Origin of the sequence: Streptomyces sp. NPDC045470, from assembly GCF_040646595.1 — a bacterium.
GTDB lineage: Bacteria > Actinomycetota > Actinomycetes > Streptomycetales > Streptomycetaceae > Streptomyces.
On the sequence record NZ_JBEZAN010000001.1, the window covers coordinates 589561 to 645373 of the forward strand.

52 protein-coding genes and 1 other RNA gene (2 of these 53 running past the window's edge) are annotated in these 55813 nt (G+C 73.2%); 26 read left to right on the plus strand and 27 right to left on the minus strand.

Translation table 11 applies throughout. The features are described from left to right. Positions 1–323, minus strand: the 5' portion of a protein-coding gene (locus tag AB0A97_RS02520) for an HtaA domain-containing protein (RefSeq protein WP_361143359.1). 1297 nt of this gene lie to the left of the window's left edge; the window shows 323 of its 1620 coding nt (coding positions 1–323); its start codon is at positions 321–323; its stop codon lies beyond the left edge, outside the window. A 51-nt stretch (positions 324–374) separates the two neighbouring features. Continuing rightward, the gene (locus tag AB0A97_RS02525; RefSeq protein WP_361143362.1) at positions 375–1844 is read right to left on the minus strand and encodes an HtaA domain-containing protein; all 1470 of its coding nucleotides are present in this window, start codon (positions 1842–1844) and stop codon (positions 375–377) included. Between the two features lie 139 nt (positions 1845–1983). On the opposite strand from AB0A97_RS02525, the gene AB0A97_RS02530 reads away from it, so the two are divergent. The 4 genes from AB0A97_RS02530 to AB0A97_RS02545 all read left to right on the plus strand — a co-directional run bounded on the left by AB0A97_RS02530 (position 1984) and on the right by AB0A97_RS02545 (position 6283). Further along, positions 1984–3033: an ABC transporter substrate-binding protein gene (locus AB0A97_RS02530; protein ID WP_361143365.1), complete on the plus strand. Its 1050-nt coding sequence runs from the start codon at positions 1984–1986 to the stop codon at positions 3031–3033. Position 3034: 1 nt separating this feature from the next. After that, positions 3035–4219 (plus strand): iron ABC transporter permease, encoded by a 1185-nt coding sequence (locus AB0A97_RS02535; RefSeq protein ID WP_361143368.1) that lies wholly within the window; start codon positions 3035–3037, stop codon positions 4217–4219. After that, positions 4216–5070 carry a heme ABC transporter ATP-binding protein gene (locus AB0A97_RS02540; RefSeq protein ID WP_361143371.1) on the plus strand — a complete coding sequence of 285 codons (855 nt, stop codon included), beginning with the start codon at positions 4216–4218 and terminating at the stop codon, positions 5068–5070. Before AB0A97_RS02535 ends, AB0A97_RS02540 begins: the two co-directional genes overlap by 4 nt. Before the next feature lie 235 nt (positions 5071–5305). Then, complete coding sequence (locus AB0A97_RS02545) at positions 5306–6283, plus strand: hypothetical protein (protein ID WP_361143374.1); 978 nt, start codon at positions 5306–5308, stop codon at positions 6281–6283. 163 nt (positions 6284–6446) lie between these two features. Here AB0A97_RS02545 and AB0A97_RS02550 read toward each other — a convergent pair whose 3' ends face one another. Next, the gene (locus tag AB0A97_RS02550) at positions 6447–7196 is read right to left on the minus strand and encodes a bifunctional DNA primase/polymerase (RefSeq protein WP_125056680.1); all 750 of its coding nucleotides are present in this window, start codon (positions 7194–7196) and stop codon (positions 6447–6449) included. Positions 7197–7438: 242 nt separating this feature from the next. Continuing rightward, positions 7439–8041, minus strand: coding sequence for a TetR/AcrR family transcriptional regulator (locus AB0A97_RS02555; RefSeq protein ID WP_361143377.1), 603 nt, complete (start codon positions 8039–8041; stop codon positions 7439–7441). Between the two features lie 124 nt (positions 8042–8165). On the opposite strand from AB0A97_RS02555, the gene AB0A97_RS02560 reads away from it, so the two are divergent. Further along, the gene (locus tag AB0A97_RS02560) at positions 8166–8354 is read left to right on the plus strand and encodes a DUF6243 family protein (protein ID WP_361143380.1); all 189 of its coding nucleotides are present in this window, start codon (positions 8166–8168) and stop codon (positions 8352–8354) included. A 106-nt stretch (positions 8355–8460) separates the two neighbouring features. Continuing rightward, complete coding sequence (ddaH, locus tag AB0A97_RS02565; RefSeq protein ID WP_361143383.1) at positions 8461–9288, plus strand: dimethylargininase; 828 nt, start codon at positions 8461–8463, stop codon at positions 9286–9288. Positions 9289–9319: 31 nt separating this feature from the next. Here ddaH and AB0A97_RS02570 read toward each other — a convergent pair whose 3' ends face one another. The 4 genes from AB0A97_RS02570 to AB0A97_RS02585 form a co-directional block, all read right to left on the minus strand. Further along, a complete protein-coding gene (locus AB0A97_RS02570; RefSeq protein ID WP_361143386.1) occupies positions 9320–10309 on the minus strand; it encodes a small ribosomal subunit Rsm22 family protein in 990 nt (329 codons plus the stop codon). Positions 10310–10351: 42 nt separating this feature from the next. Next, complete coding sequence (locus AB0A97_RS02575) at positions 10352–11497, minus strand: serine hydrolase (RefSeq protein WP_361143389.1); 1146 nt, start codon at positions 11495–11497, stop codon at positions 10352–10354. 56 nt (positions 11498–11553) lie between these two features. Continuing rightward, complete coding sequence (locus tag AB0A97_RS02580; RefSeq protein ID WP_361143392.1) at positions 11554–12873, minus strand: multidrug effflux MFS transporter; 1320 nt, start codon at positions 12871–12873, stop codon at positions 11554–11556. A 182-nt stretch (positions 12874–13055) separates the two neighbouring features. Continuing rightward, positions 13056–14660, minus strand: coding sequence for an alkaline phosphatase D family protein (locus AB0A97_RS02585; RefSeq protein WP_361145195.1), 1605 nt, complete (start codon positions 14658–14660; stop codon positions 13056–13058). Between the two features lie 319 nt (positions 14661–14979). Here AB0A97_RS02585 and AB0A97_RS02590 point away from each other — a divergent pair, with 319 nt between their 5' ends. From AB0A97_RS02590 to AB0A97_RS02610, 5 genes are all read left to right on the plus strand, one after another. Continuing rightward, entirely contained in the window at positions 14980–15906 is a 927-nt protein-coding gene (locus AB0A97_RS02590) for a DUF4429 domain-containing protein (protein WP_361143394.1), read from the plus strand. 124 nt (positions 15907–16030) lie between these two features. Beyond that, entirely contained in the window at positions 16031–16852 is an 822-nt protein-coding gene (locus AB0A97_RS02595; RefSeq protein ID WP_361143397.1) for an SDR family oxidoreductase, read from the plus strand. Positions 16853–17065: 213 nt separating this feature from the next. Beyond that, positions 17066–18190, plus strand: a complete 1125-nt coding sequence (locus AB0A97_RS02600; protein ID WP_361143399.1) for a peptidase — start codon at positions 17066–17068, stop codon at positions 18188–18190. Between the two features lie 446 nt (positions 18191–18636). Next, entirely contained in the window at positions 18637–19524 is an 888-nt protein-coding gene (locus AB0A97_RS02605) for a methyltransferase domain-containing protein (protein ID WP_361143402.1), read from the plus strand. A 207-nt stretch (positions 19525–19731) separates the two neighbouring features. Continuing rightward, a complete protein-coding gene (locus tag AB0A97_RS02610) occupies positions 19732–21777 on the plus strand; it encodes a glycosyltransferase family 39 protein (RefSeq protein WP_361143405.1) in 2046 nt (681 codons plus the stop codon). 358 nt (positions 21778–22135) lie between these two features. Here AB0A97_RS02610 and AB0A97_RS02615 read toward each other — a convergent pair whose 3' ends face one another. Then, positions 22136–22636: a peptidylprolyl isomerase gene (locus AB0A97_RS02615; protein WP_361143408.1), complete on the minus strand. Its 501-nt coding sequence runs from the start codon at positions 22634–22636 to the stop codon at positions 22136–22138. Positions 22637–22773: 137 nt separating this feature from the next. On the opposite strand from AB0A97_RS02615, the gene AB0A97_RS02620 reads away from it, so the two are divergent. Both AB0A97_RS02620 and AB0A97_RS02625 read left to right on the plus strand, forming a co-directional pair. Beyond that, positions 22774–23187: a hypothetical protein gene (locus tag AB0A97_RS02620; protein WP_361143411.1), complete on the plus strand. Its 414-nt coding sequence runs from the start codon at positions 22774–22776 to the stop codon at positions 23185–23187. Beyond that, the gene (locus AB0A97_RS02625; RefSeq protein WP_361143414.1) at positions 23188–23496 is read left to right on the plus strand and encodes a winged helix-turn-helix domain-containing protein; all 309 of its coding nucleotides are present in this window, start codon (positions 23188–23190) and stop codon (positions 23494–23496) included. A gap of 142 nt (positions 23497–23638) precedes the next feature. On the opposite strand, the gene AB0A97_RS02630 is transcribed toward AB0A97_RS02625, so the two are convergent. Both AB0A97_RS02630 and AB0A97_RS02635 read right to left on the minus strand, forming a co-directional pair. Continuing rightward, a complete protein-coding gene (locus AB0A97_RS02630) occupies positions 23639–23854 on the minus strand; it encodes a DUF397 domain-containing protein (RefSeq protein WP_361143416.1) in 216 nt (71 codons plus the stop codon). Next, complete coding sequence (locus AB0A97_RS02635) at positions 23851–24702, minus strand: helix-turn-helix transcriptional regulator (protein WP_361143417.1); 852 nt, start codon at positions 24700–24702, stop codon at positions 23851–23853. The genes AB0A97_RS02630 and AB0A97_RS02635 overlap by 4 nt, the downstream gene beginning before the upstream one ends. A gap of 348 nt (positions 24703–25050) precedes the next feature. Here AB0A97_RS02635 and AB0A97_RS02640 point away from each other — a divergent pair, with 348 nt between their 5' ends. Further along, entirely contained in the window at positions 25051–25299 is a 249-nt protein-coding gene (locus AB0A97_RS02640; protein WP_361143419.1) for a hypothetical protein, read from the plus strand. A gap of 142 nt (positions 25300–25441) precedes the next feature. Here AB0A97_RS02640 and rnpB read toward each other — a convergent pair. Beyond that, positions 25442–25842: RNase P RNA component class A (rnpB, locus tag AB0A97_RS02645), an RNA gene on the minus strand. A 103-nt stretch (positions 25843–25945) separates the two neighbouring features. Here rnpB and AB0A97_RS02650 point away from each other — a divergent pair. Next, entirely contained in the window at positions 25946–26629 is a 684-nt protein-coding gene (locus AB0A97_RS02650) for a hypothetical protein (RefSeq protein ID WP_361143421.1), read from the plus strand. On the opposite strand, the gene AB0A97_RS02655 is transcribed toward AB0A97_RS02650, so the two are convergent. After that, the gene (locus AB0A97_RS02655; RefSeq protein ID WP_361143424.1) at positions 26616–28079 is read right to left on the minus strand and encodes an RNB domain-containing ribonuclease; all 1464 of its coding nucleotides are present in this window, start codon (positions 28077–28079) and stop codon (positions 26616–26618) included. The genes AB0A97_RS02650 and AB0A97_RS02655 overlap by 14 nt on opposite strands. Before the next feature lie 116 nt (positions 28080–28195). Here AB0A97_RS02655 and yaaA point away from each other — a divergent pair, with 116 nt between their 5' ends. Next, positions 28196–28993 (plus strand): peroxide stress protein YaaA, encoded by a 798-nt coding sequence (yaaA, locus tag AB0A97_RS02660; RefSeq protein WP_361143426.1) that lies wholly within the window; start codon positions 28196–28198, stop codon positions 28991–28993. 102 nt (positions 28994–29095) lie between these two features. Beyond that, entirely contained in the window at positions 29096–29749 is a 654-nt protein-coding gene (gene eda / locus AB0A97_RS02665; protein ID WP_361143429.1) for a bifunctional 4-hydroxy-2-oxoglutarate aldolase/2-dehydro-3-deoxy-phosphogluconate aldolase, read from the plus strand. A gap of 41 nt (positions 29750–29790) precedes the next feature. Here the strand turns inward: eda and AB0A97_RS02670 are convergent, their stop codons facing one another. From AB0A97_RS02670 to AB0A97_RS02685, 4 genes are all read right to left on the minus strand, one after another. Further along, a complete protein-coding gene (locus AB0A97_RS02670; RefSeq protein WP_361143432.1) occupies positions 29791–31842 on the minus strand; it encodes an alkyl sulfatase dimerization domain-containing protein in 2052 nt (683 codons plus the stop codon). Between the two features lie 395 nt (positions 31843–32237). After that, positions 32238–33431, minus strand: coding sequence for a bifunctional RNase H/acid phosphatase (locus AB0A97_RS02675; protein ID WP_361143435.1), 1194 nt, complete (start codon positions 33429–33431; stop codon positions 32238–32240). A 3-nt stretch (positions 33432–33434) separates the two neighbouring features. Beyond that, positions 33435–34178, minus strand: a complete 744-nt coding sequence (locus tag AB0A97_RS02680; RefSeq protein WP_361145198.1) for a C4-type zinc ribbon domain-containing protein — start codon at positions 34176–34178, stop codon at positions 33435–33437. Beyond that, positions 34175–35041 (minus strand): Nif3-like dinuclear metal center hexameric protein, encoded by an 867-nt coding sequence (locus tag AB0A97_RS02685; RefSeq protein WP_361143438.1) that lies wholly within the window; start codon positions 35039–35041, stop codon positions 34175–34177. The genes AB0A97_RS02680 and AB0A97_RS02685 overlap by 4 nt, the downstream gene beginning before the upstream one ends. A gap of 298 nt (positions 35042–35339) precedes the next feature. Here AB0A97_RS02685 and AB0A97_RS02690 point away from each other — a divergent pair, with 298 nt between their 5' ends. After that, positions 35340–36716, plus strand: coding sequence for a hypothetical protein (locus tag AB0A97_RS02690; RefSeq protein ID WP_361143441.1), 1377 nt, complete (start codon positions 35340–35342; stop codon positions 36714–36716). Between the two features lie 134 nt (positions 36717–36850). Continuing rightward, entirely contained in the window at positions 36851–37015 is a 165-nt protein-coding gene (locus AB0A97_RS02695) for a hypothetical protein (RefSeq protein ID WP_361143444.1), read from the plus strand. A gap of 126 nt (positions 37016–37141) precedes the next feature. Here the strand turns inward: AB0A97_RS02695 and AB0A97_RS02700 are convergent, their stop codons facing one another. Genes AB0A97_RS02700 through AB0A97_RS02710 form a run of 3 tightly spaced genes read right to left on the minus strand, consistent with a single transcriptional unit; the run spans position 37142 to position 40155 of the window. Further along, on the minus strand, positions 37142–38095 hold the full coding sequence (locus tag AB0A97_RS02700; protein ID WP_361143447.1) for a 3-oxoacyl-ACP reductase: 954 nt from the start codon (positions 38093–38095) through the stop codon (positions 37142–37144). 49 nt (positions 38096–38144) lie between these two features. Continuing rightward, positions 38145–39230 carry a Zn-dependent alcohol dehydrogenase gene (locus AB0A97_RS02705; protein ID WP_361143450.1) on the minus strand — a complete coding sequence of 362 codons (1086 nt, stop codon included), beginning with the start codon at positions 39228–39230 and terminating at the stop codon, positions 38145–38147. A gap of 58 nt (positions 39231–39288) precedes the next feature. Then, positions 39289–40155: a MaoC/PaaZ C-terminal domain-containing protein gene (locus AB0A97_RS02710; protein WP_361143453.1), complete on the minus strand. Its 867-nt coding sequence runs from the start codon at positions 40153–40155 to the stop codon at positions 39289–39291. Between the two features lie 544 nt (positions 40156–40699). Here AB0A97_RS02710 and AB0A97_RS02715 point away from each other — a divergent pair. Beyond that, entirely contained in the window at positions 40700–41881 is a 1182-nt protein-coding gene (locus AB0A97_RS02715; protein WP_361145201.1) for a sensor histidine kinase, read from the plus strand. A 123-nt stretch (positions 41882–42004) separates the two neighbouring features. Next, positions 42005–43402 carry a condensation domain-containing protein gene (locus AB0A97_RS02720; protein WP_361143456.1) on the plus strand — a complete coding sequence of 466 codons (1398 nt, stop codon included), beginning with the start codon at positions 42005–42007 and terminating at the stop codon, positions 43400–43402. A gap of 100 nt (positions 43403–43502) precedes the next feature. Here the strand turns inward: AB0A97_RS02720 and AB0A97_RS02725 are convergent, their stop codons facing one another. Further along, entirely contained in the window at positions 43503–43805 is a 303-nt protein-coding gene (locus AB0A97_RS02725; RefSeq protein ID WP_361143459.1) for a hypothetical protein, read from the minus strand. 102 nt (positions 43806–43907) lie between these two features. Here AB0A97_RS02725 and AB0A97_RS02730 point away from each other — a divergent pair, with 102 nt between their 5' ends. Continuing rightward, a complete protein-coding gene (locus AB0A97_RS02730) occupies positions 43908–44519 on the plus strand; it encodes a response regulator transcription factor (RefSeq protein ID WP_361143462.1) in 612 nt (203 codons plus the stop codon). 15 nt (positions 44520–44534) lie between these two features. Here the strand turns inward: AB0A97_RS02730 and gcvH are convergent, their stop codons facing one another. The 5 genes from gcvH to AB0A97_RS02755 form a co-directional block, all read right to left on the minus strand. After that, a complete protein-coding gene (gcvH, locus tag AB0A97_RS02735; RefSeq protein ID WP_361143464.1) occupies positions 44535–44930 on the minus strand; it encodes a glycine cleavage system protein GcvH in 396 nt (131 codons plus the stop codon). 131 nt (positions 44931–45061) lie between these two features. Then, positions 45062–45862, minus strand: a complete 801-nt coding sequence (locus tag AB0A97_RS02740; RefSeq protein WP_361143468.1) for an SDR family oxidoreductase — start codon at positions 45860–45862, stop codon at positions 45062–45064. After that, positions 45855–47291: an MFS transporter gene (locus tag AB0A97_RS02745; RefSeq protein ID WP_361143471.1), complete on the minus strand. Its 1437-nt coding sequence runs from the start codon at positions 47289–47291 to the stop codon at positions 45855–45857. The genes AB0A97_RS02740 and AB0A97_RS02745 overlap by 8 nt, the downstream gene beginning before the upstream one ends. A 223-nt stretch (positions 47292–47514) precedes the next feature. After that, complete coding sequence (locus tag AB0A97_RS02750; RefSeq protein WP_361143473.1) at positions 47515–48711, minus strand: lipid-transfer protein; 1197 nt, start codon at positions 48709–48711, stop codon at positions 47515–47517. Between the two features lie 54 nt (positions 48712–48765). Then, positions 48766–51021, minus strand: coding sequence for an acyl-CoA dehydrogenase (locus tag AB0A97_RS02755; protein ID WP_361143476.1), 2256 nt, complete (start codon positions 51019–51021; stop codon positions 48766–48768). A 413-nt stretch (positions 51022–51434) separates the two neighbouring features. Between AB0A97_RS02755 and AB0A97_RS02760 the strand changes: the two genes are divergently transcribed. The 4 genes from AB0A97_RS02760 to AB0A97_RS02775 all read left to right on the plus strand — a co-directional run bounded on the left by AB0A97_RS02760 (position 51435) and on the right by AB0A97_RS02775 (position 55324). Further along, positions 51435–52085, plus strand: a complete 651-nt coding sequence (locus AB0A97_RS02760; RefSeq protein WP_361143479.1) for a class I SAM-dependent methyltransferase — start codon at positions 51435–51437, stop codon at positions 52083–52085. 21 nt (positions 52086–52106) lie between these two features. After that, positions 52107–53099, plus strand: a complete 993-nt coding sequence (locus tag AB0A97_RS02765; protein WP_361143482.1) for an N-acetylmuramoyl-L-alanine amidase — start codon at positions 52107–52109, stop codon at positions 53097–53099. Between the two features lie 176 nt (positions 53100–53275). Next, entirely contained in the window at positions 53276–54133 is an 858-nt protein-coding gene (locus tag AB0A97_RS02770) for a DUF5336 domain-containing protein (protein WP_361143485.1), read from the plus strand. Between the two features lie 180 nt (positions 54134–54313). Beyond that, positions 54314–55324, plus strand: a complete 1011-nt coding sequence (locus tag AB0A97_RS02775; RefSeq protein WP_361143488.1) for an LLM class F420-dependent oxidoreductase — start codon at positions 54314–54316, stop codon at positions 55322–55324. A 246-nt stretch (positions 55325–55570) separates the two neighbouring features. On the opposite strand, the gene AB0A97_RS02780 is transcribed toward AB0A97_RS02775, so the two are convergent. Next, positions 55571–55813, minus strand: partial view of a maleylpyruvate isomerase N-terminal domain-containing protein gene (locus tag AB0A97_RS02780; RefSeq protein ID WP_361143491.1) — the 3' end only. 561 nt of this gene lie beyond the right edge of the window; only the last 243 of its 804 coding nucleotides appear in the window; its start codon lies beyond the right edge, outside the window; it ends in the stop codon at positions 55571–55573.

Here is a 55813-nt window from a genome sequence, read left to right on the forward strand (position 1 = left end):
ACGCTGCCCTTGAAGGTGGTGGCGACGGCGTGGGTGCTCATGTCGTAGGTGCCGCTGCCGCTCGTGAAGGTGAACGGGCCGTTGTCCGGCGCCTGCCGCGCGCCGTCGGCGGTGGTGATCCCGCCGTGCGCCATGCCCGTGACGTACTTGCGGAAGGACTCCTTGACGCCCCAGTCGAGCGTGCCGTTCTTCAGCGGGATCTTCGGCGCTGCCGTGCCGGTCGCGGGGGCGGCCGCGGCGAAGGACGGCAGGCACAGGGCCGCGGTGGTGGCGGCGGTGGCGACGGCTGCCGCGAGGGCGAGCGGACGGCGTATGGCGGCCATGGTCGGTGGCTCTCCTTGGTGGGTGGGGGTGCGGTGGGGGTGTGCGGTGGATCAGTCCTGCGGGGGCGCCGAGGGGGCCGTACGGCGACGGCGGGCGCGCAGGACGGGGAAGGCGGCGACGGCGACGAGCAGCACGCCGGCCGTGACGAGGAGGACGACGGTGCGGGTGGCGCCGTCCGAGGCGGGCGCGGTGGGCGCGGCCTGCTCGGGGGCGGCCTGCTTCGCCTGCTTCCCGTCCGCCGCCGCGGCCTTGGGGTCGGTGCCGAGGTCGGGGAGGGCGGGCAGCGTGGCCTTCGGGTCGACGGCGACCGCGAGGGAGACGGGGTCCATGTCCGTGCCCTCCCGGTACAGGCCGCCGAACGCCTTCGCGCCGCCGGCGGTGAGCCGCGCCGGTGCCTCGGTGAGCTTGATCAGGCCCTTCTCCGGCGTGAGCCGCTTCGCCTCGAAGGTGGCCAGCGGAGTGCCCTCGGTGGTCCTGCCGTCGTGGGTGACGTCGGCGGCGAGGGTGCCGCGGCCGTCCCGCACCGTGACCGAGACGGCGGTGAGGGTCAGGTCCAGATTCTCGCCGGTGAAGTGCAGCTTTCCCGCGAAGTCGGCGTCCAGGGTGCCTTTTCCGGCGTCGTACGCGCCCTTGCCGCGCGGGAAGCGGAAGAGCGCGCCGCCGTCCTGGGCTCCGTCGGACAGCCGCCACCTGCCGTGGGCGAGGTTGCCGGTGACGTACTCGCGGAAGGTGCGGCGGACGCCCCAGTCGACGGCGGCCTCGGTGAAGGTGCCGCGCCGGGCGTCGCCGCCCTCGGTGCCGTTGTCGTCACCGTCGCCGTCGCCGGAGGCTTCCGGGCCGGGCGCCGGGCTCGGCCCGCCGTCCGCGCGTACGTCGGCGGACAGGCTCACCGGATCGAGTCGCGTGCCTTCCGTGTAGTACCCGGCGAAGGCGCGGGCGCCCTGCGCGGTCAGCTTCGCGGGGACGTCGGTCAGCGCGATGGGCGTACCGCCGCCCCGGGTGTCGACGCCGCCGAGTTCCAGCGTGGCGAGCGGTACCCGGGCGGCCGTGGTGACGCGGCCGGTGCCCTTCTCCTTGCTGGTCATGTCGGCGAAGAGGGTGCCGCGGCCGTCGGCGACGGTGACCCGGGGGCGGCTGATGGTCAGGTCCATCTCGTACGAGCCGTCCGGCTTGCGGTGACCGGTGAAGTGGACGCCGCCGGAGAAGCCGGCCGTCAGGGCGCCGCTGTCCGGGTCGTAGCTGCCGGTGGCGGAGTGGAAGCGGAACCGGCTGTCGCCGACCGTCGCGGCGCCGCCGTTCACGGTCCAACTGCCCTGCGCGATGGGCCCGGTGACGTACGACTGGAAGGAGGACTTGATGCCCCAGTCCAGCCGGCCGCCCGCGACCGTGCGGGCCGCCGCCTGGGCGGGATCCGCAGGCAGCGCGGGGAGCAGCGTACCCAGCAGCGCCGTCAGGAAGGCGGCGGCGAGCACGCGGGCGCGGCCGTGTGTACGGCCGCGGGCCGGTCTGAACGGCAGCATCGAGGACCCCTCCGAGATCTAGCGGTTAAGGTAAGGCTAACCTAAGCTAAGCGCGACCGAAGCGGAACCCCGGGAGTCACCCGGCCCCCCGCCCGCGCCACCGGACCCGGACAACTGACGTACACAGAAAGGCGGGACAGTGACAGCAACCTTCCGGGAGCAGGGGAGCCGGCGCCTGTCACGCCCCGCCGCGGCACTCGCCGCCACCCTGGCGCTCGCCCTCGCACTCGCCGGCTGCGGCGACGGTACGGACACCGCCGCTCCCCCGGCGAAACCCGCGGCCCGGCCCGCCGCCGACCGTGTGGAGCCGCTGTCCGGGCCCGCGCCCCGGCCCGAACTGCCCGCGACCGTACGGTCTGCGGACGGTCATGACGTGACGGTGCGCAAGACCGACCGGATCGTGCCGCTCACCGGCTCCCTCTCCGAGATCGTCTTCTCCCTCGGGCTCGGTGGCCGGGTCGTCGCACGCGACATCACCGCCACCTTCGAACAGGCGACGAAGCTGCCCGTGGTGACGCGCGCGCACGACGTGTCGGCGGAGGGCGTGCTCTCGCTCAAACCCGACGTGGTCCTCGCCGACACCACCACCGGACCGGCGGAGGCCGTCGGCCAGATACGCGACGCCGGTGTCCCGGTCGTCACGTTCAAGCCCGCGACGGGGCTCGCCGACGTGGACACCCGGATCGACGCGGTCGCGGCGGCCCTCGGCGTCCGTACGGCGGGCGACGCCCTCAAGGCCCGGACCGACCAGCGGATCGAGGCCGTCCGCAAGAGCATTCCGCACGGCGGCACGGAAGCGGCCGACCGCCCCCGGGTGGCCTTCCTCTACTTGCGCGGCTCCGCCTCCGTCTACCTCATCGGGGGCGCCCGCTCCGGTGCCGGCTCGCTGATCGAAGCGGCCGGCGGCATCGACGCGGGCAAGGAGTCGGGCCTGACGAAGGACTTCACACCGATCACGAGCGAGGCACTCGCCAAGGCCGCGCCGGACGTCATCCTGGTGATGACCAAGGGCCTGGAGTCCGTCGGCGGCATCGACGGGCTGGTGAAGATCCCCGGCGTGGCGCAGACACCGGCCGGGATGGACCGGCGGGTGGCCTCCGTCGACGACGGTGTGCTGCTCAACTACGGGCCGCGCACGGACGCGGTCCTGCGGTCCCTGATCCAGCAGATCCACGCCAAGGGGAAGTGAGATGACGCCACTCCCCCGGACGGATACGGACGCGGACAAGGACGCGGACGCAGGCACGGACAGGGGCACCGGCACCGGTACAGGCACGCGTACGGCCCCGGCCCCGGACCCGGCGCCCGGCGAAAGAACGGACGCCCCCGCACCGCCACCCCCGCACCGCTTCCCCCGCACCGCCCTCCTGACCACCGGCCTCGCCCTCGCGCTGCTGGCCGGCTGTCTGCTCTCCGCCGGGCTCGGCGCGTACCGCATCCCGCTCGGCGACGTCCTCGGCTCGCTGCTGCACCATCTGCACCTCGGCGGCGCGGAGCTGGACCGGGTCGGCGAGAGCGTGCTGTGGAACGTGCGGCTGCCGCGCGTCGTGCTGGCTCTGCTCGTCGGCTCTTCGCTCGGCTGCGCGGGCGCCCTGATGCAGGGCGTGTTCGGCAATCCGCTCGCCGAGCCGGGCGTCATCGGCATCTCGTCGGGCGCGGCGGTCGGTGCCGTCGGCGCGATCGCGCTGGGTCTCGGTTTCCTGGGCATGTGGACGGTCCCGGCCTGCGCCTTCGCCACCGGTCTGCTGACCGTCCTGGTCGTCTACGCGCTGTCCCGCTCGGGCGGCCGTACCGAGGTCGTCACGCTGATCCTCACCGGCATCGCGGTGAACGCCTTCGCGGGCGCGCTGATCGGCCTGTTCCTCTTCTTCGCGGACAACGCGCAGGTCTCGCAGATCACCTTCTGGCAGCTCGGTTCGCTGTCCGGGGCCGTCTGGCCCAAGGTGCTGGCGGTCCTGCCGTGCGCCGTCGCCGGGCTGGCCGTCGCTCCCTGCTACGCCCGCAAGCTGGACCTCCTGGCGCTCGGCGAACGCCCCGCCCGGCACCTCGGTGTCGACGTGGAGCGACTGCGCGTCGTGCTGATCCTGGTCGTCGCGCTGCTCACCGCGGCGGCCGTGGCGGTGGCCGGTGTCATCTCCTTCGTCGGCCTGCTCGTGCCGCACCTGCTGCGGATGGCCGCCGGTCCGGGGCACCGCTTCCTGATTCCGGGCAGTGCCCTGGGCGGCGCGCTGGTGCTGGTCGTCGCCGACCTCGCCGCCCGCACCGTGGCCCAGCCCGCGGAACTGCCGCTGGGTGTCCTGACCGCCCTGTTCGGCAGCCCGTTCTTCTTCTGGCTGCTGCGCAGGACCCGTCGCAAGCAAGGGGGCTGGGCATGAGCCGGGGCCGGATTCCGGTGATCGGTACGTGGTTCGGCGGGCGCTCCAAGGCGCTCCCCGCCCCCGTGTCCGCGGGGACGGCGTACGCGCGGGCCGACGGTCTCGGCGTGCGGCTGGGCGGCCGTACGGTGCTGGACGGCATCGGCCTGGAGGTGACCGCCGGCCAAGTGCTGGCGCTCGTCGGGCCGAACGGCGCCGGCAAGTCCACGCTGCTGGCCGCGCTCGCCGCCGACCTGCCCGCCACCACCGGCGAGGTACGGATCGACGGCCGCCCGGCCACCGCCTGGACCGCACCCGAACTCGCGCTGCGCCGGGCCGTCCTGCCACAGTCCGCCGCGCTGTCCTTCCCGTTCACGGTGGCGGACGTCGTACGGATGGGCCGCGCGCCCTGGGCGGGCACCCCGGGCGAGGACGAGGACGCGGCGGCCGTCGCGGAGGCGATGGCAGCGACCGAGGTGACCGGCTTCGCCGGCCGGCCGTTCTCCGCGCTGTCCGGCGGCGAACGTGCCCGCGTCGCACTCGCCCGTGTCCTGGCGCAGCGCGCACCCCTGCTGCTGCTCGACGAGCCGACCGCCGCACTGGACCTGCGCCACCAGGAACTGGTGCTGCGGCTCTGCCGGGAGCGGGCGGCGGCCGGGGCCGCGGTGGCGGTGGTCCTGCACGACCTGGGGCTGGCCGCCGCGTACGCGGACCGGGCGGCCCTGCTGCACGGCGGGCGGCTCGCCGCGCAGGGCCCGCCCGGCGAGGTCTTCGGCGCCGAGTTGCTGAGCCGGGTCTACCGGCAGCCGGTCGAGGTGATCGGGCATCCGCGCACCGGCGTTCCCCTGGTCATGCCTTTGCGTGAAGCCTGAACCGGCCGGTGCCCCGGCGCGGCCCGTCCCCTGCCCCCGTCCGCGCCCCGGCACGGCCGTTGCGTCCCGTAATGGCCGGTGGGGCCGGGCGTCCGGCAGGTCACGGTGCGGATGCTGTTGCCGGTCCCCGCGCCCGCCCGCTCCCCCGCCCCCGGTAGGGTTGCGCCGAATCTCGCCACCCCGGCGGCCGCCCAGGCCGCCCCGGCCCCGGTCGCCCCGAAGGAGCCCGAGCCCCATGACACGCAGGTCGCCGTTCCGGGTGCCCGTAGCGCTGACCGCCGCGAGCGCGGCGCTGCTGACGCTGAGCGGGTGCATGACCGTGCACGGCGAACGGGAGATGCTGCCGGCGGTGTCGAAGGACGAGGCCGCCACGGCGCTCCAGCAGTTCGTCGACGGCTTCAACACGTCCAACACCAAGCTGGACCCGAAGGTGAACCCGACCTACGAGACGGACTCGCTGCTCGCCGTCGACCAGGCGCTCACCAAGGCGGGGCAGGCGATCAGTCCGCAGGGCAACCCCAAGTTCCCACCGCTGAAGCTGACCAGCCCGACGTTCACCGTGCCCAAGCAGGCGGGCTGGCCGAAGGTGTTCCTGGCGGACGCGGTCAGCAACCGCAACAACACGCGGTGGTTCCTGGTCTTCACCCGGGACGCGGTCGGCGCGAAGTGGAAGGCCAGCTATCTGTCCTCGCTGGCCGACGCCGAGATCCCGCAGTTCAAGACGGACCAGGACGGCTTCGCCGAGGTGGTGCCGGCCGACGCGAAGGACTCCGGGCTGAAGATCGCGCCGGGCAAGCTGGGCGCGGCGTACGCGGCGTACCTGGACACCGGCAAGGGCGACACCTTCGCCCCGGGACCGCACACCGACCGGTGGCGGGCGCTGCGCGAGCGGCAGGGGCGGCAGCCGGGCTCCCGTATCCAGTACGAGGACCAGGCGTCCCCGTACGCGCCGGTCGCGCTGCGCACCAAGGACGGCGGGGCGCTGGTCTTCTTCTCGACCTACTACCACCAGCAGAAGACGGTCTCCGCGGGGTCGCGGATCAGCATCGGCCCGGAGCTCAAGGGGATCATGGAAGGTCCGGCGAAGCCGTCCGACCGGATGACCTTCACGACCCTGTCGGAGCAGGTGGTGAAGGTTCCGGCGGCGGGCGCCGCCGGGAAGGTCGGTGTCCTGCACCGGCTGGAGGCGAAGACCTCCGCGAAGTCGCTGTAGGCGGGACGCGCGTCGCCGGAAGCGGGACTGCGCGTCGCTTCAGGCGGGACCGTACGTTGCTGGAAGCTGGACCGCACGGGTTACGGGCCTCCGGTTACGGGACGCCGGGCGTGGGTCCGGCGGGTCCGGCGGCCGTACCGCGGACCCGGTCGCGGGACGGGCGTCAGCGGCCGATCGGCCAGGCGGCCGCTTCGTGGTCGTGGTCGGGCTGCTGGTCCGCGTAGGCGGCGCAGGCGTCGGTGAGCGACTCCAGCAGCGTCAGCGGGTCCGGCACCGGCCGCTCGGGGCCGCGCAGCCAGGACACCGCGGGCTGGTCACCGGGCAGGCGGGAGGGCGGCAGGAGGACGTAGCTGCCGCGGCAGTGCCAGCGCAGGCCCGGATGCTCGTCCATGGTCTCCGGATGGCAGTCCAGCTCGCAGGGCCACCACTCGTCCTCGTCGTCCGGGGTGCCGCGGGTGGCGGTGAAGAACAGCATCCGGCCCTGTCCGAGCGCCGCGCCGCTCAGCGCGACCGGGCCGACCTCGATGCCGGCCGCCTCCAGCCGCTCCAGGGCGCTGCGGCCCGCCTCGGCGGGGACGTCCAGCACGTCGTGGGCGATGCCGGTGGCGGTGATGAAATTGGCCTGCGGATAAGCGCGCGCCCAGCCGGCGACCTTCTCGCGGTCGGTGCTGGCGACGGTCTGCCAGCCGAAGGAGACGGGGTGCCGCCCGGGCGTGGGACAGCCGATGCGCTCGCAGGAACAGCCGTAGCCGGAGGGATGCGCGGCGGGGGCGAGCGGGAAACCCGCGTCGGCGACCGCCAGCAGCAGGTCCTCGCGGCCTTGCGCGGCCGCCGATCCCGTGTCCGTATCGCCGCCGTCCGAACCGCTCCTCGGCCGGCGAAGCCACTGGGAGAACCTGCTCTTGCGTTCCATCTATCCCCTCACTTCGAGCGGTGGTCTGGGATCAATGCTGCCACCATCCTCCTCTTCGGGTGACCGGAGTGCGGATCCGGGGTGACCGGAGAACGGGCGAATCCCACCAATACGGTCGGTTTCCACCCCACTTCGTTCACTTTCCTTTACCTTGCGCGCCCCCTGGGTGATCCCGGCGCCTCACCCCGGAGTGCACCCGCGGGAGGGGCCGGGCAGAGGCGCGGGCCAGGCGCGGGCGCGGATCAGACGGAGGCGCGCGGCCGCAGACCGGCGAGCACCATGTCGACCAGCGTGTCCACGTACGCGTACGTCAGCTCGCCGGTCCGCATCAGCCAGCGCTGGGAGAACGGGCTCAGCACCATCTCGGCCGCCACCCGCACGTCCACGTCCGGCCCGATCTCGCCCGCCTCCTGGGCGGCCCGCATCCGGTTCACGTACACCGCGATCCCGGGCTCCAGCAGCCGCTCGACGAAGCGCGCCGACAGCTCCGCGTCGTTCGCGCCGGCCGCCGCGAGCGCGCGGTAGGGGGCCTGCCACTTCTCGTCGTTGAATTCGTCGGCGGTGGCCCGCAGGACGAACTTGAGGTCGGCGGCGAGGTCGCCGGTGTCCGGCAGCCCGGCCTCGTACCCCTCGACGTCCTGGGTGAAGGCGTCGAGCAGGACGGCGGCCTTGGAGGGCCACCAGCGGTAGATCGTCTGCTTGCCGACACCGGCACGGGAGGCGATGCCCTCGATCGTGAGCTTCTGGTAGCCGACCTCGCCGACCAGGGTGAGGGCCGCGTCGAAGATGGCACGGCGGGAGCGTTCGCTGCGGCGGGAGGCGTCGGGCGCCGTCTTGTTGGCCATGCCCGGAGTCTACCGATCGGTGAGGCGAGACGTATCGTCTTGACAAGACGGCGCGTCTCGCCCAGACTCGGCATCGAGCGAGACGAACCGTCTCGTTGTTCGGCGGACGAAGGAGACGATCCCCATGAGCAAGGGAAGCGCGGGCAACCTGCTCGGCGTCGGCGGCACCCGCAGCAAGCTCTCCCGCGGCGCGCTGCGCGGCGGCCGGGGCGGCAACGGCGTGGGCGGCGGCACCGACCCGATGGCGCAGCGGCGCGCGCTGCTGCGCCGACTTCAGGAGCAGCGCGGCGCCGGAGAAACCCGCCAGGGGTGAAAACCACCCGATCGGATCACTGCGCAACAGGCTCCTCACGGAGGACGATTTGAGCGCGTACGCACCTCGTACGCCTCCGCGTCCCACCCACCGTGAGGAGCCTTCCTTGCGTACTGCCCGACGCAGCGCCCGGTTCCGGCGCTACCTGATGTGCCCGCCGACCCACTTCAAGGTCAGCTACTCCATCAACCCCTGGATGGACCCGGACAAACCCGTCGATCTGCCGCTGGCGCTGGCCCAGTGGGAAGTGCTGCGCGACCGCTACCGCGCGCTCGGCCACACCGTCGAGGAGCTGCGGCCCCGCCCCGACCTGCCGGACATGGTCTACACCGCGAACGGCGCCACCGTCGTGGACGGCCGGGTGCTCGGCGCGCGGTTCGCCTTCGAGGAGCGCCGCGGCGAGGCCGCCGTCCACGCCGCGTGGTTCCGGGACCACGGCTTCACCGAGGTCCGCGAGCCGGAGAACGTCAACGAGGCGGAGGGTGACTTCCTGGTCACCGCGTCGTGGCTGCTGGCCGGGCGCGGCTTCCGCAGCAGCCCGCTCTCGCACGCCGAGGCGCAGGAGTACTTCGGCCGCCCGGTGATCGGCCTGGACCTGGTCGACCCGCGCTACTACCACCTCGACACGGCGCTGTGCGTGCTGGACGACACGACGGACTCGGAGGTCATGTACTACCCGGGCGCCTTCTCGGCGGGCAGCCGGGCCGTGCTGGCCCGGCTCTTCCCCGACGCCCTGATCGCCTCGCGTGCGGACGCGGAGGCGTTCGGGCTGAACGCCGTCAGCGACGGGCGGCACGTCCTGCTGCCGCAGGCCGCGGTGGGACTCTTCGCTCCGCTCCGCGAGCGCGGGTACGAACCCGTCGGCATGGACCTGACGGAACTGCTCAAGGGCGGCGGCAGCGTCAAGTGCTGCACGCAGGAGCTACGGGCCTGACGCCCGGCCCCCCCGAGCGCGGGTGGAGCGGTCAGCCGGCCGGCCGCTCCCAGGCGTCGCCCCATTCGGCGTCGCGGGCGGCCTTGTAGCGGTCGCCGTGCCGTTTGGTGACCGTGTCGCGCCGCAGTCCCTGCTCCGTGCACAGGTCCAGCAGGACCTGTCCCTTGCGGAGCTGGGGCTTGCGGACGATCCGCGCCGGGGCGGCGGCCGCGCCGTCCACCGCGTCCGTGCCGCCCACCGCGTCCGGCCGCACCGCCGCGACATAGCTGAACTTCTCGTCCTCGTACGGCAGCGAGCCGCCCTTGACCTGGCGGTGCAGCGAGGAGCGGGCCACCCGGGCGGCCAGGTGGCACCAGTCCTCGCCCGGCACGATCGGGCACGCACCGCTGTGCGGGCACGGCGCGACGACGCGCAGACCGGCGTCGGTGAGCTGCTCGCGGGCCTCGCGGATGCGCAGATAGCCGTCCGGGGTGCCGGGTTCGATCAGGACGGCGGCCCGCGCGCCGGCCGCCGCCGCGACGACCGCCCGGCGGTCCTCCGGGCGCAGCTCGCCGAGCACGTACGAGACGGTGACCAGGTCCGTGCCCTCCGGGACCGTCATGCCCGCGCCGATGACCCGGCGCTGCCAGTCCGTGTCCGGCAGAACGCCGTCGGCCAGCTCGCGGCCCAGCTCCAGCGCCGGTTCGGCCCAGTCGTACACGGTCGTGCGGTGACCGTCCCAGGTGGCCGCGACCGCCCAGGTCGCGGCGCCGGTGCCGCCGCCGATGTCCACGTGGGAGGCGGGCGCCCAGCCGGGCAGCCGTGCCGCGAAGGCGTCCAGCGCGTGCCGTACGGCCTCGAAGGTCGCGGGCATCCGGTAGGCGGCGTACGCGGCGACATCCGCGCGGTCCCTGAGGACCGGGGCGTCGGTCGGTGTCCGGCCCCGGTAGTTGGCGATCAGCCGGTCGACGGCCCGCGCGGCCTGCGTGGGCGGCAGGCCGTCGAGCAGGCCGGCCAGTGCGGCGCGCAGTTCGTCGTGCATTCCCGCCATTTTACGGGGCCGGGGCGGGCGCCCCGACCCGTCTCACGGCGGGCCGGGACGCCCGGGACCCGCCGGGAGCCGCCCCGGGCCGCCCCGTCCGGCCCCCGGCGGGCCGCCGCCGTCCCGTACCGCCCGCGCCAGCCGGGTCGCGGCGGCCGCCCGCGGCGCGCTGCCCGCCTCGCGCCGCCGCGGATGGACGGTGTTGGCCAGCAGCACCAGGAACGTGTCGGTCGCCCGGTCCAGCACCAGGCTCGTACCGGTGAACCCGGTGTGCCCAGCCGCGCCGCGCCCCGCCAGCTCGCCCATGAAGTACGGCTGGTCCACGCCGAAGCCGAGGCCCGGCGGGTCCAGCAGCAGCGCCACCGACTCCGCGCTCAGGATGCGGTCCCGGCCGTACGCGCCGCCGCTGAGCAGCGTCCGGCACAGCACCGCCAGGTCCTGCGCCGTCGAGAACAGGCCCGCGTGCCCGGCGACGCCGCCCAGCGCCCACGCGTTCTCGTCGTGCACCGCGCCGCGCACCATGCCGCGGTCGGCCTTGGCCCACGGCCGCCGCTGGTCCTCGGTCGCGGCCACGCCCTGCGGAGCCAGCGGCCCGAACGTGGTGCTGGTCATGCCCAGCGGGCCGGTGATCCCGCGGGCCACGAGGGCGTCCAGCCGCAGGCCGGTGAGCCGTTCCAGGATCAGCTGGAGGGCGATGAGGTTGAGGTCGGAGTAGCGGTACGTGCTGCCGGGCGGCGCGGCGGGCGCCGCCGCTTCCTCCCACAGCAGCTCCAGTTGGGCGGCGCGCCCCCGGCGCTCGTAGAACGGCAGCTCAGGGCGGAGTCCCGAGGTGTGGGTGAGCAGGCTGCGGACGGTGATGCCGACGGCGAAGCCGGGCAGCCAGCGGCCGGCTGCGGCGTCCAGGTCCAGCAGGCCCCGCTCGGCCTGCTGGACGGCCACGATCGCGGTGCACAGCTTGGTCAGGGAGGCCAGGTCGAAGACGGTGCCGACGCGCATCGGCTCCCGGAGTTCCCGGGGCAGTTCCACCCCGCGGTCGTCCTCGGGGTCGTAGCCCGCATAGCGCAGCGCCCAGCCCGCCGCCTCCTCGGCGGCGACCACCGGGCCGCGCCCGGCGAGGACCACGGCCCCCGCGCACCAGGGCGCGGGCCCCTCGGTCGCCTCCCGTACGCCGTGGACCAGGCGCCGCATCCAGGCGGGGTCCAGCCCCGCGGCGGCGGGGGTGCCGTGTCGCAGTCCGGTTGCGTTCAGAGCCTGGTCCTCTCGCCGGTCCCGGTGGCGGTCTCCTCCCTACGCTGCCACGGGCGGCACATTCCCAGGAAGCTCAGCAGCGCCAGTACACCGCAGGAGAGCTGGACCACGGCCATCGGTACGGCGGTGTGCTCGCCCGCGATGCCGACCAGCGGCGAGGCGACGGAGCCGAGCAGGAAGGTGGAGGTGCCCAGCAGCGCCGAGGCGGAGCCCGCCGCGTGCCCCGAGCGCAGCAGCGCCTTGGTGTTGGCCGACGGCATGACCAGGCCCATCGCGGACATCAGGACGAACAGCCCGGCGGCCATCGGCCACAGCCCGACCTCGCCGAAGACACCGGCGGCCATCAGCAGCAGTGCCGTCGCGGCGGCGGTGATCAGGCCCAGGCCGATGCCCAGCACCTTGTCCAGGCTGACCCGGCCGACCAGCACCTTGCCGTTGATCTGGCCGACCAGGACCAGGCCCACGGAGTTGACGCCGAACAGCAGGCTGAAGGTCTGCGGGGAGGCGCCGTAGATCTCCTGGATCACGAACGGCGAGGCCGAGATGTACGCGAACAGCGCGGCGAAGGCGAACGCACCGACGATCAGGTAGCCGGAGAAGGCACGGTCGGCGAGCAGGCTGCGCATGGTGTGCAGGGCCTCGCCGAGGCCGCCGGAGTGCCGCCGCTCGGGCGGCAGCGTCTCGTGCAGGCGGCGCCAGACCAGCAGGGTGAGCAGTACGCCGACGACGGTGAGCACCACGAAGACGCCGCGCCAGTCGGTGACCTGAAGGATCTGCCCGCCGATCAGCGGCGCGACGACGGGGGCGACGCCGGAGATCAGCATCAGGGTGGAGAAGAAGCGGGCCATCGCCACGCCGTCGTACAGGTCACGCACCACGGCGCGGGCGATGACGATGCCGGCCGCGCCCGCCAGGCCCTGGAGCAGCCGGAAGGCGATGAGCAGTGCGGCGTTGGTGGCCAGGGCGCACAGCGCGGTGGCGACGATGTAGATCACCATGCCGGCGAGCAGCGGCCGGCGGCGGCCCCACTTGTCGCTCATCGGGCCGACGACCAGCTGCCCCAGGGCCATGCCGGCGAGGCAGGTGGTCAGGGTGAGCTGGACGGTGGCGGCCGGGCTGTGCAGCGCGCTCGTGACCTCCGGCAGGGCCGGCAGGTACATGTCCATGGAGAGCGGCGGCACCGCGGTCAGGCCACCGAGGACGAGGGTGACCAGCAGGCTGGTACGGCGGGACGCGGCGGGCGGCGCCGCCACGTCCCGCTCGGCTATCGGAACGCTGTCCTGGGGCTCCGTCGTTCCGGTGCCGGGGTCCGTCATGAGTGTCTCCATGGATGGTTGATGGCCTGACCATGGTGTCATGCACGGAATGGGCCCCCGGGCCCTTTCGGACAGGACCTTCGGCGGGGGGCCACGGTCCTAGGACCGGACACGGGCCTCCGGCGGACCGGGGGGGGGCAGGGCCCGGCGGTACGGGATCACAGCCCCCCGGCGGCACGGGATCAGGCCGGCTTCAGCCCCGGATCGCCCGCCTCGGACACGAACGACCCGGCCGTGATCACCGGCGCCCCCGGCTTCGTCACCTTCGCCACCGTGCGGAAGTCGGCCCGCGCCTTCTCCCGGTCCAGCGTGACGGTCACGTACCCGCGCCGGCCGTTGTAGAACTTCAGGTGCGGGTTGGCCGCCAGGTACGTGCCCCAGTTGGCCGGCTTGTCCGCCCCGTCCTCGCCGCTGGCGATCGAGGTGGTCACGAACTCCACGCCCGCGGTCCGCGACTTCTCGTCCCGGAAGTCCCGCTTGATGTCGAACGCGTAGTGCACGTGCACATCGCCGGTCAGCACGACGAGGTTGTCCACGCCCGCCGCCTCCGCGCCCTTCAGCACCCGCTCCCGGGAGGCCGGGTAGCCGTCCCAGGAGTCCATGCTGAGCTTGTAGCCGGGGCCGGTGGCGTTGCGCCGCTCGGAGAAGGTGACCTGCTGCGGCAGCACGTTCCACAGCGCCGAGGAGGAGCGCCAGCCGTCGACGAGCCAGCGTTCCTGCTGCGCGCCGGTCAGGGTGCGGGCGGCGTTCGTGGACTCCGGGCCCGGCGCGTGCCAGCCGTCGCCGTACGCCTGGTCGGAGCGGTACTGGCGGGTGTCCAGCACGTCGAACTGGGCGAGCTGCCCGAAGTGCACACGGCGGTAGAGCTGGGCGTCCGGGCCGTTGGGGCGCTGCGGGCGGCGCAGCGGCTGATTCTCCCAGTACGCGCGGTAGGCGGCGGCCCGGCGCAGCAGGAACTCGCCCTTGGGGGCGTTGTTCTCGCTGATGTCGTCGGCGTAGTTGTTCTCCACCTCGTGGTCGTCCCACGTGACGATGAACGGATGCGCGGCGTGCGCGGCCTGGAGGTCGGGGTCGGACTTGTAGAGCGCGTACCGCAGCCGGTAGTCCTCCAGCGTCACCGTCTCGCGGTTGAAGCGCGCGGGCAGCTTGCGGTCGGTGTACTTGCGGGCGCCGCCGACGGCGTCCACCGGGTACTCGTACAGGTAGTCGCCGAGGTGGAAGACCACGTCCAGGTCCTCGGCGGCCAGGTGCCGGTGGGCGGTGTAGTAGCCGTCGTGGTACGCCTGGCAGGAGACGACGCCCAGCCGCAGCTCCTTGTTCTGCGCGCCGCGCGCGGGCGCGGTACGGGTCCGGCCGACCGGGCTGATCCAGTTTCCGGCCCGGAAGCGGTAGTAGTAGACGCGGTCCGGGGCGAGGCCGGTGGCCTCGATGTGCACCGCGTGGCTGAACTCCGGGTGCGCCTCGGCCCGCCCGCGTCCCGCCAGCCGCCGGAACTTCTCGTCGTACGCGACCTCCCAGCGCACCGTCATCCGGGCCTTGGGCATACCGCTGCCCGGCTCGTACGGCTTCGGGGCGAGGCGGGTCCACAGCACGACGGAGCCGGGCAGCGGGTCGCCGGAGGCCACCCCGAGCGTGAAGGGGTTCTCGGTGATCTTGCGGGCGTCGGCCTCGGCGGCGGCGTACGCGACGCCGGTGCCCGGCAGGTTGGCCGCGAAGGCCAGCGCCGCGGCGGCCCCGGTGCCGGTGAGGAAGCGGCGCCGGGCGAGCTGTGCGGCGGCGGCCCGCATCTCCTGCGTGTACGGGGCGCCCTGAGGCCCTTGTTCGGGGCGCGCGTCCTGCTCGTACTGACCTTGACGGGCCATCTGCCCCTCCCTGGACTGGTGTTGTCACCAGCGATTGGAGGGGCGGACGACGGCATTCCGCTGTCCCAGGTTCGACGCACACATGACAACCGGATGATGTCTGCGCCCGTATCGGACGCCCATGGACAATCACGGCGGTGCCCGGCGGGTCCGGAACTCCGGCAACGCCAGAAGCGCCCGGCAGCCCCGGGGCCGCCGGGCGCACCCTCCACCGCCGGGACGGCGCTTCCGTAGGATTCGGGACATGGCTGAACTGATGGTGCGCGACGGCACGTGGTCCTTCGACGGTGACCGGGTGTGGATCGTGCCGGGGCAGGAACGGGGCGTGCACCGACTGCGGCAGGATCTCGGCGAGATCTCCGTCCCCCTGGAGGCACTGGCGGGCATCGCGTACGAACCGGCCCGCAAGGGCGGCCGGTTGCGCCTGCGGCTGCGGGACGGCGCCGACCCGCTGCTGCACGTCACCGGCGGTGGACTGCCGGACGACGCGAACCCCTACCAGGTGAGCGTCGATCCCGACCGTACCGGCGTCGCCGAGTACTTCGCCGACGAGGTGCGCCAGTCCCTTCTCCTCGACCAGGTGGTGACCGGCCCCACCGACCGCTACCTGCTGCCGGGCCCCGCCGTGCCGCTGTCCGCCGCGGGCGTGGACGGCGTGGCGACCTTCGACGGGGAGCGGGTGCACATCGACTGGCGCTGGACCACCAGCGAGAGCAAGAAGCACGCGGGCGCACGGGACTTCGCCCTCACCGACCTGGCCGGGGTCGACTGGCGCCCCGCCTCCGGGCTGGAGTCCGGCTATCTGCGCTTCCGCCCGAAGGGCGTCACGGCGAAACTCAAGCCGGAGCACGACCCGAACGCCATCGAGCTGTGGGGCTTCAAGAAGGAGAGCGGCCGCACCGCGCTGCTCGCGGCCGCGGTCGCGGCACGGCTGCCGCACCCGTCGGGCGGGGCCGCACCGACGGAGGCGGGCCCGGTGGCCGCGGCCCAGCCCGCACCGGCCCTGAACGCTGCGGCGGACCCGGCCTCCCAGAGCGGCGGCCAGGACGCCGACGTCCTGCTCCGCCGACTGCGTGAACTCGGCGAACTCCATCGGGACGGCATCCTGACCGCCGAGGAGTTCGCCGAGGCCAAGGCGGCCGTGCTCAAAAGCTTTCACGGGGCGGGGTGAGCAGGGGGCGAGGGAACACGGGGCGGGGGGACACCGGGCAGGGTGAACCGGACGCCGGACGCCCGGACACTGGACGCCGGACACCGGTACCCCGGGCGCCCGCCCCGCGGCCTACCCTGCCGCCATGACGACACCCGACGCCGGTACGGCATCCCGTAACGACACCCCGCCCGCGTCCGCACCCGCGCCGACCGCCCTGATCACCGGTGCCGGTTCCGGCATCGGCCGGGCCGTCGCCCTGGCCCTCGCCGGGGCCGGCTGGTCGGTGGTGCTCGCCGGGCGGCGCGCCGACGCCCTGGAGGAGACCGCCCGCCGGGCGGAGCGGAGCGGCGACGGCCCCGAGGGCCCGGCCGCCCTGTGCGTCCCGGCCGATGTGACCCGCCCCGACCAGGTGGACGCCCTCTTCGCCGCCGCTCGCGCCCGCTTCGGCCGGCTGGACCTGCTCTTCAACAACGCCGGAACGTTCGGCCCGCCCATACCGCTGGAGGAACTGGCGTACGACGACTGGCGCACGGTCGTCGACACCAACCTCACCGGCGCCTTCCTCTGCGCCCAGGCCGCCTTCCGCGCCATGAAGGAGCAGGACCCGCGCGGCGGCCGCATCATCAACAACGGCTCGGTCTCCGCCCACGCACCGCGCCCGCACTCCGTCGCGTACACCGCCACCAAGCACGCCATGACCGGACTGACCAAGTCGCTCTCACTGGACGGGCGTCCGTACGGCATCGCCTGCGGGCAGATCGACATCGGCAACGCGGCGACCGAGATGACCGGACGGATGCGGACCGGCATCCTCCAGGCCGACGGCCGTACGGCGGTCGAGCCGGTGATGGACGCGGCGGACGTGGCCCGTACGGTCCTGCACATGGCAGAGCTGCCGCTGGGCGCGAACGTGCAGTTCGCGACGGTGATGGCGACGGCCATGCCGTACATCGGCCGCGGCTGACGGCCGCCCGCCTTCCGTCCGGCCGTCCGTCCCGCCTTCCTTCCGTCCGTCCGGACTTCGGCGCGACGCGCTCCTGACAGACGGCGCGTCCGGTGGGACTCTTCCTGACGCACGTCCATCCGCACCGCTCATCTGCCGGGCCGCGGTACCCGCGGCCACGTAGTCGACGGCCGCGCGGTTCGCCACCGCGCGGCCTTGCAGAAGGAGTCACGCGTGAGACGAAACGTCAGCACCTCCCCCGGCATCCGTCGGCGCGGCGCGTCCCGTGCCGTCGCCTGCGCCCTGACCGCCGCCGGCGCCCTGCTCGTCTCGGCTCTCCAGACCGGTGCGGCGGGCGCGGTCGGCGCGGACCCGGCCCGTACGGGTACAGGTTCGAGTACGGGCTCGGCCTCCTCCGTGGCCGACTTCTGGACGGCGGAGCGGATGCGCGAGGCCGCCCCGCTGGATCTGCTGTCGGCCGGGGCCGACGGGCCCGCGAAGCGGTCCGCCCTCGCGAAGAATCGATCCGCCGCCGCAGAGGAACGGCCCGCCGCTGCGGAGAAACGATCCGGCAGTACGGCGGACCCGACCGCCGCACCCGTCCGACGCGGCTCCGAGCGCACCGTACGCCCCACCCTCCCCGCCACCACATCCGCCTCCGCCCCGGCCCCCAAGGCGTTCCCGCAGACGGGCGCCCCCTGGACCGGTGGCGGCGCCGTGTCGCACACCGCGGGTCGGGTGTTCTTCACGTACCAGGGCCGCACCGCCTCCTGCTCGGGCAACGCCGTCACCAGCGCGAACAAGAGCACGGTGCTCACCGCCGGGCACTGCGTGAAGCTCAACGGCGCCTGGCACGGCGACTGGGTCTTCGTACCCGGCTACCACGACGGCCAGGCCCCGTACGGCAAGTGGGCCGCCGCCAAGACCCTCGCCACACCGCAGTGGACGGCGAGCGAGAACATCAACTACGACATCGGCGCCGCGGTCGTCGCCCCGGTCGGCGGGCAGCGGCTGACCGATGTCGTCGGCGGCCAGGGTCTCGCCTTCAACACCGGCTACAACAAGCCGATGTACGCCTTCGGTTACCCCGCCGCCGCGCCGTACGACGGCAGCGAACTCATCTACTGCAGCGGCAACACCATCAAGGACCCGCTGTTCTCCACGGACCACGGCCTGTCCTGCAACATGACCGGCGGCTCCAGCGGCGGCCCCTGGTTCACCTCGTTCGACGAGGCCGCCGGCACCGGCCTGCAATCCTCGGTGAACAGCTTCGGCTACACCTTCCTGCCGAACACCATGTTCGGGCCGTACTTCGGTGCCGACGCCGAGAACCTCTACGACGAGGCGCAGTCGAGCTGACCGTACCGCCCCGTACCGCACCGTCCGGCCCGCGAGCGGAACCCGCACCGGGCCGTCACACACACGCCGTCCGGAGGGGTGCGCCCAGCGGCCACCCCTCCGGACGGCGGGCACCGCACGGGGTCGTTCCCCGGAGCTCTCCTTTCCTGGGCTGCCCGACAATTCACGCACACGTTATGCAGAAATCGGTATGCCCCCGGCGCCATTCTCACGCTTTTCATGCCCTTCTCATCGAAAACTCATCAACACCCGCCCACCAGCCGTCATTGCGCCGGAACGACACCCCTGAACGGATCATGCATTCCCTGCCCACCCCTGTCCGAATTTTTTCCTTGCGGAATGGGGGACCCCCACTCCGGGTAATTCGGTGCTAGCGTCCACCGAGCAGAAGTGCACTTCCTGCGCACTGATTCCTTGCCCGACCATTCGTCGCCGAGGGGACTTCCATGACCATGTCCGACAGCAGTGCGAGCAAGGGCCCGGCGCCCGCTCCCGAAGAAGTCGGCGCGATGTACGACCGGTTCGGCGACCTGCTCGCCATGGTGCTCGGCCGCAGCGCCCTGCACGTCGGCATGTTCGTCCCGCACGGCGAACGGACCGCGGCCGCCTCCCTCCTCGGCCTGTCCGACCTCGCCCAGGACCGGCAGACCGAGTTCCTCGCGGACCTCCTGGCCGACGTCCTCCCGCCGTCCCCCCGCCTGCTCGACATCGGCTGCGGCACCGGCGGCCCCGCCCTCCACCTGGCCCGGCGCACCGGCGGCCGGGTCACCGGCATCACCGTCAGCAGGGAACAGCTGGCCCGCTGCGGGGAACGGCTGAGCACCGCCACCGACCTCGACGGCCGGGTCGACTTCAGGTACGGCAACGTGATGCGGCTCGACCACGCCGACGCCACCTACGACGCCGCCTGGTCCATCGACTGCTTCCCGCACCTCTCCGACCGGCCCGCCGGACTGCGCGAGGCCCGGCGCGTCCTGCGGCCCGGCGGCCATCTGCTGATGACGGAGTTCACCCGGCGCGGCACCGACGTCCCCCCGGAGACCGAGGCATTCACCCGGCTGTGGGCGTCCCCGCCGCCCACCCCCTTCGCCACTCTTCTCGAAGAGGTCGAAGAAGCCGGGTTCCGTGTCGCCCGCGTACAGAACATGACATCGAACGTCGCACTGTGCGGCGAGCTGATGTACGTGCTCTACCAGGAACAGCGTGACGCCATCGAGCAGCGTTTCGGAAAAGAGGCCGTCGCCCACACCGACCCGCTGATGGAACCGTTCCGCACATTCTGCCGAGACCACGTGGACTATTACCTGCTGCTGCTCGGCAAGCCGGAGAACTGACCGGCCGGCCCGGGCCCGACAGCCCGTCCGCACCGATTCGAGAGCTGACTTCCCCCTATGGCCGCCAAACCGCCCTTCGGCCTGCCCGCTTCCCCGCCTTCCGCCGCCTCCCCCACGCGATCCGCGCCGCTCTCGCCGCCTGCCCGGCGCACGCCCCCCTTACCCCTGGACACCCCAACGGGCCGGCGACCGCGCCGCCGGTGGGAGGTGTGGCGCTCACCCGAGGGCCAGCCCCGCTGGGCACGGCCCGCGCTGCTCGGTGTCGCGGCCCTGGCCGCGCTCCTGTACGCGTGGAACATCACCGCCAGCGGCCTGGCCCCGTACTACTCGGTGGCCGCCCGCAGCATGACCGAGAGCTGGAAGGCTTTCCTCTTCACCGCCTACGACCCGTCCGCCACCATCACCCTCGACAAGATCGGCGGCTTCCTCTGGCCGCAGGCCCTCTCCGCCCGCCTCTTCGGCTTCCACGACTGGGCCCTGACCCTGCCCCAGTGCGCCGAAGGCGTCGTCTCCGTCCTGGTCCTGTACCGGGTCGTACGCCGCTGGCAGGGCCCCGCCGCCGGACTCCTGGCCGCCGGACTGCTCACCCTCACCCCCGTCACCGCCTCCCTGTTCGGCCACGCGATCCCCGACGCGGCCCTGATCATGTGCCTGGTGCTGGCCGTCGACCGCTGCCAACTCGCCGTGCGGGGCGCCCGTTTGCGCTCGCTGGTGTGGGCCGGTGTGTGGGTGGGGCTGGCCTTCCAGGCCAAGATGATGCAGGCGTGGCTCATCGTCCCCGCCCTCGCCATCGGCTACCTCGTCACCGCCCCGGTCACGGCACGCGCCCGGGCCGGTCATCTGCTGACCGCCGGGGCCGTGCTGTTCGCGGTGTCGTTCTCGTGGGTGCTGATGATGACCTTCACTCCGAAGGACGTACGCCCGTACGCGGACGGCTCGACGAACAACAGCGCGCTGTCGACGGTCTTCGAGTACAACGGCTTCAGCCGCCCGGCGGACAACGGACCCGGCGGACCAGGCGGACCGGGTGGACCCGGCGGACCAGACGGACCGGACGGCTCCGGCATCCAGTCCGGAGGCCGCACCGACCGGACCGGCCCGCCCGCCACGGACGCGCAACCGCGCCCCCGGCCGGCCACCGATGCGAAGCCCTCCGGCGCGCACCGCAAAATGGTCAGCCTGGGCAGCGAGAAGAACACCTGGTACAAGCTGCTCACCTCCCGCTTCACCCAGCAGATCGGCTGGCTGTACCCCCTCGCCCTGATCGGCCTGGTCCACGGCCTGGTGCTGCGCGGCAGGCGCCCCCGTACGGACCGGCTGCGCGGCGGCTATCTGATGTGGGGCGGCTGGCTGCTGACCACGGCCGTCGTCCTGAGCGTGGTCGACATCCCGCACACCGCGTACGTGGCGGGTCTGGCCCCCGCACTGGCCGCGCTGGCCGCCGCCGGAGCCGTGACCCTGTGGCGCACCCACCGCGCCGCCACCACCGGTCCCGCACGCCTGCTCCTCCCCCTGACCGTCACCGTCCAGGCCGCCTGGGCCTCCTTCCTCGCCGCCGACCACACCGATTTCGCCCCGTGGCTCATCCCGGCGATCACCACTGCGGCGCTCGTCAGCATCGTGAGCCTTCTCTCGTACGGCCGCGCCACCGGCCGCCGCTCGCGCCCCGTCGCCCTCACCGCCCTGGCCGCCACCTGCGTCGCCCTGTTCGCCGCCCCGGCGGCCTGGTCACTGTCCGTACTGGACCAGCGGTACGCGGGCTCGTCGTTCGAGGCGCACGCCGGTCCCGGCGGCCAGAGCGCCACGGCCGGCGTACCGGGCAGCGCGGTGTACGGAGGCGCGGGCGGCGCCTCGTACGACATGTCACCGGCCCCGCTGACCGCCGCCCAGAAGCGCCTGCTGGACTACGTGCAGCGGCACGACGGCAACGCCATGTACACCCTCTCCGCCGACGGCGGCTGGGCCCGCTCCCGGGCCATCACCCACACCGGCCTGCCGATCCTGCCGCTGGGCGGCTTCGCCGGAATGGCCACGTCCGTCACCCTCGCCCAGTACCAGCACCTCGTCGCCTCGGGCCACCTGCGCTTCGCCCTCCTGAACCCCACCACCCCCGCGTCCGGCGACGCCTCCGAGACGTCCAAGATCAACACCTGGGTCCGCGCCACCTGCGCCGAGGTCGACCCGAAGGCGTACGCGGCGTACGCCGACCCGTCACTCCCCGAACCCCTCTACGACTGCGCCCACCTCCACTGACCTCTTCCCACCGCCTCCCCTCCCCCCCCCCGCACCCTCCCACCCCTCCCCTCGTTCACCGTGATGTGTCTCACGAGACGTGTGGTGTCCCCTGAGTCGGGTATCCGGCCCCGGGACCGCAGGACGGACCACCGCCATGAAATGGTAGAAATGCGGAGGAAAGCCCTGCGAACCCCTGCGGAGAGGAGACGCCATGTCGTCGAAGCGACGCCGTAAGAAGAAGGCGCGCCGGAAGAACGGCGCCAACCACGGCAGCCGTCCCCAGTCCTGAGCGGCCCGACCGCCGGACTCCGGACATGCGAAGACCCCCGGGACACCGTCCCGGGGGTCTTCGCTGTCTCAGGGCGCTGCGTACCCGTTACGCGGCGTCCACCACGCCCGAAGCCGCCACCTCGATCGTCGCGGAGGTGGCACCGGAGCGGGAGCCCAGGCCCTCGATCTTCTTGACCAGGTCCGAGCCCTCGACGACCTCGCCGAAGACCACGTGCGCGCCGTCCAGCCACGGGGTGGCCACGGTCGTGATGAAGAACTGCGAGCCGTTGGTGTTCTTGCCGGCGTTCGCCATGGACAGCAGGAACGGACGGTCGTGCTTGAGCTGGAAGTTCTCGTCCTCGAAGCGGTCGCCGTAGATGCTCTTGCCGCCCGTGCCGTTACGGCGGGTGAAGTCGCCACCCTGGAGCATGAACTCCGGGATGACCCGGTGGAAGGGCGAACCCGCGTAACCGAAGCCGTGCTCGCCGGTGGCCAGCTCACGGAAGTTGCGCGCGGTCTTGGGCACCACGTCGTCGTACAGCTTGAAGACGACGCGGCCGGCCTTGTCGCCGTTGATGGTGATGTCGAAAAATACGTTGGAACTCATAGACGCCATCCTTCCACTTCCCGGCCGCCCCTCGTTCCCGCAGGTCGACGCAGCCCGCCGCCACTCCTCCACAGTTGCGAAACCCGTAACCACTTGCAACCCTGACAACGAAGCGCTCCCCGGCCCCGGAGGGACCCGTGCCCACCCAGCTCGGCCCCGCCGCCCGGCTCAAGGCCGTGGACGGCGCCCCCGCCCTGGCCCGCGGCGCATCGGTGTCCGAGCGGTACTGGGGCCCGGTCTCGGCCGGCGGCGTGTGCGCGCTCCTCGCCCTCGCCGCACACCGTGGCCTCCCGACGTGGGGCGGCGTCGCGGTGCTCGCGGTGGCCCTCGCGATCATCGTGGGCTGGCGGGGCTTCCACACCGACAGAGCCCGCCGACGACCGCACACCTGGGTGGAGACGGCGGCCGGCGTCGCCGCGGCGTGCGGGCTCGGTCTGCCCGGCAGCCAGATCCTGTGGAACGCCCCGCTGGACTGGCCCGCCGCCCTGGCCGCCGCCCTCCTGCCGAGCGTGGCGCTGCTCGCCTTCCTCGTCCTGCGCTGGAGGCGCTAGGTGGGCGAGCGGCAGCCGAGGGACTACCTGTCGACGGTCCTGCACTCCCCCCTGCGCCTGGCGATCCTCGGATCACTGCGCCACGTGCACAACGTCGCCTTCGCCGACCTGCAAGAGGCCCTGGGGCTGACAGCCCCCGAACTCTCGCGCCAGCTCCGCATTCTGGAGGACGAAGACATCGTGCAGGTGGCCAAGGCCCGCGAGAACCGCCGCGTACGGACCTACGTACGCCTGTCGGACACGGGCCGCGCACGTTTCGAGGAGTACCTGACCCACCTACGGCGCGTGGTCCAGGAAGACGACGCCTGACAGGCCTCACGGCCCAGCAGGCCGAGGCGTGAGCACGTACGGGTTCCGACGCAGTCGCGGCGCCCTTTCGTAGGGCATGAAGCCCCGCCGCTCCGGCGAGGGATTGGCGGGGATCATGACCGGGTGGGGCGATAGCACCACATCACGTGGCGGAGAACGCGCCACCCTTGACGCCCGCGATGAACTCCACGAACGAACGGGAAGGGACGGAGAGGGCGGGGCCGCTCGGGTCCTTGGAATCACGGACGGGGACTATGCCGGTGACGGTGACCTGCGTTGGGGCCCACTCGACGCAGGAGCCACCATTTCCACTGTAGGAGGACTTGAACCAGGTGAGAGTTTGAGGATCTGTCGTCACGAGATGCCCTTTCGTGCCTTCTGGATCATGGCTACTGATTCCGCCTGAGAGAGCGCTTCGGCCTGTAGCTGATGGTAGGCCCTCACCAGCGGCAGTACGGACGTCAGTTCTCTATCCAGGCGGCCGTGGGTCTCCGATTCGACGTAGGAAACCACGGATCGATCCGGCAGGGTCAGCAGATTGACCAGGCGGTTGAACGGGCGACGCTCACCTATGGCGTAGGGAGCCACCTGAAGAGTGGTGGTCGGCTCGTCAGCGAACTCGACCAGTCGGGCCAACTGGGCGTCCATGACGGCGGGGCCACCGATCGGCCGCCGAATGCAGCTCTCGTCCAAGACCACGATCACCACGGGGACCACACGCCGCACCAGAGACGCTTGCCGCTCCGCCAGGGACTCGACTCGCTCACAGGCTTGTTCGGGGCTGAGCGTGCCACGCCGCACGTTGCCGTCTTCCAAGACTCTCGCGTACTCCGGCGTCTGAAGCAGTCCAGGGACCACCCCTACTTCGAACAGTCGGATCTCGGCCGCGCGGGATTCCTGTCCCAGGTACTCCGGGAAGCCTTCCAGCAAGCTGCCGTTCCGGATCTCCGCCCACGCGCGCTCGAACGACTCTGCGGTCCCCGCGAGTCCAAGAATGGCGTCCAAGGCGCGCGAAAAGCGCAGAGTTGGTGGTTTGCAGCATGTTTCGACCGCCGAAACATGCCTCCCCGAATATCCCATCCGCTCCGCCAACTCGTCCTGCTTCCACCCGCGCCTCTCCCGCGCGCTGCGCAAACGCGCACCGTAGGCCGCTTGGGGAGACGCGTCAGGGTTCAACTGCTTCAGGTTTACCAATGTTCTCCCCATTTCCCGAACGTTGAAGACAGGGCGACTGTAGGCCAGCCTGGTCCCCTCGGTAGTGGTGCGACTACGGAGAGGGATGAACTTGCCCCAAAACCACACCCACCAGCCCCCGGTACTCCACAATGACGGCCCGCTTGTCCGGCTGTACCTCCTCGCTGCGGAACGCCCGAAGGCCGCCGAAATCACAGCCCCCAGGAACGGTGACCACAAGTGATCGACCCCGACCCCACCCCCCACCGGGAAAACCTCACCCGGCTCATGCGCTCGCGCGGACGCGACGGCATGCTCCTGTTGCGTACCGGTGGCGGCAGTGACGCAGCCCCCGACGTCCCCCGATCCGAAGGCACGCACATGACGTCTCCCACCCCCGTACCGACCCGCAAGGAAATCCAGATCACCGGCATCCGGAGGCACGTCGCCGAGTGCGTCACGTCCGTCAAGGACAGTCCGTGCGGCGCCCGTTCGAACTCCTGGGACACCGCCCTGCATCTGGACGTGTGGATTCGCGCCCACGCGGACGAGTACGAGCACAAGAAGTTCGTGAAGCGCACGGAAGAACCGGTCAACGTCTTCACCAAGCCCGCCAGGAGGCAGCCGTGAGCGAGAACGGCGGGGCGTCGGCAACCCGACGCTGAGCCGCCGAGACCCCGTCCCCTGCCGCAAGGGCCCATTGCCTGAGAGCCGAAAGCCCCTCCGGCCCGGCGTTCTGCCGGGTCGGAGGGGCCTTTTCACGGCTGGGCGGCGGACGAGTCGGCCTGTACGCCGGGTTTTGTCACCGAAAGGCCTTGCGGCCCGTCGGGAGACGGCCATCCATCTAGGGCTGCCGTTGCCGGCAGCCTCGTGCGGTCTACCCGCGGACTCGGGCGGGCCGCCCTCGGTCGTCCGCGCAGAAACACCGGGGTGTTTCCTCTTGACCTTGCTCCGGGTGGGGTTTACCTAGCCCTCCGAGTCACCTCGGAGGCTGGTGGTCTCTTACACCACCGTTTCACCCTTACCGGCGCCTTACGGCACCGGCGGTCTGCTTTCTGTGGCACTGTCCCGCGGGTCACCCCGGGTGGGTGTTACCCACCACCCTGCCCTGTGGAGCCCGGACGTTCCTCGGGAGGATGCGATGCATCCCCACGCGGCCGTCCGGCCGGCTCGTCCGCCGTGCGGACCATGGTACCTCCCGGCCGACGAGGGCTTGACCTTGTCGTAGCGACAACGTTTCTACTGGGTGCAGGAACGTATCGGGAGGGGGCGTTACGTGAGCGAGGGACGCGGTGGAGGCGTCGGGCAACGGTTACTGGCGTACGAGAAGCGGTGGATGGCCAGTCTGGGGCTGTGGGTGGCGCGGCGGCGGGACGGTGTGGGGGCCGGGGAGCGTGCGCTCGGGTACGCGCGTGCGCAGGCGCCGATGTGGTACGGGTTGCTGTTCGTGTGCGTGGTGGAGACGGTCGGCGCCACGGTTCTGCTCGCGAAGCTTCCGGTCCTGCACTGGGTCATGCTGGCGCTGGACGGCTACACCCTGGCCGTGGTGCTGGGCCTCCAGGCCGCCGCCGTGACCCGGCCGCACGTCGTGGGGCCCGACGGGCTGCGCGTCCGCAACGGCGCGCTGCTGGACGTGTGGATACCGCTGGAGCGGATCGCGTCCGTCCGCTACGACCTGCGCTTCCCGAAGACGGAGACGGCCGGGCGGCAGGCGCGGGAGCGGGACGAGGTGCTGGAGGTGGCGGTGGCGTCGCAGACCTGCGTGACGGTCGAGCTGACCGGACCGGTCACCGCCGTGAAGCTGCTGGGGCAGCGGGTGGAGGTCCGTACCGTCCGGTTCCACGCGGACGAGGGCCGGGCCGCGGTCGCCGCCGTGCGGGAGGCGCTGGCCCGGCGGGCCGACGAGCGGGAGCGGGACGGTGAGGACGACGGGGACCGGGGCGTGATCACGCCGGTGTGAAGCGGACCGGGGCCCGGCCCGGGTCGGCTTCGGTGAGGCGGACGCGCAGGCGTCGGCCCAGCGGCAGTTCCGGCAGCCGCTCCCCGCCGTCGACGCGGCCGATCACCGCCGGGTCGTCCAGGTGCACCGTGCCCCGGTCGGGCCGCTCGTCCTGGACGTCGACCACATAGCCGTCGAAGATCTCGCCCAGCCGGTCCCGCATGAGGGCCGCCTCGACGAGGTCGACGCACTCCCGCTCGACCCGGGCGGCCCGGCGGCCGCCTTCCGTCATCGCGCCGGGCAGGGCCGGCAGTGCGGTACGGACCCAGTCCGGCGGTTGCCTGCCGGCCGCCGCGGCCAGGCAGAGTTCGGCGCCGTAGCGGTCGGCGAGGCGCCGCAGCGGCGCGGTGACGTGCGCGTACGGGGCGGCGACGGCGGCGTGCCGGGCGTGTTCCGAGGGCGGCGGGGCGCCGTCGAAGACGGTGTAGCCGGCGCCGCGCAGCAGGGCCGTGCAGTCCTGGAGGAAGGCGGCGTGGGTGGTGCGGGTGGGGTCGAGGGTGCGGATGAGGGCGGCGTACGAGGTGTGGGGCGGCCAGTCGACGCCGAGGGCGTGGGCGGTACGGCGCAGGCGGGCGACGGCACCGTCCGGGGCGGTGGGCAGCGTCCGCAGGACGCCGGTGCCGGAAGCGAGCATCAGCTCGGCCGCGGCCATGCCGGTGAGCAGGGAGATCTGGGCGTTCCAGGCGTCGGCGGGGCGCGGTGCGCGGTAGGCGAGGGTGTAGCCGTCCGGGTGCTCGACGATCTCCTGCTCGGGGACGTTGAGGGAGATGCCGCCGCGGGCGACCTCCTGCTCCTCCCGGAGGCGGCCGATGGTGCGGAGGAGGGACAGCGGCTCCTCGGCGGCGCCGGAGTCGATGGCGCGCTGTACGCCTTCGTAGTCCAGCCGGGCCCGCGAGCGGACGAGGGCCCGGCGTACGTCCGTCGAGCGCAGCGCGCCGTCCGCGTCCAGGTCGAGCCGCCACAGGACGGCGGGGCGGTCCTCGTCGGGGAGCAGGCTGGCGGCGCCCTCGCCGAGGACGGGCGGATGCAGTGGGACGTGACCGTCGGGGAAGTACAGGGTCGTCACGCGGCGGTGCGCCTCGGCGTCCAGCGCGCCGCCGGGGGTGACGAAGGAGGCCACGTCGGCGATGGCGTAGTCGACGCGGTAGCCGCCGCCGGGGCGCCGGGACAGGTGCATCGCCTGGTCGAGGTCCATCGAGCCGGGCGGGTCGACGGTGAACAGCGGGATGTCGGTCGCGTCGGTGGCTGCGGTGTCGGCGGGCGGGTGCGGCCAGCGCGCGGCACTGTCCGCCTCGGCCTGCGCGGAGGGCGGGAACGTCTGGGGGATGTCCAGCCGCGCCCGCAGTTCCCGCAGCGCGGCACGCACGGGCGCCTCTGCTGCTGCGGTCACGCGGAGGTGGCGGCGGGGCATGCTCTTGAGCGTAGGGCGGTTGGGGGGCGGGGGCACGTCAGGGTCGGGAGGGGGAGCCGGCCCCGCCCCGAACGTAAAGTGGCGGAGCCAGTGCACAGAAGGCTAAGGAGAAGCGCGTGCTCGTGTTGTTGCCGCCGTCCGAAGGGAAGGCCGCGTCCGGGGGCGGGAAGCCGTTGGACCTGGGGGCGCTGTCGCTGCCCGGGCTGGGCCCGGCGCGGGAGGCGGTCCTCGAAGAGCTGGTCGGGCTGTGCGCGGCGGACGAGACGAAGGCTCAGGAGGTCCTGGGGCTGAGCGACGGCCTCAAGGGCGAGGTCGCCAAGAACGCGGCGCTGCGCGAGGCCGGGACGCGGTCGGCCGGGGAGATCTACACGGGCGTGCTGTACGACGCGCTGGGGCTCGCCACGCTGGACGCCGGGGCGCGGCGGCTGGCCGAGTCGTCGCTGCTGGTGTTCTCAGGGCTGTGGGGCGCGGTGCGGGTGGGCGACCGGATTCCGTCGTACCGCTGTTCGATGGGGGTCAAGCTGCCGGGCCTGGGCGCGCTGGGCGCGTACTGGCGGGCGCCGATGGCCGAGGTGCTGCCCGAGGCCGCCGGGGACGGGCTGGTCCTCGACCTGCGGTCGGCGGCTTACGCGACGGCCTGGAAGCCGAAGGGCGAGGTCGCGGGCCGTACGGCGACGGTGCGGGTGCTTCAGTCGAAGATCGCGGGCGGGGTGGAGAAGCGGTCCGTGGTCAGCCATTTCAACAAGGCGACGAAGGGGCGGCTGGTCCGTGACCTGCTGACCGAGGGGCGGACGCCGGACAGCCCGGCGGAGCTGGTCGAGGCGCTGGGCGATCTCGGGTACGTGGTGGAGGCCGGGGCGCCGGAGAAGGCGGGCAAGGCGTGGGCGATCGATGTGGTGGTGAAGGAGCTGTAGAGGACGGGGGCGAGGCGGCAGGCACGGACCCACTCGCCCACTTCCAGGGCGGCGTTGCAACATCCGCAATGAGCGTTGCGGATGATGCGGGGCGAGCGCACTATGGGCACCGTGACTGACGCTGCCCCCTCCCCCGCCGCCCCGTCCTCCGTGCTGGGCCTCGCCCCCGTGATCCCGGTCGTGGTCCTCGACGACGCGGCCGACGCCGTCCCGCTCGCCCGCGCGCTCGTGGCGGGCGGGCTGCCCGCCATCGAGGTGACGCTGCGCACGGCGGCCGCCCCGCAGGCGATACGGGCCATCGCCGACGCGGTCCCGGAAGCGGTCGTCGGCGCCGGTACGGTGCTGACCCCCGAGCACGTGGACACGGCGGTCGCGGCGGGCTCCCGCTTCCTGGTGAGCCCGGGGTGGTCGCCGCGCCTGCTGGCCGCGATGAAGGCCGGCGGCCTGCCGTTCCTGCCGGGCGTCTCGACGGCGTCGGAGGTGGTGACGCTGCTCGACGAGGGCGTGACCGAGATGAAGTTCTTCCCGGCGGCGGCCGCGGGCGGCACGGCGTACCTGAAGTCGCTCGCCTCGCCGCTCCCCCGCGCCCGCTTCTGCCCGACCGGCGGAATCGGCCTGGCTTCGGCGCCCGAGTACCTGGCGCTGCCGAACGTGGGCTGTGTGGGCGGCACCTGGATGCTGCCGGCGGACGCGCTGCGCGCCAAGGACTGGGGCCGGGTGGAGCAACTGGCCCGCGAGGCCGCGGCGCTGCGCTGAGGCAGCGCCGCAGCCGGGCGGATGCTACGGCCCGGCGGGTGCTACGGCGTGACGATCGGGAACGACGGGTCCGGCACCGTCAGGTAGCCGAAGACGGTGTCCGCCGCCGGCTGGTCGTCGACGCGGACACCGCCCGCCTTGACCGCCGCGTCGAAGTTCCGCTGGAACAGCGGGCCTTCGAGGATGAGCGAGTCGAAGGCCGACCTGGTCAGGGTGATGGTGGCCTGCGGCTTGCCCGCGTACAGGTCCTTGCCGTCCACGTACACCAGCACGCCGTTGCGCAGTGTGGTGGTGCACTCCTGGCCGGTGTCGGTGAACTGCCACTGGAGGACGATCGCGGCGCGCTGCTCCTGCGCCGCCCTCGGCCCGTCCACGCTGCGGGCCATCGCCGCGAAGACCTGCTCCAGGGTCATGCTGCGGACCAGGTCGGGGGCGCCCTGGCCGGTGGGCCGCGGCGGGCCGGACCGCAGTTCCTCGGCGCCGGTCAGGTAGAAGTTGCGCCACGGTCCGTTCTCCGCGCCGTAGCCGAGCTGTGCGAAGGTTTTGATCTGGAGCGCCTTGGCGTCCCGGACCGCCTTCTCGGAGACGGTGGCGGGGTCGGCGAAGATGACGTGGTTGAGCAGTTCCACGACCCAGCGGTACGCGTCCTGGTCACCCTCGTGCCCGTCGTACGCCTCCTGCGCCTTCTGTACGACGGCCTCGGCGCCGCCCATCGCCGCCACGTACCGCGTACCGGCCGCTGTCGGCGGCAGGTTCCACAGGTGGGCGGGATTTCCGTCGAACCAGCCCATGTACCGCTGGTACACGGCCTTGAAGTTGTGGCTGAGCGAACCGTAGTAGCCCTGGTTGTACCAGTGCTCGGCGAGACCGGCCGGGAGGTGCTGGAGTTCCTCGGCGATCTCGATGCCCGTGTGTCCGCGGTTGATGAGCCGCAGCGTCTGGTCGTTGAGGTACGCGTACATGTCCCGCTGATTGCTGAGGAATTCAAGAATGCTTTCCTTGCCCCAGCGCGGCCAGTGGTGCGAGGCGAATTCCACTTCGGTGTGCTCGCCGAAGGTCTGGATCGCTTCGGTGAGGTAGGTGGCCCAGGCGTGCGCGTCCCGTACCTGGGCGCCGCGCAGGCTGAGGATGTTGTGCAGGTTGTGGGTGGCGTTCTCGGCCATGCACAGGGTCCGCAGTTCGGGGAGGTAGATGTTCATCTCCGCGGGCGCCTCGGTGCCGGGCGTGAGCTGGAAGAGCAGCCGTACGCCGTCGATGACCCGACGGTGCAGCCCCGCCCGCCACGGAATGACGTCGGCGGGCGACCAGTCGTCGCTGGTGACGGCCTGGGCGCTGCCGATGTAGTCGGTCGGCGGCAGCAGGGTGACCTCGCCGGTGGAGACGGTCAGCCCCAGGCCCGAACCGACCTGCGCGTACGGGCTCTTGTCCAGGTCCGCCGCGTACATGTACCCGGCGCGGCGCTGCATCGCCGGGCCCGCGTAGACGTTCTCGCTGACGGCGTGCTCCAGGAACCCGTCGGGCGCGATGACCGGGAGGCCGGCGGGGATCTCGTCGTTCCGCTCGGCGAACAGGCCGCGGGCGCCGCCGAAGTGGTCGACGTGGCTGTGGGTGTAGATCAGCGCGCGGACCGGGTTCCGGTTCCCGGTGCTCTCGCGGTACAGGGCCAGGGCCGCCTGCGCGGTCTCGTAGCAGGCCAGCGGGTCGATGACGATGATCCCGCTGTCCCCCTCGATGATCGTCATGTTGGACAGGTCGTAGCCGCGCACCTGGTGGACGCTCCGCCGCGCGTCGGAGACGACCTGGAACAGGCCGGCCGTCGCGGTGAGCATGCCCTGGCGCCACAGGCTCGGATCGACCGTCGGGGGCGCCTGCTCGCCACCGTCGGCGAGGAAGCCGTACGCGGCGAAGCTCCACACCTCCTTGCCGCTGTCCGACCGGGAGTGGATCGCCGGTACGTCCGGCACCGCCAGCAACCCCCGCTGCGCGTCCTCGAAGTCCCGCGAACCGCGCTCCCGGAGGCGCTCCGCTGCCGCCCGGTTGGCCTCCGCCACGGACGGGGAAATCTCGACGGGTCCGGTGTACTCGCTGGGCATACCAACCTCCGTACAGGCATGCGGAATTCACGCATGCGGCGAGGGAAAGGCGCCGATGGCGCCGTTTACGTGCGAGTGACGCTAGGAAACCGGTGTGCGAGTTACAAGGAACCAATCAAGCCAGCAGCCTGAACCGGCCCCGCGCCGGAGAAAAGCGCAGGTATCACGCCAGATATTCGGGGCTGGGAAAGAGGGGACCGCAGGCCGGCAGCGGCTCGGGGAAAAACCGGCCGGTGACAAGGAAAACCCGCCCGCGGCCCTTCGGGGGCGTACGGGCGGGGAGACGCCTCAAGGGCACACGGGCGGGCAGGCGCCCCGGGGGCCCGCCGGCGGGCCGGCACCTCAGGGGCACACGGGCGGGCAGGCGCCCCCGGGGCGTACGTACGCCCTGCCCCTCAGCGCAGATGCGCCGTCTCGTTCAGCAGCCGTACCGACGCGTTCCCGTCGGCGTAGTACGCGACCGCCGACAGGGACGCGGCGGAGAGCTCCATCCGGAACAGGGAGTCCGGCGGGGCGCCGAGGGCCAGCCGTACCAGCGTCTTGACCGGGGTGACGTGCGTGACCAGCAGCACCGTGCGGCCCGCGTACCGGGCCAGCAGCTTGTCGCGGGAGAGGGCGACGCGGCGGGCGACCGAGGCGAAGGACTCGCCGCCGGTCGGTGCCGCCTTGGCGGAGCCGAGCCAGGCGGCCAGGTCCTCGGGGTGGCGCTCCTGGACCTCGGCGAAGGTCAGGCCCTCCCAGGCGCCGAAGTCGGTCTCGCGCAGGCCCTCGTCGACGCGTACGTCCAGGCCGAGGCGGGCCGCGACGGTCTCGGCCGTCTGCCGGCAGCGCTTGAGGGGTGAGCTGACGACGGCCTGGACGGTGCCCCGGGCCGCGAGCGCGGCGGCGACCGCCGCGGCCTGCCGGTGGCCGACCTCGGACAGCTCCGGGTCGGAGCCGCCGCTGCCGGAGAACCGCTTCTGCGGGGTCAGCGCGGTCTCGCCGTGCCGCAGCAGGACGAGGGTGGTCGGCGCGCCCAGGTCGGCGGGCGCCCAGCCGGCCGGCGGCGTCCTCGGCCCGTCGGCCGGCTCGGTCTCCGCGGCGTCCGCCGCCGCGTCGGCCGCGCGGGCGGCGGCACTGCGCGCCGGGCCGCCCGCGTCCAGTCCGGCCCGGGAGTCCCGCGGTTCCCACTGCCGGCCGGCCTTGCCCGCGTCCATGGCCTCGTTGGCGAGCCGGTCGGCGTGCTTGTTCTCCTCGCGCGGGATCCACTCGTACGTCACCTGCGAGGGCGGGAAGACGCTCCGCGCCTCCGCCGCCAGCGGCCGCATGCCCGGGTGCTTGATCTTCCAGCGCCCGGACATCTGCTCGACGACGAGCTTGGAGTCCATCCGCACCCGGACGTCCGCCTCCGGGTCCAGCGCGTACGCGGCGCGCAGACCGGCCAGCAGCCCCCGGTACTCGGCGACGTTGTTGGTCGCCGTGCCGATGTACTCGGCGGCCTCGGCGAGCGCCTGCCCGGTCTCCGGGTCGATGACGACCGCGCCGTAGCCCGCGGGCCCCGGGTTGCCCCGGGACCCGCCGTCGGCCTCGACGACGAACGTACGGGCCACGGCCTACAGGCCCGAGTCGGGCGTGCGCACCAGGATGCGGCTGCAGTTCTCGCAGCGCACGACCTTGTCGGCGGGCGCGCTGCGCACGTCGTTCAGCTCGGTGATGTCCAGCTCCAGGCGGCAGCCCTCGCAGCGGCGCTGGTAGAGGCGGGCGGCGCCGAGGCCGCCCTGCTTCTCGCGCAGCCGGTCGTAGAGCTTGAGCAGGTCGGCCGGGATGTCGGCGACGGTCAGTTCACGCTCCTTGCGGACCGTGTCGGCCTCGGCGTCGATCTCGGCGAAGGCGGCGTCCCGGCGGCCGGCCGCGTCGTCGACCTTGGCCTGTACGGACTCCACGCGTCCGGTCAGCTCGGCGACGCGCTCCTGGGCGGACTCGCGGCGCTCCATGACCTCCAGGACGACGTCCTCCAGGTCACCCTGGCGCTTGGCGAGGGAGGCGATCTCCTTCTGGAGGTTCTCCAGGTCCTTGGGCGAGGTGATGGCGCCGGAGTCCAGGCGCTGCTGGTCGCGGGCGGCGCGCTGGCGCACCTGGTCCACGTCCTGCTCCGCCTTGGTCTGCTCGCGGGTGGTGTCGCTCTCCTCGGTCTGCGCGGCGACCAGCAGGTCGCGCTGCTGGGTGAGGTCGCCCTCCAGGGTCTGGATCTCGGCCAGCTCGGGAAGGTTCCTGCGCTTGTGCGCGAGCTGGCTGAGCCTCACGTCCAGGGCCTGGACGTCGAGGAGGCGGATCTGGTCGGCGGGCGCGGCGTTCAGCGGGGGGCTCCTGATGTATTCGTCGGGGTCGTGCGGGCGTCGGACGCCGCGTGGGCGGTCCAGGGGTCGGTGACCGTGCGCGACACATGGGTGCGCAGGTTCCAGCCGTGCCGGTCGGAAATCTCGTCGAGCTGGGCGGCGGCCTGCTCGCACCAGGGCCACTCGGTGGCCCAGTGGGCGGCGTCCAGCAGCGCCAGCGGGCTCTTCTGGGTCGCCTCGGAGGCGGGGTGGTGGCGCAGGTCGGCGGTGAGGAACGCGTCCACGCCCGCCGCCCGTACGTCGTCGAAGAGGCTGTCACCGGAGCCGCCGGAGACGGCGACCGTGCGGAGCGTACGGTCCGGGTCACCGGCGATCCGGACGCCCTGCGCGGTGGCGGGCAGCCGGGCGGCGGCGTACGGGCCGAACTCCGCGAGCGTCATCGGGTGCGGCAGCTCGCAGATCCGGCCCAGGCCGCGGCGGCCGTGGGGGTCGGTGTCGTCCGGCACCAGCGGACGCAGGATCCGCAGGTCCAGCGCGCCGGCCAGGGCGTCGGAGACGCCGGGGTCGGCGGTGTCGGCGTTGGTGTGCGCGACGTGCAGCGCGACATCGTTCTTGATCAGCGTGTGCACGACGCGGCCCTTGAAGGTGCCGGCCGCGACCGTGGTCGTACCGCGCAGGTAGAGCGGGTGGTGCGTGACGAGCAGGTCGGCGCCGATCCGCACCGCCTCGTCGGCGATCTCCTGCACGGGGTCGACGGCGAACAGGACCCGGCGCACCTCGGCGTCCGGATCACCGCAGACGGTGCCGACGGCGTCCCACGAGGCGGCCCGCTCGGGGGGCCAGAGGGCGTCGAGCGCGGCAAGGACTTCAGACAGTACGGGCACGGGTGGAAGGTTACCTCCCAGCCGTACCGGTATGCCGGGCCGCTTCGGGCAGCGGTCCGGCGGGCCGGGAGCGCCGTGGCCACCGAGGCGTACGGCGAGCACCGGGTTGACCGGGGCCGTCCGGCGCCGTGGCCGCTCCCGCCGGCGCCCCATCCTGCGGCACAGAGCACAACCACCCCCCACACCTCAAGGCGAACCGGACATCAGCCACTCTTTCGCGTGAAGTGCCGCAACCTTCTCTGCTCGTTTGGGAGTGCGAAAACTAGCTTCGACCGCACTGACTGGAGGTGAGCACTCGATGACAGCCTGTGTCACCGAGGACGCCGCGGCGCCGGACACCCGGCAGCACGGCGCGGCGCTGACGATCGCCGCCGACGGCTCCTACGCCGCCCGGCTCGCGCGGCACGAGAGCACCGGGAGCTGGTACCCCGAGCGCTGGACGCTGGCGGGTCCCGAGCCGTACGCGGTCCCCCTGCCCGGCCACCAGCCCGAGGAGGCGGACACCGGGCTGCTGCCCCTCACGGACGGCCGGGTGCTGATCCGGCGCCGGGTCGCGGACCGCTGCACGCTCGGCCTGCTGTACCCGACCGGTCCGGGCACCGGCGAGCTGCCGCTGGGCGCCGTCGAGGCGGCGGAGCTGACGCTGCTGCCCGCCGCGCCGTGCGGCTCGCGCGCTTACGCGCTGGCGCCCGGCGAGCACTCCACCGCGCTGTGGCTGGTGCACGACGGCCGGCAGTCCACCGTCCCCGGCCGGGCGCGCTCCGTCCCCGCCTGCGTCGCCGAGATCGAGGGCCGCTGCACGGGCGGCGTCTGGCTGGACCGTACGGGCCGGCTGCTGGCCCTGGACCAGGAGCTGGCGGGGCGTACCAAGACGGTGGCGGTCGACCTGGAGCGCGGCGGCGAGGTCAGTCCGCTGCTCCAGATCACCGAGGAGAGCAACGACCGGCTGCTGCTGGCCGACCCGGACAGCGGGCTGCTGATCCTGCGGTCGGACGCGGCGGGGCACGACCGGCTGGGCTGGGGCGTGCTGGGCAGCGCGCTGCCGGTGCGCTTCCCGGAGTGCCTGCGGCTGCCGGACGCGGCGCTCCGGCCGTTCGCCGTGCAGTCGGGGCAGGCACTGGCGCCGGAGAGCAGCGCGGTGGCGTTCCGGGTGGACGCGGCCGCCGGGACCTGGCTGGGCGTCTGGCGGCCGGCGGAGCGCCGTCTGCGCCAGTTGCCGCCGCCGGGCGGATGGCTGGCGGGCACCGGGCTGTGGACGCCGGACGGCGAACTGCGGCTGCCGTTCGAGACACCGGCGGTGCCGTGCGGAGTGGCCCGGCTGCCGGCCCGGGCCACCGGGGCGCAGACCCGGGATGCCGCGCCCCTCGTGCTGTCCGCCGACGCCGGGCGTCGCGCGGAGCCGCCCGGCGCGCCCCGTTCCTCCGGTGGTCCCTGCGGTGCTCCCTCCGGTGACCTGACGCCCGCCGGTTTTCCGGTCAGAGCCGCACGATGGGTACGTATCCCCTCAACTCCCGTGGAGCTGCACGTCCGTACGCAGCCGCCACCCGCTCCCTCCACACCATCCTCACAAACGGAACCCGGGACGCAGGAACCGTTCGGCGCCTCCGCGCATCCCTCTCCGTGCAGACCGGTGCCGCTGCAACAGGCGCCGCTGGCGGCCCGGGAAGCCCGGTAGAGCAAGATCGTTCGCTTCGTTAGTATCGGCGGTCGACCGGCCGCCGACGGCATCTCGCCGCGGCACTTCCCAGTGGTGACTGGGAGAGGTCCGACGCGTACCGCCGTAAGCGATCTGACGGAGTGACTTCCCGCATGTCCGAAGCCCGAACCGATACGACCCAGGCGCGCCTGCAGGACGCCGACCGGGCCGCCGCGGCGGCAGGCGCCGGCCGGCACCGTGGCCCGGCCGCCTCGGAGGACACCGACGCGTCCCCGAACGGCAGGCACCGCCGGGACAGGCAGCCGCAGGACGCCTGAGACCCCGCGTCCGAGCCTCCGGGGCCCGCCCCGGACCCGTGTGCCACCCGACGGCCGTGACCTCCGTACCGCCCGGTCAGGGGTACGGCGGGCACGGCCGTCGGGTGCGCGCAGGGACCGGAGGGCTCACCTCCGCTTGAGGCCGAGCACCTCCGTCGCCGCGAACGTCTCGTTCGGCGGGCGATCCGCGTAGTACGGCGTCAGTACGCCGTCCAGCTCCGCATACGTGAACGCCTCCTTCGCGGTGTCGAACTGCGCCGCCACCCTGGGCCGTTCGACCACCGCGACCATGCCGCCGTGCACCACCAGCAACTGTCCGTTGACCCGCGCCGCGGCGGGCGAGGCCAGGTAGCCGACGAGGGGCGCGACGTGTTCCGGGGACAGCGCGTCGAGCGCTCCGCCGCCCGGCTCCTCGAACCCGGCGAAGACGTCCTCGGTCATCCGGGTACGGGCGCGCGGGCAGATGGCGTTGACGGTGACGCCGTACTTGGCCAGGGCGAGGGCCGAGGAGGTGGTGAGGCCGACGACGCCCCCCTTGGCCGCCGCGTAGTTGGGCTGCCCCGCCGAGCCCGCGAGGAACGCCTCGGACGAGGTGTTGACGATCCGCCCGTACACGGCTTCACCGGCGGCCTTGGACCGTTCACGCCAGTGCGCGGCGGCGAAGTGCGTGGTGTTGAAGTGGCCCTTGAGGTGGACGCGGATCACCGAGTCCCACTCGTCCTCCGTCATGGAGAACACCATCCGGTCGCGCAGGATGCCCGCGTTGTTGACCAGGACGTCCAGCTTGCCCCAGCGGTCCACGGCCTGCCGGACCAGGTCGCGGGCCGTCTCGTGGTCGGCGACGTCACCGGCGTGCGCGACGGCATCGCCGCCCGCCGCGCGGATCTCGGCGGCGGTCTCCTCGGCCGGGCCCGCCGACGCGGCGCCGGAGCCGTCGCGGCCGGGCTGCCCGTAGTCGTTGACGACGACGGCCGCGCCGAGCCGGGCCAGTTCCAGCGCCTCCGCCCGGCCCAGGCCGCGGCCGGCGCCGGTGACGATCGCGGTCAGACCGTCGAGCGGCCGTTCGGTGGGAGCAGTCACGTTCTCGGCTTCCTCTCGTTCGTCGGGGCGCCACCCGCGCCGGGACGGATCACATCTCGATGCACGTACGGAGCGCGGCGCCGGTCCGCATCTGCTCCAGTGCCTCGTTGATCTCGGCGAGCCGCACCCGGTGGGTGATCAGCCCCGCCAGGTCGATGCGGCCCGCCCGCCACAGGGCGATGGCCCGCTCGTAGGAGCGCAGCACGTCCCCGCCCCCGTACAGCGACGGCAGAATGCGCTTCTCGTCGAAGAACAGCTCGAACATGTTGACCTGGAAGTGGTCGTCCATCGCCCCGGCACCGACGACGCAGAGGGTGCCGCCGCGCCGCGTCGCCTCGTAGGCGGTGCGCGCCGTGGCGGACTTGCCGACGACCTCGAAGACGTAGTCGAAGCCTTCACCGGCGGTGATCCTCTGTGCGGCGTCGGCCAGCGCCTCCGGGGCGACCGCTTCCGTGGCACCGAAGCGCAGCGCCGCCTCGCGCCGCGTCTCCACCGGGTCCACCGCGACGATCGACGCCGCCCCGCACACCCGCGCGCCCTGGACGGCGGAGATCCCCACGCCGCCGCAGCCGATGACGGCGACCGACGAGCCGGGTTCCACCCGCGCGGTGTTCAGCGCGGCGCCCAGCCCGGTCGTCACCCCGCACCCGATCAGCGCCGCGATCTCGTACGGCACGTCGTCCGGGATCGGTACGGCGCAGTTGGCGGCGACCACCACCTCCTCCGCGAAGGTGCCGGTGCCCGCGAAGCCGAAGACGTCGGACGGGTCGGCGCCGGGGCGGCGGAAGTTGGGGGTGCCGGCGTTCATGAACCCGGCCAGGCACAGGTGGGTCTGGCCGCGCTTGCAGGACGGACACGTACCGCAGGCGGGCAGCCAGCACATCAGCACCCGGTCGCCCGCCGACAGGCCGTCGACGCCGTCGCCCACCTCCAGGACCTCACCCGCGCCCTCGTGTCCGGGGACGAACGGGGCGGGCTGCGGCAGTACCCCGCTCATCGCGGACAGGTCGGAGTGGCACAGCCCGGTCGCCCGGACGCGGATACGGACCTTCCCCGGGCCGAACCCGACCGCCTCGATGTCGTCGACGACTTCCAGCTTGTCCTGCCCTGTCTGGTGCTGAATCGCTGCGCGCATGTGCGCTCCCTTCGCGGGGCGGCCAGAGTGGGGTGGTCAGGTACGGCCAGGCATGTCCTTACACACCCGGCGGGCCAGTCTCGACAGCGGTGTCCGCCAGGACCGGCGCGTCCTCCCGGTCGGCCGCCGTGACCGACACCAGGACCCGCCCCGGCTCCCGCCACATGCGGACGCGCAGCGTCTCGCCGGGGAAGACCACCCCGGCGAACCGGGTCGTGTACGCGGTGACGCGCGCCACGTCACCGCCCAGCACCTCGTCCACCACCGCCTTCAGCGTGATGCCATAGGTGCACAGCCCGTGCAGGATGGGCCGGTCGAAGCCGGCCAGCGCGGCGAACTCCGGGTCGGCGTGCAGGGGGTTCCAGTCGCCGGACAGGCGGTAGAGGAGGGCCTGGTCCTCCCGTACGGTCCGTTCGACGGTTCGGTCCGGCGCGCGCTCGGGAAGCTCCCGCCGGCTGGACGGCCCCCGCTCCCCGCCGAAGCCGCCCTCCCCCTTGACGAAGATCTGTGTGTCGCACGTCCACAGCGGCCCGTCGTCGTCGGCCGTCTCGGAGCGCAGCACGATCACCGCGGCCTTCCCCTTGTCGTACACGGCGGGCACGGTGGACGTCTGGACGGCCCGGCCCCGTACGGGCAGGGGCCGGTGCACGGTCACGGTCTGGCCGCCGTGCAGGACGGCCGCCAGGTCCACGTCGATGCCGGGCGCGGACAGGCCGCCGGCCAGTGCCATGCCACCGCCCGCCACCGTGGCGAAGCTGGGCAGTACGTGGAGTTTGCTCTCCAGGGTGTAGCGCAGCTCGCCGGGGTCGGTGGCGGGCACGCCGGCGCCGATGCCGAGGTGGTAGAGCAGGACGTCCTTCGGCTCCCAGGCGAGTTCGGTGGTCCGCGGCTCGGCGGAGGTGGCCTTGGCGGCGTCGATGGGCATGGGGCGGCTGCTCCTTCACCACGGTGGGAAGACCCCGGCCCGGCCGTCCGCACCGTCGGCCGTGCCGGGGTCGCCTGCGGTCGGCCGTCGCGTCGGCGGTCCGGGCGGTACGGGGCCGGCCACGGTGCCCGGCCCGCCGTTCTAGAACGCGTTCTATCCGACGGCTCTCATGTATAGCCGATCCGGCGGACGCCCGGAACCCCTGACGCCCCGTCAGGTGAGCGCGACGCCCCCACCCGCCCGGCTCTGTGACATTTGTCGGTGCCGACCGCGTACATTCACCCCTGCCGAGGCCGCGGACGGCGTCGGTAGCGTCGCGGGCAGAGCGCGGACAGCGGCGCGGAAAAGGGAAGAGGCAGTACGGAACGTGCGCAGGAACCGGCAGACCGAAGCGGACGGCCAGGACGGGCGGGGCGGCCAGGAGGGACGGGACGGCCAGGGTGGCCAGGAGGCGCAGAGCGCGTGCGGCGGGCGGGGCCGGCTCGGCCGGCGCCGTACGCGCAAGCCGGCCGCCCCGGGCTGGTCCGGCCTGCTCGATGTGCCCATCGAACCGCACCAGGGCGCCGGGGCCCAGGAAGCCGACGGGGGCGACTCCGCCAAGGGCAGGGGCCCGCGCGCCTTCACCTTGCTGCCGTGGCTGCTGATGGGCATCGGCGCCCTGTCCAACATCATCAGCGGCAAGTCCCAGAACACCTGGCTGGCGGGCCTCGGCCTGCTCGCCTTCAACTCCCTGTACATCTTCGTCGTCTTCGCGGCCTTCAACCCCCGCTACCGCGACTCCCGCGTCCCGGTGTACGGGCTCGCCGCCCTGGCCGCCGTCACCTACACCATCTCCATCGCCTTCGGCCACGCCTGGCTGCTCTTCTTCCCGCTCCTGTCCCTGGCCTCCGGCGCGGTCCGGGCGATCCGCGGCAGGCCCCACTTCATCCTGCTGTTCGTCCTCAGCGGTTCCGCGGGCACCATCGCGGGCCGGCTCGTCGGCGACCACTGGCAGGCCGCCGCCATCGGTTACGGCACCTTCATCTCCGGCATGGTCACCGCCACCGTCCTGAGCCTCTTCGACACCGTCAAGCAGCTCGACGCGACCCGCCAGGAGCTGGCCCGCACGGCCGTGGAGAAGGAGCGCCTGCGCTTCTCCCGGGACCTGCACGACCTGCTCGGCCACACCCTGTCGGTGATCGTGGTCAAGGCGGAGGCGGTCCGGCGGCTGGCGCCGCGCGACCTCGACGCGGCCCTGGCCCAGACCGCCGACATCGAGGCGGTGGGCCGCCAGGCGCTCACCGAGATCCGCGAAGCGGTCACCGGTTACCGCGAGGGCAGTCTGCGCACCGAGTTGGACCGCGCCCGGTCCGCCCTGGAGGGCGCCGGCATCGAACCCGTCGTACGCGAGTCGGGCCCGCCGCTGCCCCCGCAGGCGAGCGCGCTGCTCGGCTGGGTCGTCCGCGAAGGCGTCACCAACACCGTGCGGCACAGCGGCGCGACCCGCTGCGAGATCGAGGTCCGTACCGACGCCGCCGGCGACCGGGCCCGCCTCACCGTCACCGACGACGGCCACGGCCCCACCCCGTCCGCCACACCTCCCGCCACTGGCGGCACCGGCCTCAAGGGCCTCACCGAACGCCTCGCGACCGCCGGCGGCACGCTGGACGCCGGGCCGGACGGCCGCCGGGGATTCCGGCTGGTGGCGGAGGTGCCGTTGGGCGGTGAGGAGCCCCTGGGGCGCTAGCGTGTTCCTTACCGCACAGTTCCGCCCCACGGTGCAACTTCGCTCTCATGGGATAACTCCCGCCCCGTCCGGGACAACCTGTAGCTGAGTTCCCGCGACTACGAACGGAGAACCCCTGTGCGCATGACCGACATCCAGCGTTGCGAGGTCCGGCCCGGACGCCTCGTGGAGTGGACGCTGCACCCGGCGGTCGTCGAGGCCGCCATGAGCTTGCCGAACGACGCGCGTCCGCCCGCGTACATCCAGGAGTCCCACGTGCGCACGGCACGATCGGTACGCGAGGACGGGCTGTTCGTCCCCACCTGGCTCGGCACGGCCTTCGACATACCGCGGAGAGCCGACCTCGACGTCCTGCAGGAAGCACTGCGGACCTGGACCCTCCGGCACGAGACGCTGCGCAGCGGTTTCCGCTGGGCCGGAGACGAGATGCAGCGGTTCACGCTCGACGCCGACGACGTCGTGCTGCACCGTACGGAGGTCGGCGACTTCACCGACGCGGCGGCGCTGACCCAGCATCTGCAGGATCGATTCGACACCGCGGCGGACGCGCTCCGCTGGCCGAACTTCATCTTCACCGCGGTCGTCCGGGACGACTGTACGAGTGTCTACATGGCGTTCGACCACAGCAACGTCGACGCGTACTCCATCCAGCGGATCACCGCCGAGATCCATGAGCTCTACGCGGCCGGTCTCGACCGCCGCACCGTCGACACGGCGCCCGTCGCCAGCTACGTCGACTTCTGCGCGACCGAACGCAGCACCGCCGACCAGGTCGACGACACCCACGAGATCGTCGCCCGCTGGCGGAAGTTCATCGCCCAGTGCGACGGGAAACTGCCGAACTTCCCGCTGGACCTCGGCCTCGACCCCGGCGGCCCGCTGCCCACGCAGAAGTTCCTGCACGAGATGCTGGTGGACGACGCGGCGGCGGCCGCCTTCGAGGCGTACTGCCGCCCGTACGGCGGAAGCTTCATCGGCGTCCTCGCGGCCACCGGCCTCATCGTCCGCGACGTCGGCGGCCACCCGGTGTACCGCACCGTCGTGCCCTTCCACACCCGGGCGAAGTCCCAGTGGTCGGACTCCGTGGGCTGGTACGTGGGCGGCGCGCCGATCGAGGTGCCCGTGGGGCAGGCGCCGGACTTCGAGACCGCCATGCAGATGGTCCGTGCCGCCTTACGCGAGAACCGGTCGCTGTCCCGGGTCCCCCTCGCCCGGGTGCTCCGGCTGCTGGGCTCGGACTTCCGGCCCACGTCCCCCGACCTGTACTCGATCGTCTCGTTCGTCGACGCGCGCGGCGTCCCCGGCTCCGAACAGTGGCAGCACCTCAAGGCGTACGGGCTGATCCGGGTCTCGTACGGCGACCAGGTGTGCGCGTGGATCACCAGGCTCCACGAGGGCCTGCAGTTCGCCGGCCGCTACCCGGACACCGACGCCGCGTACGGCAGCCTGCGGCTGTACGTCGAGCGGCTGCGGGAACTCATCCTCTCGGTGGCCCGAAAAGACGTCGTGACACCCGTCTGACGTCCCGGTCCCGTACCGGCCGGCGCCGGGGCCCGCGCTGTTCTCGCGGGTGCCCTCGGCGCCGGCCGCAGGTGCTCTCACCGGGACCGCGGCAGCGTGGTCAGCGCTGGATCTTCACACTGATCCCCCGGGGCGCTTTCGCCGACTTCCCCGGCGGGACGACCTGCCCGACGGTGCCGGTGCAGTTCGTCCCGCGGTACACGACCACTTCGCGATTCGTCTGGTTCTTGAGGTCCAGGCCGGCCTTGGGCCAGGAGAAGCACGAGCCGTCGTGCGGATTGACGAATTTCTCGTTGCCGTTGACCGTGAGCGTGCCGGTAGCCGCCTGGGCGCTCGTCGGACACGTCAGGCACAGGACCACAGCGGCGCACGAGATGCCGACCGCGGCGCGCAGACGTTTCAAGGTTCCTCCCGGGGTGCGCACTGCATTCCCCCTATCGCTACCTCGCCTCCTGACCACCACACCACCCGTTCGGATGGTGTCGCGGCGCTCTACCCTGGTGCCATGAGCTGCGTAAGAGTCCTGCTGGCCGAGGATCAGGGAATGATGCGGGGCGCGCTCGCGCTGCTGCTCGGTCTGGAGGACGACATGGAGGTCGTCGCCCAGGTGTCGGCCGGGGACGAGATCGTGCGGACGGCCCTGGAGGCGCGGCCGGACATCGCGCTGCTGGACATCGAGCTGCCGGGCCGCAGCGGGCTGGACGCGGCGGCGGAGCTGCGGGAGGCGCTGCCGTCCTGCAAGGTGCTGATCGTGACGACGTTCGGCCGGCCCGGGTACCTGCGGCGGGCGATGGAGGCGGGCGCCTCCGGTTTCCTCGTCAAGGACGGGCCGGTGGAGGAGCTGGCGGCGGCGATCCGGCGGGTGCTGGCCGGGGAGCGGGTCATCGATCCGGGGCTGGCCGCCGCCGCGCTCAGCGCGGGGCCCAATCCGCTGACCCCGCGTGAGCGCGACGTGCTGACCGCGTCCGTGGACGGGGCGACCGTCGCCGACATCGCGGGAAAGCTGCACCTGTCGCAGGCGACGGTGCGCAACTACCTCTCCGGTGCCATCGGCAAGACCGGTACGCGCAACCGTATGGAGGCGGCGCGCACCGCCCGCCAGAACGGCTGGCTGTAGCGCCGCGCCGGGCCGTCAGCTCCCCGTGCCCTCCTGGAGGTAGCTCTCGTACCCCTTGGCGTCCAGCAGGCCGTCGAGTTCGGCGGGCCGGGACAGGCGCAGGACGGCCAGCCAGCCCCCGCCGTACGGCTCGTCGTTGATCTGCTCAGGGGCGTCGTTGACGGTGTCGTTGACCACGAGGACCGTGCCGGTCAGCGGTACGTAGACCTCGGTGACGGCCTTGACCGACTCCAGCGAGCCGAACGCGTCACCCGCCTCGAACCGCTCGCCCTGCTTGGGCAGTTCGGCATAGACGATGTCGCCCAACTGCCGCTGCGCGTGGTCGGTGATGCCGACGGTGACCTGATCGCCTCTGACCCGGACCCACTCGTGGTCCTTGGTGTACGAAAGATCCGCGGGGATGTTCGCCATGCCGCGGACGGTGCCACCGCCCCCGGGCGGAGGGAAGGCTTCCGGCGGGGGAAGGGACGTCCGGCGGCCGGGGCCCGGGGCGGGCGGGCACCTTCGCGGGTACGCGCGGGCACGTACCCGGGTGCGGCCGGTCACGTCCGCAGGTACGACGCCCCGTTCAGGTCCAGCACCGCGCCCGAGCTCCACTGCGCCTCCGGGGACGCCAGCCACCGTACGGCGGCCGCGACCTCCTCCGGGACGGCGACGCGGCCGAACGGGCTCTGGGTGCGGATCGCCGCGCCCTCGGCGCCGGTCAGGCGGTGGGCGACCCGCTCCGTGTCGATGAAGCCGGGGGCGACGGAGGCCACCGCGATGCCGTACGGGGCGAGGGCGACGGCCAGCGACTGGCCGAGGGCGTGCACGGCGGCCTTGGTGGCGCCGTAGGCGGGGTGGTCGGGCTCACCGCGGAAGGCCCCGCGGGAGCCGACGTTGACGATCCGGCCGCCGGTGCCCTGCGCGATCATCGCCTGGGCCGCGCCGTGGCTGAGGTGGGCCGTGCCGAGCAGGTTGACGGTGACGTGCTGCCGCCAGGCGGCGGCCCACGCGTCGTACGGGGTACTGGCGGGCGGGTGCGGGGTGTTGACGGCGGCGTTGTTGACCAGGACGTCGAGGCCGCCGAGCGCCTCGACGGCCGCCCCGGTCAGCGCGGCGGCACCGGACGGGTCGGTCAGGTCGGCGCCGAGCAGCACATGGCCGCTGCCGGGCAGCTCCGCGAGGGTCCGCTCGGCGTCCGCGCGCCGCGATCCGTAGTGCACCGCGACCCGGTCGCCGTTCTCGGCGAAGGCGTGGGCGACGGCCCGGCCGAGGCCGCGCGAGGCGCCGCTGACCAGGACGCGACGGCCGGTGGCGGGGAACTCGGGGACGGGCGCGGGTGCGGGTGCGGGCTCAGTCATGGTGGGCGTCCTCGGGTCGACGGGGCAGGGCGAGGACCATCAGGAGCACGCTCGCCAGCAGGATGACCGTGCCGACCTGGAAGGCGAGGCCGTATCCGCCGGCCATCGCGGCCCGGCCGCCGTGGCCCGCCGCGATGCGGGTGGCGGCGACCGTGGACAGGATCGACAGGCCGAGCGCGCCGCCCATCTGCCGCGAGGTGTTGATCAGGCCGGAGACCAGGCCCTGGTCGGAGACCGCGGCGCCGGAGGTGGCGATGGAGGCGATCGGGGTGGCGGTCAGGCCCGCGCCGAAGGCCATCAGGACGCCGGGGCCGAGCAGTGTGCCGAGGTAGGTGCCGTCGGCGTCCATCTGCCCCTGCCAGAACATGCCCGCGGCGGAGATCAGCGCGCCCGCGACGGCCAGCGTCTTGGCGCCCGCCCGGTTCATCAGACGCGGCGCGATCTTGGAGCCCAGCACGATGCTCAGCGAGTGCGGGATGAAGGAGAGGCCGGCTTCGAGGGGCGTGTAGCCGAGGACGTTCTGCACGTAGAGGGAGAGGAAGTACCACATGGAGAACATCGCGGCGCCGGCCAGCACCATGGCGCCGTTCGCCGCGTACACCGAGCGCAGCCGGAAGAGCGTGAGCGGCATCAGCGGCGCCTTCGTACGGGCTTCGACGGCCACGAAGGCGAGGAGTACCAGCAGACCGGCGGCGAGCGGCAGCAGCGCGCTCGCGGAGGTCCAGCCGTCCGACTCGGTCTGCACGATGCCGTACGCCACCAGGGCCAGGCCCGCCGTCACCAGCAGGGCGCCCGGGACGTCGAGCCGCCGTCCCTCGCCGCGCCGGCTCTCGGTGAGCCACAGCAGCGCCCCGGCCAGCACGAGCGCGCCGACCGGCACGTTGATCAGCAGCACCCAGCGCCAGGTGAGGTACTCCGTCAGCACACCGCCGACCAGGCCGCCGACGGCGCCGCCGCCCGCGCCGACCGCGGTCCAGGTGGCGATGGCCCGGGTCCGGGCCGGGCCCGCGGGGAACGCGGTGGTCAGGATGGTGAGCGTGGCCGGGGAGAGCACCGCGGCGCCGACGCCCTGGACCGCACGGGCCGCGATCAACTGCCACGGCTCCTGCGCCAGGCCGCCCGCCAGGCTGGCGACGGTGAAGAGGGTGAGCCCCACGACGAATATCCGCTTGCGCCCGAAGAGGTCGGCCACCCGGCCGCCGAGCAGCATGAACCCGGCGAAGGTGATCACGTAGGCGTTGACCACCCATTGCAGTCCCAGCTCGCTGAGCCCGAGGCCGGCGCGCATGCTCGGCAGCGCGACATTGACGACCGAGACATCGAGGACGACGAGGAACTGCCCGGCACAGACCAGCAGCGTCACCAGCCAGACGGGCGGGGTGCGGCGGGCGTTTCCGGGCAGCGTGGCGGGGGTGGCTGTCGGGGGCATGGTCTCCATAGTTGCACCTGGCACGCGTCAGTGGCATCGGATTATCGGACCGGGAGTGGCCGGTCGGCGGGACCAGGACGAAGGGCGCAGGGCCGGGGCGAAGGTCACCTGGTCCGGGCCGAAGGTCGCGGGGCCGGACCGGAGGCCCCGGGCCGGGCGCGGCGGTACGCGGGCGTCGGCGCCCCGGCGGCCCCGGCCGCCCCCGCCACGGCCGGCCGGGCCCTCACCCCTTCCGCAGCAACGTGACCACCGCCGCGCCGCCCAGCCCGATGTTGTGCGCGAGGCCGACGCGCGCGCCGGGCACCTGACGGGCGCCCGCCGTTCCGCGTAGCTGCCACACCAGCTCGGCGGCCTGGGCCAGGCCGGTTGCGCCGAGCGGGTGGCCCTTGGAGATGAGGCCGCCGGACGGGTTGACCACCCACTGGCCGCCGTGGGCCGTGGCACCGTCCTCGGCCAGCTTGCCGGACCCGCCGTCGGCGCACATGCCGAGCGCCTCGTACGTCAGCAGTTCGTTGACCGAGAAGCAGTCGTGCAGCTCGATCACGTCCACGTCCTCGATGCCGAGGCCGCTCGCCTCGTACGCCTGCCGGGCGGCCGCCCGGGACATCGGGCGGCCGACGACGTCGATGCAGGACCCGGAGGCGAAGCTGTCCCGCGTGTCCGTCGTCATGGCCTGCCCGGCGATCTCCACCGCCCGGCCGGCCAGGCCGCGTTCGCGGACGAACCGTTCGGAGGCGACGACGACGGCGGCCGAGCCGTCCGAGGTCGGTGAGCACTGGAGCTTGGTCAGCGGCCGGTGGACGGTCCGGGCGGCGAGGATCTCCTCGATCGTGTACACGTCCTGGAACTGGGCGTTCGGGTTGTCCGCCGAGTGCCGGTGGTTCTTGGCGCCGACCGCGGCGAGCTGCCGTTCGGTGGTGCCGTACCGGTCCATGTGCTCGCGTGCGGCGTTGCCGAAGATCTGGGCGGTGGGCGGGGTCGTCCCGAAGCCGTGGGCCGCGGCCATCACGCCGTAGTGGCGGGCCACCGGGGAGGCCGCGAAGTCACCGCTGTCCGCGCCGCCGCCGAGCGCGCCGCGTTTCATCTTCTCGAAGCCGAGGGCCAGTACGCAGTCGTTGAGGCCGGAGGCCACGAACTGCCGGGCCATCATCAGCGCGGTGGCGCCGGTCGCGCAGTTGTTGTTGACGTTGTAGACGGGGATGCCGGTCAGGCCCAGTTCGTAGACGGCGCGCTGGCCGGCCGTGGATGCCTGGTAGCAGTAGCCGACCGATGCCTGTTCCACGGCGCTGTACGGAATTCCCGCGTCGGCGAGGGCCGTGCCGCCCGCTTCCCCGGCCATGTCCCGGTACTGCCGGTCGCGGGTTTCCGGCTTCTCGAACCTCGTCATCCCCACGCCGATGATGTACGCCTTGCCGGCCATGTCCGTCCTCCTCCTCGGAGCGTCCCCGGGGCCCTGGTGTCCGGGCACCCGGGCTCAGATCAGCGGGCGCGGCTCCGGGTCCCTGGGCAGGCCGAGCAGCCGCTCCGCGACGACGTTGAGCTGCACCTGCGTCGTACCGCCCGCGATCGTCAGGCAGCGCGACATCAGGAAGCCGTGCAGGGCGCGTTCCGCTTCGCCCTCGCCCGTCGCGCCCTCCGGGCCGAGGAGTTCGAGGGCCAGCTCGGCGACCTTCTGCTGGTGCGCGGTCTGCACCAGCTTGCGGATGCTGGCACCGGCGCCCGGTTCCCGGCCCGCCACCTGCTGGAGGGTGGTGCGCAGCCCGATGCAGGCCAGCGCGTGCGCCTCGGCGGCCAGCGCGCCCACCCGCTCGCGGACCGCGCCGTCCAGCCCTGCGGTCCGCTCGATCAGCGCCTCCAGGCCGGTGCCGAAGGTCACCTGGTCGGCCATGTGGACGCGCTCGTTGCCGAGGGTGTGCCGGGCCACCTTCCAGCCGTCGTCCACCTCGCCCACCACCGCGTCGGCCGGCAGCAGGACGTCGTCGAAGTACACCTCGCTGAAGAGCGCGTCACCGGTGATCTCCCGCAGCGGCCGCACCTCGATGCCGGGTGCCGACATGTCGACCAGGAAGAAGGTCAGGCCCTGGTGCTTCGGCGCCTCCGGGGACGTCCGGGCGAGCAGGATGCCGTACCCCGCCCACTGGGCCGCCGACGTCCACACCTTCTGGCCGTTGACCCGCCAGCCGCCGTCCACCCGCTCGGCCCGGGTCCGCAGGGCCGCCAGGTCGGACCCGGCCTCCGGCTCGGAGAAGAGCTGGCACCACAGCCGGTCGCCGCGGAGCGTCGGCAGCAGGTGGCGCTCCTTCTGCTCCGGCGTCCCGTAGGTGATCAGGGAGGGCACCACCCAGGTGGCGATCCCCAGGTCGCTGACCCGGACCCCCGCGTCCCGCAGTTCCCGCTGGACGGCCAGTTGCTGTACGGGGCCGGCGCCCAGACCGTACGGGGCGGGCAGATGCGGCGCCGCGTACCCGGTGGGCGCCAGCTCGCGCCGTACGGCTCCGGGGTCCAGGCCGCGCACCTTCGCGATCACCGCACGGGCCTGCTCGCGGTACCGGGCCGCCTCCCGCGACCGCTCCGCCGGCAGGTCCGTGCGCAGCTCGCGCCGGGCGCCTCCGGCGCCGTACCCGGCCGCCCGCAGCCGGTGCTCCGCGCCGGCGCCCAGCAGTTGGCGGGCCACGGTCGCCCGCCGCAGGTACAGGTGCGCGTCGTGCTCCCAGGTGAAGCCGATGCCGCCGAGGATCTGGATGCAGTCCTTGGCGCAGGAGAAGGCGGCGTCCAGGGCGGTGGCGGCGGCCAGCGCGGCGACCATGCCACGGACCGGCGGGGCCTCGTCCGCCGCGCGCGCCGCGTCCCACGCCAGGGCGCGGGCCTGCTCGACGCGTACGAGCATGTCCGCGCAGAGGTGCTTGACCGCCTGGAACTGGCCGATCGGCCGCCCGAACTGCTCGCGTACGCGGGCGTGCTCGGCGGCGGTGTGCAGGGCCCGGTCCGCCGTACCGCACGCCTCGGCCGCGAACAGCGTCGCGGCCAGGTCCCGTACGAGGGCGGAGTCGATGTCCAGCACCCGGGCGGCCGGGACCGTGACGCCCTCGGCCGACACGCGCGCGGCGGGGCGGGTCGGGTCGGCGGCGGACGGCACCTGTACGGAGAGCGTGTCGGCGTCGACGGCGAGCCAGAGGGTGCGGGGCGGCGGGGCGACCGCGTCCGGGGTGCCGGCCGGTGCCGACGCTTCCGCCGGTTCCGCCGGTTCCGCCGGTTCCGCCGCCAGGACGATCAGGTCGGCGTCGCCGCCGCCGAGGACGGGCGGGGCGGTGCCGTCCAGCACATACCCGCCCGCCGTCCCGGCCGCGCGGAGCGTGCCCGCGCCGAGTGCGACGGCACCGATGCGTTCACCGGTGGCCAGTGCGCGCGCCAGGTCGGGGGCGCCGCCGCGCAGCAGCAGCTCGGAGGTGAGCACGCTGGGCAGGTACGGGCCGGGCAGCGTGGCACGGCCGGCCTCCTCCAACACGACGGTGAGGTCGAGCAGTTCGCCGCCGCCACCGCCGTACTCCGCCGGCAGGTGCGGCCCGAGCAGGCCCATCTCGGCGAGCCCGTCCCAGTACGCGGGGCGCCCGCGCCGGCCGGGCCCGGCGTCGAGCAGCTTGCGCACCTCCTCCGGAGGCACGGCCCGGGCCGCCCAGCCCCGTACCGCCTCGGCCAGCTCCCCTTGCTCCGGTGTGATTCCGATGCCCATGCCGGGCAGACTAGAACACGTTTCAAACTGACGGTAGGTCAGGTCGGGCACGGGAAGGGCCCGTCCCGGGTGGGCCGGTCGGCCCTGCCTCGGGCCGTACGGCCGGCCGTACGGCGCCGCCGTCCGGGCAGCGCCACCGCCGCACGGCACCAGCGGCCGCACGGCACCCGGCACCACCCGGCCGCCGAACTCCCGCACCACCGGATTCCCCGCGGCCTGCAACACCTCCGCATTCCCGTACTCCGGAATTCACCGCCCCATTCCCCACCGTCCCGCCGCCCCGCCACCCGTCTTCCCCGGCACGCCACCGAACGCCCGCCCACCCGACCGTCCCGCGCATTACCGGCACGTACGATCCGTCGTTATGAGTCACCGCCGTACTCCGGTGACCGTACGACCGAGGAGGAATCCCCATGGCCGCCGCGAACACCCCCAAGCCGGAGATACTCGCCGCATTCGAGGCGGCAAAAGGGTTCATGCCGGTCGACGAAGGACTGGCCCTTTACGAAGCCGCCGGTGAGGCCGCGGCACTGGGGATGCCGCTCGTCGAGGTCGGCACCTATTGCGGGCGCTCCACGATTCTGCTCGCCGACGCCGCGCGCGCGGCGGGCGTGACGGCCGTCACCGTCGACCACCACCGCGGCAGCGAGGAGCAGCAGCCCGGCTGGGAGTACCACGACCCGACCGTGGTCGACCCCGAGGTGGGCCTGATGGACACCCTGCCCGCCTTCCGCCGCACGCTGTACGCGGCCGGGCTGGAGGACCACGTCGTCGCCCTGGTGGGCCGCTCCCCGCAGGTCGCCGCGCTCTGGAACACCCCCGTCGGCCTGGTCTTCATCGACGGCGGCCACACCGACGAGCACGCCACCGCCGACTACGAGGGCTGGGCGCCGCACGTCGCGCCCGGCGGGCTGCTCGTCATCCACGACGTCTTCGCCGACCCGGCGGACGGCGGCCAGGCCCCGTACCGCGTCTACCGGCGCGCCCTGGAATCCGGCGCCTTCACCGAAATGTCGGTGCACGGATCGCTGCACGTACTGCGTCGTACCGGCGAAGGGCACTGACCCCGCCACTACGATCGCGATGTGACGAACGGCAGTACATTCCCCCCGCGCCGCCGTTTCGGCGGCACCCTCGTCGTCGTCCTGGCCGCACTGCTGGCCGCCTGCGCGGCGGGCTGGCTGATCTGGCGGTCCGCGAGCGGGCACGGCGGCGACAAGCCGCCCAAGGCCCTGCCCGCCGCGAGCCCGGCCTCCCCCGACGGCCGGCCCGGCACGGACGGCGCACACGGCGAGGACGGCACCCCCGGCGACGGCGGAGCGGACAGAACGGACGGCGGCGACGGAACGGACGGAGACCGGGACGGCAAGGGGGACCAGGCCGGGCCCGGCGGCCGCGCCGGAGCCCGGCTCCAGGGCAAGGTCGTCCTCCTCGACCCCGGCCACAACCCCCACAACCGCGACCACACCCGCGAGATCGCCCGCCAGGTGGACGTCGGCAACGCCCGCAAGGAGTGCGACACCACCGGCACCTCCACCAACGACGGCTACGCCGAGGCGTCCTTCACCCTCGACGTGGCGCGACGCGCCCGTACCCTCCTCCAGGCGGAGGGCGCGAAGGTCGTCTTCACCCAGGACGGCGACCGCCCGTACGGCCCGTGCGTGGACGAGCGGGCCCGCGCCGGGAACGAGGCGAAGGCCGACGCCGCGGTGTCCGTGCACGCCGACGGGGCGGGCGACGGCAACCGCGGCTTCCACGTGATCCTGCCCGCGCGGGTCACCGCGGGCGCGGCGGACACCTCCGCCATCGTCGGCCCGTCCCGGCAGCTCGGCGAACGGCTGGCGGGCCGCTTCGTGGCGGCCACCGGGAGCGCGCCCGCCAATTACCTGGGCGGCGGGACCGGGTTGGTCGTCCGGTCCGACCTCGGCGGCCTCAACCTCTCCAGCATTCCCAAGGTGTTCCTGGAGTGCGGCAATATGCGCGATCCGAAGGACGCCGCGCAATTGACCGATCCGCAATGGCGGGAAAAGGCGGCCCGCGGGATCGCCGAGGGCATTACGGGGTTCCTGACCCGGTAGCGGCCGACGCCGATACCGACTCGATACCTGACCGATACCGACAAGACGGCCCACAGGATCCGGCGGTAGGTTCCCCCTTACGATGGGGGGCCACCCCGTGCCTCGCCACGCGCCCACCAGCGCTTACGGCAGCGACAGCGAAGACCAGAACACCGGAACCGACAAAGGACCCTTACGTGAACATCCGCTCCCTCACTAGAGGCGACGGCGTGGTGATCGGAGCAGCGGTGTTGCTGTTCATCGCCTCGTTTCTCGACATCAGCTCGTACGACGGATCCGACTGCACCGGCAGCTTCTGCCCGAAGATCACGTCCACGAACGCCTGGGACTCGCTGTCCCTGCTGATGGGCATGTTCCTGGCCGGCGTGATCGCCGCCGCCCTGATCGTGGTGGCCCGCGCCCTGCCGCAGCCGCTGAAGGTCGCGGGGCTCGACCTCGGGCAGTTCGGCGTCGCGTGGACCGTGTTCGTCGCCTGGTTCGCCTTCTGGACGACGGTCAACAGCAGTGGCGCGGGCGCCGGCCTGATCCTCGGCCTGATCGCCGCGCTCGTCCTGGCCGCCGCGGCCGTGGCCACCCCGCTGGTACCGGCCCTGAAGGCCGGCCTCGTCCCGGCCCCGCGGCCGCAGACCCCGTCCCCGTACGGCGCCGCTCCGGGCCAGGGGTACGGCTACCCCGGCGCCCACCAGCAGCAGCCGGGCCACGGCGGGTACGGCTACCCGGGCGTCCAGCAGCCCGGCCAGGGCCAGCCGCAGCCGGGGCAGGCCCAGCCCGGCCCGCAGTCGTACGGCGGGCAGCAGCCCTCCCCGGCCGCCGCGCAGCAGCCCGCGCCCGCCGCGGACTTCGCGCCGTTCTGGTTCGCGGTGCCGGTGGCGCGCCCGCTGTACGGCGAGGACGGCGCGCCCACGCCGATCGCCGAACTGGCGCCCGGTACGTGGTACCTCGCCGTGGACCAGCGGGGCCAGGCGCTCATCGCGCAGACGCAGGACGGGCGCCGCGGCGTCCTCCAGGACACGACCGGCATCCAGCGCGGCTGACACCGGCCGCCGCCCGCACCGCACGGCCCCTCCCCCGTTCCTTCCGGGTGAGGGGCCGTCGCCGTATCCGCCCTTCCTTTCGCCCCTCGCCCCTCATACAGTGCTCCGACCGCCCACCGGACCTGACCACCCGTCACCTGGCTCCGTGTCCCTCCCAGTCCGTCCCAGAAGGGGCTCATCATGCGACTCGGCCTGGCACTCGGCTACTGGGGCCGCGGCCCCGACCCCCGGCACGTCGAGCTCGCCCAGGAGGCCGAACGGCTGGGCTACGACTCCGTGTGGACCGCGGAAGCCTGGGGTTCCGACGCCTTCACCACCCTCACCTGGATCGCCGCCCGCACCACCCGGGTCAGGCTGGGCACCGCCATCGCCCAGATGGCCGCCCGCACCCCCACCGCCACCGCGATGCAGGCCCTCACCCTGGACCACCTGTCCGGCGGCCGGATGCTGCTCGGACTCGGCCTCTCGGGGCCGCAGGTGGTCGAGGGCTGGTACGGCCGCCCGTTCCCCGCGAGTCCGCTCACCGCCACCCGCGAATACGTGGACATCGTCCGCCAGGTGCTGCGCCGGGAGGCCCCGGTCACCCTCGACGGCCGCTTCCACCCGCTCCCCTACCGCGGCCCCGACAGCACCGGCCTCGGCAAGCCCCTCAAGCCCATCACCCACCCCCGCCGCTCCGGCCTCCCCGTCCTCCTCGGTGCCGAGGGCCCCAAGAACATCGCCCAGACCACGCGCATCGCCGACGGCTGGCTCCCGCTGTACTGGTCCCCGTACCGCACCGACGCCTACGAGGCGTCCCTCGCCGACGCCCCTGAGGGCTTCCTCGTCGCCCCGATGGCCCGCGCCCGGCTCTGCGACGACGTGGCCGAGGGCCTGCTCCCGGTCAAGGCCATGCTCGCCTTCTACATCGGCGGCATGGGCCACGCCTCCCGCAACTTCCACGCGGACCTGATGTCCCGCATGGGCCACGAGGAAGCGGCCCACCGCGTCCAGGACCTCTTCCTCCAGGGCCGCCGCGACGAGGCCGTCCACGCCGTCCCCGACACCTTCGCCGACGACATCTCCCTCGTCGGCCCCCGCCCCCGCCTGGCCGACCGCCTCACCGCCTGGCGCGAGGGCCCGGTGACGGACCTCCTCGTCACGGCCCCCGACCTGAAGACACTGCGGGTACTGGCGGAGCTGAACGGCTGACCCCACCGCACGCCACACACGAGCGGGTGAATCGGGTTGTCGGTGGGTCAGCCGACCCGCCGGACAGGGCTCGCCGAGGACGAGACCGAGCGGATCGAGGGGGCGGCACCGTGCCGACGCTGCCGTCGCTGCGCCGGCTGACGGGCGCCCTCGATGCGCAGCTCGATCTGTCCGTCGACCCGGACGAGATGTCACTGTCCTTCGTCCCGCACACCGCCTGACACGAGGCGGCCAGCGCCCGTCACATCAGCCGAACACCGCCATCCCCAGCCACTCCTCCAGGAACGCCCGGTCCCCCGTGACCTCGATGCCCGGTGTGTCGACCGGGAGGCGGCGGTAGTAGACGCGGAGGAGATCGGCGGCGGGGCCCTGGAGGGTGGTGGTGGCCGGTTCGGTGGAGTGGCGGTAGGCGGGGGCGGTGCCGGTGAAGTCGAGGAGCCAGTCGGCGGGGGCGCCGGGCGGGGTGTCGGTCGCGTGCAGGCGGAGGGT

Excerpts from the sequence above, each read along its gene's own strand:
- AB0A97_RS02525 (WP_361143362.1), bottom strand. The coding sequence starts at position 1,844 with ATGCTGCCGTTCAGACCGGCCCGCGGCCGTACACACGGCCGCGCCCGC.
- AB0A97_RS02535 (WP_361143368.1), top strand. The coding sequence starts at position 3,035 with ATGACGCCACTCCCCCGGACGGATACGGACGCGGACAAGGACGCGGAC.
- AB0A97_RS02540 (WP_361143371.1), top strand. The coding sequence starts at position 4,216 with ATGAGCCGGGGCCGGATTCCGGTGATCGGTACGTGGTTCGGCGGGCGC.
- AB0A97_RS02545 (WP_361143374.1), top strand. The coding sequence starts at position 5,306 with ATGACACGCAGGTCGCCGTTCCGGGTGCCCGTAGCGCTGACCGCCGCG.
- AB0A97_RS02550 (WP_125056680.1), bottom strand. The coding sequence starts at position 7,196 with ATGGAACGCAAGAGCAGGTTCTCCCAGTGGCTTCGCCGGCCGAGGAGC.
- AB0A97_RS02555 (WP_361143377.1), bottom strand. The coding sequence starts at position 8,041 with ATGGCCAACAAGACGGCGCCCGACGCCTCCCGCCGCAGCGAACGCTCC.
- AB0A97_RS02560 (WP_361143380.1), top strand. The coding sequence starts at position 8,166 with ATGAGCAAGGGAAGCGCGGGCAACCTGCTCGGCGTCGGCGGCACCCGC.
- AB0A97_RS02570 (WP_361143386.1), bottom strand. The coding sequence starts at position 10,309 with ATGCACGACGAACTGCGCGCCGCACTGGCCGGCCTGCTCGACGGCCTG.
- AB0A97_RS02575 (WP_361143389.1), bottom strand. The coding sequence starts at position 11,497 with ATGCGGCGCCTGGTCCACGGCGTACGGGAGGCGACCGAGGGGCCCGCG.
- AB0A97_RS02580 (WP_361143392.1), bottom strand. The coding sequence starts at position 12,873 with ATGACGGACCCCGGCACCGGAACGACGGAGCCCCAGGACAGCGTTCCG.
- AB0A97_RS02585 (WP_361145195.1), bottom strand. The coding sequence starts at position 14,660 with ATGCGGGCCGCCGCCGCACAGCTCGCCCGGCGCCGCTTCCTCACCGGC.
- AB0A97_RS02590 (WP_361143394.1), top strand. The coding sequence starts at position 14,980 with ATGGCTGAACTGATGGTGCGCGACGGCACGTGGTCCTTCGACGGTGAC.
- AB0A97_RS02595 (WP_361143397.1), top strand. The coding sequence starts at position 16,031 with ATGACGACACCCGACGCCGGTACGGCATCCCGTAACGACACCCCGCCC.
- AB0A97_RS02605 (WP_361143402.1), top strand. The coding sequence starts at position 18,637 with ATGACCATGTCCGACAGCAGTGCGAGCAAGGGCCCGGCGCCCGCTCCC.
- AB0A97_RS02615 (WP_361143408.1), bottom strand. The coding sequence starts at position 22,636 with ATGAGTTCCAACGTATTTTTCGACATCACCATCAACGGCGACAAGGCC.
- AB0A97_RS02635 (WP_361143417.1), bottom strand. The coding sequence starts at position 24,702 with ATGGGGAGAACATTGGTAAACCTGAAGCAGTTGAACCCTGACGCGTCT.
- AB0A97_RS02640 (WP_361143419.1), top strand. The coding sequence starts at position 25,051 with ATGACGTCTCCCACCCCCGTACCGACCCGCAAGGAAATCCAGATCACC.
- AB0A97_RS02655 (WP_361143424.1), bottom strand. The coding sequence starts at position 28,079 with ATGCCCCGCCGCCACCTCCGCGTGACCGCAGCAGCAGAGGCGCCCGTG.
- eda (WP_361143429.1), top strand. The coding sequence starts at position 29,096 with ATGGGCACCGTGACTGACGCTGCCCCCTCCCCCGCCGCCCCGTCCTCC.
- AB0A97_RS02670 (WP_361143432.1), bottom strand. The coding sequence starts at position 31,842 with ATGCCCAGCGAGTACACCGGACCCGTCGAGATTTCCCCGTCCGTGGCG.
- AB0A97_RS02690 (WP_361143441.1), top strand. The coding sequence starts at position 35,340 with ATGACAGCCTGTGTCACCGAGGACGCCGCGGCGCCGGACACCCGGCAG.
- AB0A97_RS02695 (WP_361143444.1), top strand. The coding sequence starts at position 36,851 with ATGTCCGAAGCCCGAACCGATACGACCCAGGCGCGCCTGCAGGACGCC.
- AB0A97_RS02705 (WP_361143450.1), bottom strand. The coding sequence starts at position 39,230 with ATGCGCGCAGCGATTCAGCACCAGACAGGGCAGGACAAGCTGGAAGTC.
- AB0A97_RS02710 (WP_361143453.1), bottom strand. The coding sequence starts at position 40,155 with ATGCCCATCGACGCCGCCAAGGCCACCTCCGCCGAGCCGCGGACCACC.
- AB0A97_RS02720 (WP_361143456.1), top strand. The coding sequence starts at position 42,005 with ATGACCGACATCCAGCGTTGCGAGGTCCGGCCCGGACGCCTCGTGGAG.
- AB0A97_RS02730 (WP_361143462.1), top strand. The coding sequence starts at position 43,908 with ATGAGCTGCGTAAGAGTCCTGCTGGCCGAGGATCAGGGAATGATGCGG.
- gcvH (WP_361143464.1), bottom strand. The coding sequence starts at position 44,930 with ATGGCGAACATCCCCGCGGATCTTTCGTACACCAAGGACCACGAGTGG.
- AB0A97_RS02740 (WP_361143468.1), bottom strand. The coding sequence starts at position 45,862 with ATGACTGAGCCCGCACCCGCACCCGCGCCCGTCCCCGAGTTCCCCGCC.
- AB0A97_RS02745 (WP_361143471.1), bottom strand. The coding sequence starts at position 47,291 with ATGCCCCCGACAGCCACCCCCGCCACGCTGCCCGGAAACGCCCGCCGC.
- AB0A97_RS02750 (WP_361143473.1), bottom strand. The coding sequence starts at position 48,711 with ATGGCCGGCAAGGCGTACATCATCGGCGTGGGGATGACGAGGTTCGAG.
- AB0A97_RS02755 (WP_361143476.1), bottom strand. The coding sequence starts at position 51,021 with ATGGGCATCGGAATCACACCGGAGCAAGGGGAGCTGGCCGAGGCGGTA.
- AB0A97_RS02760 (WP_361143479.1), top strand. The coding sequence starts at position 51,435 with ATGGCCGCCGCGAACACCCCCAAGCCGGAGATACTCGCCGCATTCGAG.
- AB0A97_RS02775 (WP_361143488.1), top strand. The coding sequence starts at position 54,314 with ATGCGACTCGGCCTGGCACTCGGCTACTGGGGCCGCGGCCCCGACCCC.